Source organism: Streptomyces sp. LBL (assembly GCF_029893585.1).
Taxonomy (GTDB): domain Bacteria; phylum Actinomycetota; class Actinomycetes; order Streptomycetales; family Streptomycetaceae; genus Streptomyces.
The window spans coordinates 1-57,671 of the sequence record NZ_JARXYX010000041.1; the positions used below are offsets into that span (position 1 = coordinate 1).

Consider the following 57,671-nt stretch of genomic DNA (forward strand, 5'->3'; position numbering starts at 1 on the left):
CCGCCTACATGCGGCCCAACTTCTTCCCCAACACCCCCGACATCCTGCACGCCTACCTCCAGCACGGCGGCCGGCCCGCCTTCGAGGTCCGCGCGGTCCTCGCGGCCACCCTCTCCCCGGCCTGGGGCATCTACAGCGGCTACGAACTGTGCGAGAACACCCCCGTCAGGGACGGCAGCGAGGAGTACCTCGACTCCGAGAAATACCAGCTCATCTCCCGCGACTGGGAAACAGCCGAACGCGAGGGACGCAGCATCGCCCCCCTCATCACCCGCCTCAACACCATCCGGCGCCGCCACCCCGCGCTGCACCGGCTCAGGAACCTCCACTTCCACCACACCGACAACGGCAGCCTGATCGCGTACAGCAAGCGTTCGGGCCAGGACACCGTTGTGGTGGTCGTCAATCTCGATCCGCACCACGCCCAGGAGGCCACGGTCTCGTTGGACATGGAGCGGCTCGGCCTGGAAGGGCACGAGTCCGTGTCCGTGCACGACGAACTGGCGGGTGAGACCTATCGCTGGAGCAGGAACAACTATGTGCGGCTGGAGCCCGGCCGGGCGCCCGCGCATGTGTTCCACGTCCGGCGAACGGCCGCCCCGCCGCAGATCGGAAGGTCCCCCGCGTCATGACCGTGAACGAGCCCGTACCGGACACCTTCGAGGACACCCCCGCGAAAGACCGGGACCCGGAGTGGTTCAAACGCGCCGTCTTCTACGAGGTCCTGGTCCGCTCCTTCCAGGACAGCGACGGCGACGGCGTGGGCGACCTCAGGGGTCTGACCGCCAAACTCGACTACCTGCAGTGGCTGGGCGTCGACTGTCTGTGGCTGCCGCCGTTCTTCAAGTCCCCGCTCAGGGACGGTGGCTACGACGTCTCGGACTACACCGCCGTCCTGCCGGAGTTCGGTGACCTCGCCGACTTCGTGGAGTTCGTCGACTCCGCCCACCAGCGCGGCATGCGCGTGATCATCGACTTCGTCATGAACCACACCAGCGACCAGCATCCGTGGTTCCAGGAGTCCCGCGCCGACCCCGACGGCCCCTACGGCGACTACTACATGTGGGCGGACGACGACAAGCAGTACCAGGACGCACGGATCATCTTCGTCGACACCGAAGCCTCCAACTGGACCTTCGACCCCGTCCGGCAGCAGTACTTCTTCCACCGCTTCTTCTCCCACCAGCCGGACCTCAACTACCAGAACCCGGCGGTCCAGGAGGAGATCCTGGCCGCCCTGCGCTTCTGGCTTGACCTCGGCATCGACGGATTCCGGCTCGACGCGGTGCCGTACCTGTACGCGCAGGAAGGCACCAACTGCGAGAACCTGCCCGCCAGCCACGGGTTCCTCAAACGGGTCCGACGCGAAATCGACGCGATGTATCCGGACACGGTGCTGCTGGCGGAGGCCAACCAGTGGCCGGAGGACGTCGTCGACTACTTCGGCGACTACCGGTCCGGCGGTGACGAATGCCATATGGCCTTTCATTTCCCGGTCATGCCGAGGATCTTCATGGCGGTACGCCGGGAATCGCGCTACCCCGTCTCGGAGATCCTCGCCAAAACTCCGGCGATCCCGTCGAACTGCCAGTGGGGCATCTTCCTGCGCAACCACGACGAGCTGACCCTGGAAATGGTCACCGACGAGGAACGCGACTACATGTGGGCGGAATACGCCAAAGACCCCCGCATGCGCGCCAACATCGGCATCCGCCGGCGCCTCGCCCCCCTGCTCGACAACGACCGCAACCAGATCGAACTGTTCACCGCCCTGCTGCTGTCCCTGCCCGGCTCGCCGATCCTCTACTACGGCGACGAGATCGGCATGGGCGACAACATCTGGCTCGGCGACCGCGACGCCGTCCGCACCCCGATGCAGTGGACCCCGGACCGCAACGCGGGGTTCTCGTCGAGCGATCCGGGGCGGCTGTTCCTGCCCACGATCATGGACCCGGTCTACGGCCACCAGGTGACGAACGTCGAGGCGTCGATGGCGTCGCCGTCCTCGCTGCTGCACTGGACCCGCCGCATGATCGAGATCCGCAAACAGAACCACGCCTTCGGCCTCGGCTCCTTCACCGAGCTCCAGTCGTCCAACCCGGCAGTGCTGGCCTTCCTGCGGGAGGCACCCTCGGCAGAGGAGAACGGGGAGGACCTCGTGCTGTGCGTGAACAACTTCTCCCGGTTCGCGCAGCCGACGGAGCTCGATCTGCGGGAGTTCACCGGCCGGCATCCGGTGGAGCTGTTCGGCGGGGTCCGCTTCCCGGCCATCGGTGAACTGCCGTATCTGCTGACCCTCGGCGGCCACGGCTTCTACTGGTTCCGGCTCTCCCGAGTGGCATCCCGCATCGGTCGACGACTTTGAGCGTGTGCCGACGAAAGGACGCGTCACCATGCCGAAGACCGCATTCCTCCGCCCCAGACGCACGGCCGTCGCCGACCCGATGCTCTCGCTCGGCTCCCTGCTGCGCGACTGGCTGCCCCGGCAGCGCTGGTTCGCGGGCAAGGACCGGCCCGTCACGGAGCTCGGGCTGCTGTCGATGACCGAACTCTTCCCGGGTTGTCTGCACCTGCTGGTGCGGACCGGTCACACGGCGGGGCCCGCCTTCGGCGGCGGCCCGTCCGGCGGCGACTGCTACCAGCTGCTGCTCGGCGTGCGCGAACACCTCTCGCCCCGGCTCGGCCGGGCGCTCCTCGGACAGGCCGAGGAGGGACCGTTCGCGGGGCTGACGGTCTACGACGCCCTGCGGGACCCCCGGTCGACGCAGCTGCTCCTGGAACGGCTGCGGAGCCCGGGCTCGGCCGGTCCGCTGCGCTTCGAGTGCGACCCGTCCGTGCCGGTGCCGGCCGGGCTGCCGCCGCGGGTGCTGGACGCGGAGCAGTCCAACTCCTCGCTGGTGTACGGCGACGAGTTCATCCTGAAGCTCTTCCGGCGCGTCCAGCCCGGCATCAACCCCGACCTGGAGGTGCCGGGCGCCCTGGCCGGGCAGGGCTGCCGCCGGGTGCCCGCCCCGGTGGCCTGGTTCCGGACCACGCATCCGCAGGAGGCGACGCTGGGCGTGCTCCAGCCGTATCTGCGGGACGCCTCCGACGGCTGGACGCTGGCGATGCGCGCGCTCGCCACCGGGGACGACTTCACCGCACAGGCACGCGAGCTGGGGCGGGCCACGGCCGAGGTGCACCTCGCGCTGGCCTCCGCCTTCCCCACCGGTGTCCACGACGAGAGCGGCCGTACGGCGGCGGCGATGACCGAGCGGCTGGACTCCGCCGCGCACTACGTACCGGCCCTCAAGCCGTTCGTACTCCGGCTGCGGGGCGCCTTCGGCGCGCTGGTCGCCTGCGATCCGGGGCCGCCCGCCCAGCGCATCCACGGAGATCTGCACCTGGGGCAGGTGCTGCGGGCGGGACGCGAGTGGTTCGTGATCGATTTCGAGGGTGAGCCGTCCCGTCCGCTGGCCGAACGGCGCACCGTCCAGTCCCCCGTACGCGACATCGCCGGCATGCTGCGCTCCTTCGACTACGCGGCCCGCCAGCGCCGCCCCTGGCGTCCGGAGTGGGCGCGCCGGTGCCGGGAGGCGTTCTGCGCCGGGTACGCGGCCCGGGCCGGCTGGGACCCCCGCAAGAAGCACGGACTGCTGCGTGCCTACGAGACCGACCGAGCTGTGTACGAAGTCCTCTACGAAGCCAGACACCGCCCGGACTGGCTCCCCGTGCCCATGGCGGCGATCGAGCGTCTCGCCGTGAGAGGAGACTGACCCGTGGCCCTGCGCGACGACGACACCTCGCTGCCCGAGCCCTCCGGACCCGCCCGGTGCCCAGCGGCCCCGCCGCTGGACCCCGCTGACCGCGGTCGTCTGCTGGCGGGCGCCCATCACGATCCGCACGCGCTGCTCGGCGCCCACCCGGTCCCGGGCGGGATCGTCTTCCGGGCGCTGCGCCCGTGCGCCCGCGCGGTGAGCATCGTGATCGACGGCGAGCCCAGAGGACTCGCCTCGGAGGGCGACGGACTCTTCAGCGGCGCTCTGCCGCTGGCCGCGATCCCCTCGTACACGCTGCTGGTGGGGTACCCGGACGCGGAGCAGGAGGTGCACGACCCGTACCGCTTCCTGCCCGCGCTCGGCGACACCGACCTCCACCTCGTCCGTGAGGGCCGGCACGAGCAGCTGTGGAAGGCACTGGGCGCCGAGCCGATGACCCACCAGGGCGTGACCGGCACCCGCTTCACGGTGTGGGCGCCGAACGCCCGAGGGGTACGGGTCGCCGGCGACTTCACGTGCTGGGACGGGCAGGCGTTCCCGATGCGGTCCCTCGGCGCGTCCGGGGTGTGGGAGCTGTTCCTGCCGGGCATCGCCGAGGGCACCCGGTACAAGTTCGAGATCACCTCCCGCTACGGCGGCCGGTTCCTCAAGGCCGACCCGATGGCACGCCGCACGGAGGTGCCGCCCGACACGGCGTCCATCGTGACCTCCTCGGGGTACGAGTGGGGCGACCAGGAGTGGATGACCCACCGTGGGGACCTCCCCGTGCACCAGGCGCCGTTCTCGGTGTACGAAATCCATCTGCCGACCTGGCGACCGGGACTGACCTACCGCCGCCTCGCCGAGGAACTGCCGCCGTACGTCAAGGACCTGGGCTTCACTCATGTCGAGCTCATGCCGGTCGCCGAGCACCCCTTCGGAGGCTCCTGGGGCTATCAGGTCACCTCGTACTACGCGCCGACCGCGCGACTGGGCGGCCCGGACGACTTCAGGTACCTGGTCGACGCCCTGCACCGGGCCGGTCTCGGCGTGATCATGGACTGGGTGCCGGCGCACTTCCCCAAGGACGACTGGGCGCTGGCCCGGTTCGACGGGGAGCCGCTGTACGAGCCGGGGGACGACCGGCGGGCGGAGCATCCCGACTGGGGGACCTACGAGTTCGACTTCGGGCGGGTCGAGGTGCGCAACTTCCTGGTCGCCAACGCCGTGTACTGGTGCGAGGAGTTCCACATCGACGGACTGCGGGTGGACGCCGTCGCCTCGATGCTCTACCTCGACTACTCACGCGACTCGGGGCAGTGGACACCCAACGTGTTCGGAGGCCGCGAGGACCTGGACGCGGTGGCGTTCCTCCAGGAGATGAACGCCACCGTGTACCGGCGGGTGCCGGGAGTCGTGACCATCGCCGAGGAGTCCACCGCCTGGGACGGGGTCACCCGGCCCACCGAGAGCGGCGGCCTGGGCTTCGGTCTGAAATGGAACATGGGCTGGATGCACGACTCGCTCGACTACATGAGCCACGAGCCGGTGCACCGCAAGTACCACCACCACGAGATGACGTTCTCGATGGTGTACGCCTACAGCGAGAACTACGTCCTGCCGATCTCCCACGACGAGGTCGTGCACGGCAAACAGGCCCTTGTGTCGAAGATGCCGGGCGACTGGTGGCAGCAACGCGCCGACCACCGCGCCTACCTCGGCTTCATGTGGGCCCACCCCGGCAAGCAACTCCTCTTCATGGGCCAGGAGTTCGCGCAGGGCGCGGAGTGGTCCGAGGCTCATGGCCCGGACTGGTGGCTGCTCGATCCGGAGTACGGGGCTCAGGCCGACCACCGGGGCGTACGTGACCTGGTCCGCGACCTCAACACGGTCTACCGGCGGACCCCGGCACTGTGGCAGCGGGACACCGACCCCGGCGGCTTCCGGTGGGTCGTCGGCGACGCGGCCGAGGACAACGTCTTCGCCTTCCTGCGGTACGACGCGGAGGGCGTCCCGTTGCTGGCCGTGTGCCACTTCTCCCCCGTCGTGCGGCACGACTACCGGCTCGGCGTCCCGGACGACGTACACACCTGGTACGAGGTCCTCAACACGGACGCGGCACAGTACGGCGGCGGCGGTGTCACCCATCCCGATCCGATCGAGCCCGAGGACGGAGCCCTGCGGCTGACGCTGCCGCCGCTCGCGACGGTCTGGCTGACACCACGCCCCTTCTGAGATCCGCGCGACGACACGGGGTGTTCGAACGGCTCCGGAGCGGGCAGTCGGGGTCGTACGACCGAGGATCGTCGAGGACGCCCTCGTCGACAGCAGCGATCTGGAGCGGGCCCGCGAGACCTGCGCCGAACTGCTGCGCGGCGGCAGCGGTGACCGGGTGCAGCGCGAGGTGATGGAGCGGGCCGGGAGCCTGCCGGACGTCGTCACGGAGTGCGTGCGCCACACGCAGGCCTGACCGGGACCCGTACGCGCTACGCGCTACGACGCTGTTCGAGACCGGTGTGGTGCGCGGGGGCTCGGGATCAGGGTTCGGGTACCTCCTGCGGTCCGGGCCCCCCGAGCGCGGCGCGATCAATTGTGGACAGTCAGTTGTACGTTCCGGACACCCCGCGCGGTCGTCTCGGCTAGATTCGAGCACCGCAGATAACCGTGCTCGTCGGCGGAGTCACACCCCGTACACGTCAGGATCAGCATGCGCGACGTCGTTCCCCCGCCCCCGATCGCCCCGCCCTCCACGGGCGGGCTTGCCGACAGCGTTTTCGAGACGGCCGCCCTCCACCCCGACCGGCCGATGCTCGCCCGCCGTCCCGACGCCGCGTCCGTCGGCTGGGAGGAAGTGACCGCCGCGAAGCTGCGGGACGAGGTCGTGGGCCTGGCCAAGGGACTGGTCGCGTGCGGGATCTCGCCGGGCCACCGCGTGGCGATCATGGCGCGGACCCGGTACGAGTGGACGGTCGTCTGCTACGCCCTCTGGGCGGTGGGCGCCGAGGTGGTGCCGATCTATCCGACCTCCTCGCGCGACCAGGTGGAGTGGATCCTGCGGGACGCCGGCTGTGTCGCCGTCCTGGTCGAGGACGAGCAGGCGGTGATGACGGTCGGCTCGGTGTGCGCGTCCCTGCCACAACTGCGGCACGTCTGGCAACTGGACACGGGAGCGCTGGAGGAACTGGCAGGGCGGGGCGAGTTCATCCCGCTGGCCACGGTCGACTCGTTGCGACGCATCGTGCTGCCGGACTCCACCGCGGTCGTCGCCTACACCTCCGGCACGTCGGGACGTCCGCTGGGCTGCGCACTGAGCCACCGCGGTCTGGCCAGCCCGTGCGACACCCTGCTGGCGGGCTGGGGGCACACGGTGGCGCCGCCCGGAGAACAGGGGTCCGTGCTGGTCTTTCTGCCGTTCTCCCATGTGTACGGCCTCATGATCCAGGTCCTGTGCGTGCGCGGCGGCCTGCTGATGGGGCACCAGCCCGATGTGAGCGAGGAGGCGCTGGCATCGGCGCTGCGCTCCTTCCGTCCCACCTACTTCTACGCCGTGCCGTCGGTCCTCGAGAAGATCTACAAGAACTTCCTGCGCACCGCCCAGCAGTCGGGCCGTGGCGCACTGTTCGAGCGGGCGGCCGAGACGGCCCGGGACTTCGCCGCGGCCTGCGAACGGCAGCGGCTCGGCGAGGGACCCGGCCCCGGCTTCGACCTGCGACTGCAGCACGCTCTCTACGAGCGGACGGTGTACCGGCGGCTGCGCGGCGCGCTCGGCGGCCGGGCCCGCCGGGCCACGTCAGGCGGCTCGACCCTGAACCAGGAGCTCTCGCTGTTCTACGAGGGCATCGGCCTCTACGTCCACGACGGGTACGGCCTGACCGAGACCAGCGGCGGGATCACGATGCAGCCGCTGGGCCGGGAGAAGTCCGGGACCGTCGGACAGGCCCTGCCCGGCATGGACATCCGAGTGGCGGACGACGGGGAGATCCTGGTGCGCGGGCCGTCGGTGTTCCAGGGCTACGTGGGCGACGAAACGGCGTCGCGGGCCGCGCTGCCCGGCGGCTGGCTGGCCACCGGGGACCTGGGGCGGCTGGATCCCGAGGGCTATCTGACGATCACCGGCCGCAAGAAGGACATCATCGTCACCAGCAGCGGCAAGAGTGTCGCTCCGGCGGCGCTGGAACACCGGCTGCGGGTGCATCCCCTCATCCACCAGGCGGTCGTCGTGGGCGACAACCGGCCCTGCGTGGGGGCGTTGATCACGCTGGACCCGGAGTTCCTCGCGCACTGGCGTGCCGTCCAGTCCCCGCAGAGCGAGACGCCGAGCCGGGAGGCCCGGGAGGAGAACGCGCTGCGGGAGGAGATCACGCGGGCGGTGGCGGCGGCGAACAGCGCGGTGTCGCGCTCGGAGTCCATCCGCGTGTTCCGGGTGCTGCCGGAGCCGTTCGACCTGGCCAGCGGATTACTCACGCCGTCGATGAAGCTGCGCCGGGACGTCATCGTACGGACGTACGCCTTCGAGATCGACGCGATGTACCAGGCCCGCTCGCGCGCCGGGCACGTCCAGGTTCCGGACGAGCCGGCGGCCTGGGACGACGTGGACAACGTGTTCCGCTGAGTGTGGAGCACAGGAAGGCCGCCTCCCTGTGCCGATGAAACCGATAGGGCCGATAGGGCCGATAGGGCATATGAAAGGGCGCAGGCGGGGGGGCCCGCCTGCGCCCTTTCGATCCCCCGGTACGAGCGTCAGCCTCCGATGTACCAGGTGGAGCCGCCGTTCGACGCGGCCAGCGCGAACATGACTCCGAAGAGGACCAGGTCGACGATGCCGAGAATGATTCCGGCCTTCGCCATTCCCGCCCCGCCCTTGGCCGGTGCCTGACGTATTCCGACGGCACCCAGCACGATCGCTATCGGGCCGAGAATCACATTGAAGAAGATCAGTCCGATGATTCCGCAGATGAGGCTCGCGATGGCCAGACCATTGGTGCGTGACCTGGAGGACGCGGCAGAGGAACTGCCGTAACTCGTCATCAGATTCTCCCGGAGTCGGATTCTTGGATCACCCTGCGAGTTCCCCCCAATACGCCATACATACCGGCGAGTTGTCGGGACCGAAATGCTCAATTCCGTTTACCGGGGATTCGTCAGCGCCTGCGTCCGCGGGCCGCCCACGAGGTACCGACGCCCGCGAGGTGAAGGGCCAGCACGGTCAGACCGAGGAGCATCACGTTCGTCGACGTGAAGACGTCGTTGGTCGAGATCTCGGCGGCGTTGATCAGGAACGCGATGAAGAACAGTACTGCCGCTGCTATGGCGAGCACGGGTCACCCTCCGTTTGTCGTCTCCTACCAGGTCCCTCTGCCCCGGATCCGCGGGGACAGACCCGACGACGGCGCGCGCTCCACCAGTCCGATCGGGTCCGGGCGCGTAGGCTCCGTCCCCCTGGGAACTAGCAAACCGTGGGGGCGCAAGGGGAAGGACTACAGCCCTGCTGACGCCGGGCCGGGAAGGCGAGATGGCAATCGAGCCGCATAGGGACAACGCGCTGGCTTCCAAGGAGATCCCGAGCCGCAGCACCCGCTTCTCGGGTGAGCTGCGCAATGTGACGGGTGCGCGACTGGAAGCGGAGAAATTCCTCTCCGGCCTGGCGCGTACCGCGCCACCGGCCACGCCGGAGTACTGGGACGACATTCTCCTGGTTGTCACGGAGCTGGCCGCCAACGCGGTCCAGTACGCTCCGGGCCCCTTCGAGTTGCGCATGCGCCGGACGTTCGACGGCGTCCACATCGTCATGGAGGACACCAACACCACGCCACCCGCGCCCCGCCCCTTCCACCCCAGTCATGGTGGCGGCGGGATCGGCTGGCACCTGATCCACACGCTGTGCGACCAGGTCAGCGTCGTCACCCAGGACCGGGGCAAGGAGATCCACGTCTTCCTGCCCTGGTGAACCCCACCCTGGTGGTGCCCGACGGGCAGGGCGCCGGGACCGTAGGCCACGTCGGGCACCATTTCACCGTGGTCGTGGACGGTCGGCCGGACCCCGTCGGGCGTGGGCGGGACAGCTGAGCCGGCCACCCTCACCGTGCCGGAAAGCGTGGGTGGCCGGGAGACGACATGCAACAGGTCGATGCGGACCGCGGCGGGGTCTCGGCGGGATCCCCCGTGCGGCTTCCGCCCTGCGATGACGGTGCCGATTGCCGGTGCCGATTGCCAGTGCCGATGCGCCCGCGTACGGTCGGCCGCTCCGCGTCAGGTGATGGTCGTCGTCTCGCGCGGCGGGAGCCGATGGTAGTAGTCGCCGACGCTCGCCAGATAGTCCGGATCCATGGTCTCGCTGTCCGTCCGGAACCGGGGCTCCGCCTTCACCTCGCCCCGGGTGCAGGACAGGGATATCTTCCGGTCCGCGACGTCGACGCCCGTCACGACACCTACGGGCACCAGAACGCTGCGGCCGAAGATCCAGACGCCGGTGTCGACGACCAGGTGCCGCATCCCGGACGGATCGGCCTGCCGGTCCACGTGGCCGATGGTGCCGTCCTCCGCCACCACGGTGCAGCCCGTGAGGTCCTGGCCCTCCATGTGACCGCTGTCCGATGTGTAGGACCAGATGCTGTCGATGACCACGCTGCCTCTTCTTTCCCGAGCCGATGAACGTCATGAGCATGCATACGGGCGGTGTTCCCGACCGTTCCACAGCAGCAATTACCCTCCAGCCGCGCTCGCATTCTGAGCAGCGCACCACAAAGACGGAACACAGTGGGGGTCCGAGGAGGAAACTGATCTGAGTACCCCTGCCGCAGGGGGGTATGCACGCTTCCCGTCTGCTTTTCGTGCACGGAGCACAAGGTGACGCGACACTTTGTCTGCCACTCCCGGGTGGGTTAGCCTGCGTCGTCTTTCTCATCACGCGGATCCGTGAACTGCGGAAACGCACAAATGCACAGACGACATGCGGGGGCCGTCCGACGGCCCGGCTGGGGTTCCGAGTCCTCGTCCGTGAGGGCTCTTGGGGAGCGGAACGAGGGGTGCGCATGACCAGCAACATCACCGAGGTCACCGATGCGGTCCCGGGGGACGACGAGCTGAGACAGCTCCTGGCCGGCTTGACGGCCGTGCGGGACGGTGACTTCGGCACCCGTCTCCCGGACGACGGGCAGGGCCTCATGGGCGACATCGCCACCGTGTTCAACGGCATGGTGGACCAGTTGTCCGTGTTCACCTCCGAGGTCACGAGGGTGGCCCGCGAGGTCGGCACCGAGGGCACCCTGGGCGGACAGGCGGAGGTGCCGGGGGTCTCGGGCACCTGGGCCGATCTCACGGACTCGGTCAACGCCATGGCGGGCAACCTGACCACACAGGTGCGCGACATCGCACAGGTCGCCACCGCGGTGGCGAAGGGTGACCTGTCGCAGAAGATCGACGTTCCCGCGCGGGGCGAGATCCTTCAGCTGAAGGAGACCGTCAACACGATGGTCGACCAGCTCTCCGCCTTTGCCGACGAGGTCACCCGCGTCGCCCGCGAGGTCGGCAGCGAGGGGCGCCTCGGCGGACAGGCGCAGGTGCCCGGGGTGGCCGGTGTCTGGCGGGACCTGACGGACTCCGTGAACCACATGGCGGGCAACCTCACGAGCCAGGTCCGCTCCATCGCCCAGGTGACGACGGCGGTGGCGAAGGGCGACCTCTCCCAGAAGATCACCGTCGACGCCCGCGGCGAGATCCTCGAACTCAAGAACACCATCAACACGATGGTCGACCAGCTCTCCGCCTTCGCCGACGAGGTCACCCGCGTCGCCCGCGAGGTCGGCACCGAAGGCCGACTCGGCGGACAGGCCGACGTCAAAGGGGTCAAGGGCACCTGGCGGGACCTCACCGACTCGGTGAACTTCATGGCGGGCAACCTCACCGACCAGGTCCGCAACGTCGCCCAGGTGGCAACGGCGGTGGCGAAGGGCGACCTCTCCCAGAAGATCACCGTCGACGCCCGCGGCGAGATCCTCGAACTCAAGAACACCATCAACACGATGGTCGACCAGTTGTCGTCGTTCGCCGAGGAGGTCACCCGCGTCGCCCGCGAGGTCGGCACCGCCGGAAACCTCGGCGGACAGGCCCAGGTCCGGGGCGTCTCGGGCACCTGGAAGGACCTCACGGACAACGTCAACGTGATGGCGTCGAACCTGACCGGGCAGGTCCGTTCCATCGCCCAGGTCGCCACCGCCGTGGCCCGGGGCGACCTGTCGCAGAAGATCACGGTCGAGGCCAAGGGCGAGGTGGCGGCCCTGGCGGACGTGATCAACACCATGGTCGACACCCTGTCCGCGTTCGCCGACGAGGTCACCCGCGTCGCCCGCGAGGTCGGCACCGAGGGACGACTGGGCGGACAGGCCCATGTGCCGAACGTGGCCGGCACCTGGAAGGACCTGACCGACAACGTCAACTCGATGGCGAACAACCTCACCGGCCAGGTGCGCAACATCGCGCTGGTGACCACCGCGGTGGCCAAGGGCGACCTGTCGAAGAAGATCGACGTGGACGCCCGCGGCGAGATCCTCGAACTCAAGACGACGATCAACACGATGGTCGACCAGCTCTCCGCCTTCGCCGACGAGGTCACCCGCGTCGCCCGCGAGGTCGGCACCGAGGGACGACTGGGCGGACAGGCCGAGGTCGAGGGTGTCTCGGGCACCTGGAAGCGTCTGACCGAGAACGTGAACGAACTCGCGGGCAACCTGACCCGACAGGTGCGCGCGATCGCCGAGGTGGCGAGCGCCGTCGCCGAGGGCGACCTGACGCGCTCGATCAGGGTGGAGGCGTCCGGCGAGGTCGCCGAGCTCAAGGACAACATCAACTCCATGGTCGGGTCCCTGCGCGAGACCACCCGGGCCAACAAGGAGCAGGACTGGCTCAAGACGAACCTCGCCCGGATCACCGGCCTGATGCAGGGCCACCGCGACCTGCCCGTCGTGGCCGAGCTGATCATGGACGAGATGGTGCCGCTGGTGTCGGCCCAGTACGGCGCGTTCTACCTCGCGGAGGACGGGGACAACGGCCCCGAACTGCGGCTCGTCGGCTCCTACGGCCGCCCCGACGACGACACCCGGCCCACCCGGATCGCCTTCGGCCGCAGCCTGGTCGGGCAGGCGGCGCGCAGCCGCCGCGCCATCACGGTGGACGAACTGCCGGCCGGCTACGTGGCCATCTCCTCGGGGCTCGGTCAGGTGGTGCCGAGCGCGCTCGTCCTGCTGCCCATCGTGGTCGAGGGCCAGGTCCTCGGCGTGATCGAGCTGGCCTCCGTCACAGCCTTCCATCAGATCCACCGGGACTTCCTGGAACAGCTGATGGAGACCATCGGCGTCAACCTGAACACGATCGTGGCCAACGCCCGGACCGACGAGCTGCTGGGCGAGTCGCAACGCCTGACGGCCGAGCTCCAGGCCAGGTCGGCCGAGCTGCAGACGCAGCAGGAGGAACTGCAGCGCTCCAACGAGGAGCTGGAGGAGAAAGCCTCGCTTCTGGTGGCGCAGAACCAGGACATCGAGGCGAAGAACCTGCAGATCGAGCAGGCCCGGCAGGAACTGGAAGCCCGCGCTCAGCAGTTGTCGCTGGCCTCGAAGTACAAGTCGGAGTTCCTGGCGAACATGAGCCACGAGCTGCGCACTCCGCTCAACAGTCTGCTGATCCTCGCCCAGCTGCTCGCCCAGAACCCCTCGCGCAACCTCACTCCGAAGCAGGTCGAGTACGCGGGCATCATCCACTCCGCGGGCTCGGACCTGCTCCAGCTGATCAACGACATCCTCGACCTGTCGAAGGTCGAGGCCGGAAAGATGGACGTCGCACCGGAGGTCGTCTCCCTGCGCCAGCTCATCGAGTACGTGGAGGCCACCTTCCGGCCGATGACGACGCAGAAGAGCCTGGACTTCGCGGTGACCACGGCGCCCGGCGCGCCGGCGGACCTGCTGACCGACGAGTCCCGCCTGCGCCAGGTGCTGCGCAACCTGCTGTCCAACGCGGTCAAGTTCACCGAACAGGGCACTGTGGATCTGCGCATCGAACCCGCTTCCGACGACGAGGTGCCGAGCGGGGTGCTGCGCAGCAGCACCATCGTGGCCTTCCGTGTGAAGGACACGGGCATCGGCATCCCGGAGCAGCAACTGGAGACGATCTTCGGGGCGTTCCAGCAGGCAGACGGCACGACGAGCCGCAAGTACGGGGGTACCGGTCTCGGTCTGTCCATCACCCGGGAGATCGCCCATCTGCTCGGTGGCGCGGTCACGGTGGACAGCACCCCCGGCCAGGGCAGTACGTTCACGCTGTTCCTGCCGGTGGCCCGTCCCGACTTCGGGGAGCTGCTGGGCAGCGCCCGGTCCTTCGAGAAGGAGCCGGACACCCTGCTTTCCCTCGACGCCTCGGCCGCCCGGCTCCCGCTCGGCGGTGCGCCGGCCGGGACCGCGCAGCGCCGGCGGCGGCTGCTGGTGGTGGAGGAGCGCGCTCGCGGGCTGCTGACCCTGGTCGCCGAGAGCGTGGTCGCGGACGTGGCCCACGGCCGGGGCGGAAACGGCCCGGGGGCGGCCGTCGACGTCATCACCGCCGTCGGCGCCCAGGAGGCCGCGGGCGCCCTGGCCGACGAGCCGTGCCACTGCGTCGTACTCGAACTGGGCATGCCCGACGGTGAGGCCTCCCGGTTCCTGGAGGCCCTGCGGGGCGACTCCGCGCTGGCGAGCGTCCCGGTGCTGGTGCACAGCGGGCATCGCGCCGACCTCGCCCTGGAGGAGGCGCTGCGATCCCGCGCGGAGGGCGGGACACTGGAGTTCCTGTCCAGCCTGGACGAACTGCGTGAACGCATCGCGCTGCACCTCTCGGCCGAGGAACCCGGGGACGTGTTGTCCCTGGTCCGCCCCGAGGAACCGCAGCAGCCGACGGCCCAGCCGGTCGACGACCTGTTCGCCGGCCGTACGGTGCTCGTCGTGGACGACGACGCGCGCAACCTCTTCGCGCTCAGCGGGATCCTCGAACTGCACGGATTCCGGGTGCTGCACGCCGACAACGGCCGCAAGGGCATCGAGACCCTGGTCGACAACCCGGACGTGGTCCTCGTCCTGATGGACGTGATGATGCCGGAGATGGACGGGTACACGGCCACGGCCGAGATCCGCGGGATGCCGCAGTACGCCGAGTTGCCCATCATCGCCGTCACCGCGAAGGCGATGCCCGGCGACCGTGAGAAGTCCCTCGCCTCGGGGGCCAGTGACTACGTCACCAAGCCTGTGGACACCCAGGACCTGATGGATTGCGTCCGCCGGTGGTTGCTCGCATGAGGCCACCGAGCTCCGCGCATCCGCACGAGTACGAAGACGCGGAGGTATCCATGGAAGCCGCCTCCCCCGTGGGCAGGCTGGCCGCGACCGTCGAGCGGCTGCGGCGCGAGGTCCTGGCCGCCCAGGCGGAGTCCGAGGGGCGTGCCCTGATCGAACTCGCCAAGGGCATCCTGGTCGAGCGGCTGCAGTGCGGGCCCGCGCAGGCCGCCCGCCAGCTCACCGAGCTGGCCGAACAGGCCAAGGTCACGCCCCTGGAGTTCGCGGTCGAGGTGATCAACCAGGCCGCCCGGGACAAGATGTCCGAGGTCACCGAGGCCTTCCTCGCCGCCGCCTCGGGAGCCCCGGAACCGGAGGGCGAGTCCCCGGCGGTACGTCTGCGGGCCGCCGAGAGCGGTGCGCTGGCCGCGGACGACGCCCAGTCGGTCGCCGACTCGCTGTTACAGCAGGCTCTGCAGCCGCTCGGGGCGGTGGCCGTGGCCATCTGGGCGGCGGGCCCCGACGGGTCCCTCACCCTGGCGGGCAGCGCCGGCTTCTCCCCGGCCGAGGCGGCGCGCTGGCGCTATGTGCCGCCGGACGTGGCGACGGTGGCGCGGCGCGGCCTCACCGAGCGCGGGGGGCACTGGATCACGTCCCTCGCGCACACCGGGCTGCCCAGCATCGGCCGGCACCACCATCCGGACGGCGGCCGGGTCGCGCTGCCCGCCGGGACCGGCGGACGCGTCCACGGCGTCCTGGAGATCGCCTGGCCCACGCCGCTGGCCCCCCAGCCGCAGCGGATCGTCCGCCAGGTGGAGGCCCTGGCCGAGCTGTGCGCGCACACCCTGGAGACGCACGCCCAGGCGCCCGGTTGCGGGCAGGACCCTCGGGTGCTGCCGGACGCGGCGGAGCTCATGGACCTGGCCGACGGGCTGCACGACCCCGCACTGGTCCTCGTGCCGCACCTCGACGACTCCGGCAACCTGGTGGACTTCCGCATCCAGCATGTGAACAGCCGGTTCCTCGATCCCGCGGGCCGGCCGCGCGCCGTCGTCAACGGTGCCCTGCTGCTGGAGGCCTACCCGATGGCCGCCGGGGAGAGCGAGCTCTTCCAGCGTGTCGAGCGGGTGTACGCGACGGGTGAGCCGTTCCGCGCGCGACGGATGAACCTCACCGCCCTGGTCGACCAGGTCCCGCTCTCGGCCGTCGCCGACATCAGCATCAGCCGGCACGGCAGCGGCCTCCTTCTGCTGTGGCGTATCGAGGACGAGGCCGCCCGGCTGGCCAGCCTGCTGCAGCACGCACAGCGGCTCGGCCGGATCGGCGGGTTCGAGGAGAACCTGCTCACCGCCGAGATCACCTGGAACGGTCAGCTCTTCGACCTGTACGGCCGCTCCTCGTCGGGCACCCCGGTGCCACTGGAGGAACTGCCCGCCCACGCCCACCCGGACGACACCGAGGCCATCCGCCGGTTCCTGCGCACGCTGCTGCACCGGCGGCGGCCCGCGTCCACGGCGTTCCGGCTGCAGCGGCCCGACGGGGTGACCCGGCACATCCGGGTCGTCGCCGAACCGGTGCTCGACACGGACGGCCGGTTGTTCGCCGTCCGCGGCGCCTACCAGGACATCTCGGCGCAGCACTGGACCGAGGTCGCGCTCGCGGCCACCCGGGACCAGCTCGCGCACACCGAACAGCAGGCCACCGAACGCAACCGGCTGACCCTGCAGTTGCAGCACGCCATCATGCCGCCCACGCAGGCGCCCCTGAAGGTCCCCGACCTCCAGGTGGGCGTCCGCTACCGGCCCGCGGAGACCGAGCAGCTCGTCGGCGGCGACTGGTACGACGCGGTGGTGCTCCCGTCGGGCATGGTGCTGGTGTGCGTCGGAGATGTGGCGGGCCACGGGATAGAGGCGGCCACCAGCATGGTCGTGCTGCGCAACGCGCTGCGCGGACTGGCCGTCACCGGTGCCGGGCCGGGCCAGCTGCTGGCGTGGCTGAACATCGTGGCGCACCACCTCACCGGTGCCGTCACCGCCACGGCGATCTGCGGCCTGTACGACCCCGAGCGGCACACCCTGCGCTGGGCCCGGGCGGGTCACCTCCCGCCCGTGCTGGTGCGTGGAGCGGAGGCCGCGCCGCTGCCCCTGGTGAAGGGGCTGCTGCTCGGTGCCGTTCCCGAGGCGGTCTATGAGGAGACCGAGATCCAACTGGCGTCCGGGGACACCTTGTTGATGTACACCGACGGCCTGATCGAGCGTCGGGACCGTTCCGTGGAGGAGTCGCTGGGCCACCTGCTGACCACCGCCCGTACGGCGCCCAAAGCACTCGACCAGCAGCTGGACCGTCTGCTCACCTACAGCAGGTCGGACACGGACGACGACACGTGCCTCATCGGCATCCGGGTCGGCTGACGGTCCGGGCCCGACGGGACGGCGAAGGGATCAGGAGGCCCGCAGATACGAGTCCCAGTGGGCCTCGGGCCACAGCTGTGCGGCGTGCCGCAGCACTGTGCGGGGCTGCCCGGTCAGCCCCGCCACCCACAGCCGCCCGCCGTTGTGGTCGGCGGCTCGCTGCATGCCGTGGATCAGATAGAGGACCGCGCTGTCCGCGAAGACCACATGGCCCAGGTCCAGGGTGAGTTCGCGGACAGTGGCGGGCAGGTCGTCGACGGCGGACTCGAGCCGCCGGCGGGATTCGCCGTCGATGTCGGTGTCGACCGTCAGCAGGGCCGCCGTAGCGTCTCGGCACAGTGTGACGTGTGCACCCCTCGTCATCGGGGCCCCTCTCGTCGGGGCGGGCCGGCCCGGTTGCCGGGCCGTGTGGGCTCCCCCCACCGTGTCACAGGTGTGGCGATGGGGCGACGGGGCCTTCGCAGCTCTCTCGCATACCGCGTGCATTCGGGGGTAAACGCGTCCCGCGGTGGCATACGACGACCGGAGGCGGGAGGACGCTCGAGATGAGATGCGGCAGGCGCGGGACGTGGCACGGACCTGCGAAGAAGGCCGCCCGGCGCCCGCCGGACCGATGAGAGTTTGATCACGGGACACCGCCGGAGCCGATGCGCATCGAAGTCGACCACAGGGGTAACCAGCCCTGCCGTAAGCATTTTGTGGAGGTACTTGTGTCCATTGCCCAGAACCCCTTGGCCGTCGAGGTCACCCTGCCCCGGGAGGACGTCGCCCTGATCGCGGTCGAGGGCTACTTGGACGTAGACACCGCAACGGAGTTCCAGCACCATCTGGCCAACCAGCTCCACCACGGCCGACGGCACTTCCTGATCGACATGTCGGCCGTCCCGTTCATGGACTCGTCCGGGATGAACATCATCGTGCGGGTGTACCAGCAGGCCCGCGGCATCCCGGGCAGCGTGCACATCATCTCGCCCACCCCGGCGGTGCGGCGGATCCTGGACCTGACGGGCGTGAGCATCACGGTGCCGGTGTCGGACAGCCTCGACGAGGCGCTCTCCCTGGTCGACACGCACCAGGACGGCCAGGTCGAACAGGCCGCGCAGGACGGGCAACAGGCCTGATCCGGCAGGCAGTTCACGGACCGTCAACGGGCGTTCCGCCCCACCTGACCGCTTGTCCGGGACGAGGTGTCGTACGAGGTCGGGCCATGGCTACAGTGGTCGACCGGCAGGGTCACCACGCCGTCTCGCTGCCTCCAGCGGGCCGCTGCGACAAGACCTGGATGAGGACGCTGAGGAGTTTTGCAGGTGCCGGAGCACGACACAGCAGGGCAGCACGCATCGCCGGCACAGGAGGTCGGGGAGTTCCTGCGCCGCCGCGGAGAACTGATCGCCCAGAGATGGGCCGACGAACCCCTCTTCCGTACGGTGTTCATCGTCTCGCGGGACGAGGCGGTGGAAGCCGGCAAGATCGTCGTCGACGCGCTCGCCCAGGTCGCCGACACGGGCCAGGTGCACGATCCGGACGCCGCCGGGTTCACCGTGGTGCGCGAGCAGCTGTCGCGGATGGGCGCGGCCCGTTCCCGGGCCGGCTTCACCACGGCGCAGGTGTCGAACGACGTGAACGCGCTGCGTCCGCCGGTCGAGAACCTGCTGCTCGCCGACCTCCCGGAGGAGGAGGCCGACCGGGTCCGGGAGTGCACCACGGCGCTGACCGTGCTGATGGGTACCCTGCGGCTGGTCGTACTGGAGACGGCGCTGAGCGACGGGCAGGCGCTGATCGAGCGGCAGCGGCTGCAGTTGATGGAAGTGGCCACGCCGATCATCAAGCTGTGGGACGGCATCGTGGCGGTGCCGCTGATCGGGACGCTCGACAGCGCCCGCAGCCAGGCGGTCATGGAGTCGCTGCTGGAGGCCGTCGTCGACCAGCATGCCCGGTTCGCGATCCTGGACATCACCGGCGTGCCGACGGTGGACTCCCTGGTGGCCCAGCATCTGATGAAGACGGTCGAGGCCACCCGGCTGGTGGGTGCGGAGTGCGTCGTCTCCGGGATCCGTCCGGCGATCGCGCAGACCATCGTGCACCTGGGCCTGGACCTGGGCACGGTGATCACCCGGTCGAGCCTTGCCGACGCCCTCGCCTACGCCCTGCACCAGTTGGGGGCCGGCATCGTCAACGCGACGCCCGGCGGTGCGGTGTCGCGGTGAACAACGACTTTTCGCGTCCCGTCACGGGGCATGTGCCGGTCCTCCGGCTCGGTGACGTCCTCCTGGTCACGGTCCAGGGGGATCTGTACGACAGCACGGCACAGCAGCTGCAGGAGGACATCGGCGAGACCATTGTCAGCACCGGAGTGACCGGTGTGGTGATCGACATCTCCGGCGTGGAGATCGTCGACTCCTTCCTCGGGCGGGTCCTGGCCGAGATCGCGGCGACCGCACGGCTGCTGGCCGCGCGGACCGTGGTGGCCGGCATGCGGCCGGCGGTCGCGATCACGCTGGTGGAACTCGGCCTGACGCTGCCGGGACTGCGTACCGCGCTCACCACCGAGGCGGCGATGGACCTTCTCGCGGGGCTGGATCCGAACACCCGCTCCGGCGGCCTGCGCCAGGAGAACCGGTGATGCAGACAGCCGCGGGCGTCGAGGCCTGCCTGCCGATCCGTTCGGACATGGATCTGGTGTGGGTGCGACAGCACGTGCGGCAGGCGGCCGGCCTGCTGGGATTCGGTCTGGTGGAACAGACCAAGCTGGTCACCGCGGCCAGCGAACTGGCCCGCAACACCCTCGTGCACGGCGGGGGCGGACAGATGGAGACGGCGCCCGTGACCAGCGGGCGGGCCCGCGGACTGCGGCTGGTCTTCTCCGACGCGGGACCGGGCATCCCGGACCTGGAGCGGGCGCTGAGCGACGGCTACACCTCCGGCGACGGTCTGGGGATGGGGCTGGGCGGCGCGCGGCGCCTGGTGCACGAGTTCGCCGTCGACAGCACCCCGGGCGTCGGCACCAAGGTCACGGTGGTCTCCTGGGCGGCTGTGCCGCGCCCGCGTGAGGAGTCCTGATGCCGCGCGTGTGGGACGTCCCGGTGCACGATTCGACCCGGGTGCGTGACGCCCGGGTCGCCGCGGAGGACGCGGCCACCCTGGCGGGTCTGGACGAGCCGCGGACCGCGGCGGCCGCGCTGGTGGCGACGGAGCTGGCGACCAACCTGCTCAAGCACGGCGGCGGAGGCCGGCTGCTCATCGACCTCGTGGACCCGCCCCGGGCCGCGGGCGGCCGCTGTCTGGTGCAGATCGCCGCGATCGACCACGGGCCGGGCATCATCGACGTCCCGGCCGCTCTGCGCGACGGCTACTCGACCGCGCGTTCCCTGGGCGCCGGGCTCGGCACGTGCCGTCGTACAGCGGACGACTTCGACCTGCACAGCATGCCGGGCCGGGGCACGGTGGCGCTGGCCAGGGTCGGTGCCGGCCCGGAGGAGGCGGTACCGGTCGCGGCCGTACGGGTCGGCGGGGTGAACGTCCCCTTCATGGGGGCGGAGCACTCGGGCGACGCCTGGACGTGGGCCCGGTCGGGCGACCGGCTGACCCTGATGATGGCCGACGGACTGGGACACGGCCCCGAGGCGGCCCGCGCCTCGACGGCGGCGGCTCAGGCCCTGCACCGCTGGGCCCACCTCCCCCCGTCCCAGGCGCTGGTCCACCTGGACTCGGCGCTGCGCGGCACCAGGGGGGCGGCCGTCGCGGTGGCCCAGGTCGAGACCGGCGCGGGCGTGTTGCGGTTCGCCGGAGTCGGCAACATAGGGGCACGGCTGTGGGCGGGCGGCACCTGGCGTTCCCTGGTGTCGCGGCCCGGGATCGTGGGCGTCCACCGGCACGCCACGCTGCGTGAGGACCGTATGCCCTGGGCGGCCGACCGGCTGCTGGTCCTGCACAGCGACGGCCTGCCGAGTCGCTGGACACCGCCGTCCGACCCGCGTCTGCTGGCGGCCGACCCGGCCGTCGTGGCCGCCGTGACGGTCCGCGACGCGAGCAGTGCCGCCCGTCCGGTGCGGGACGACACCGCCGTGGCGGTGCTGGCTCCGACCCTGCCGGAGGCCCCATGACACGCAGCCTGCGGATCACCACCGTCACCGAGCGGCCCGGGCCCGGATCGCCACCGCCCGGCTGGCCGCCGCCTACGGGGTGCCCGCTCTCGACCGCACTCGGCTGACCTCCGCGCTCAGCGCGCATCTGCGGCTGTGTCTCACCAAGGGCGGCACCTGGCGGCTCGCCCTGCACACCACGTCCGCGCGCGCCGACGAGGGACTTCTGCACGTGGAGGTGACGCCCTCGCAGGACGCGGGTGCCGTCGTCGTGCAGACGCCGTGGCGGACGACGGTCCGCTGCCCCGAGACGGCCGACGCGGCCGGCGCCGCCGCGGTCGCCGACGACCCGGCGATCCTGGCGGAAGCTCTGCTGGGCGCCGACGAGGACACCGCGCTGGTGCTGGAGAGACTCACCGAGCAGGAGGATCTGGTCGCCTTCCACCGGGAGGAGCTGCACCAGACGAACCAGGGCGTGCTGGCGCTGCACGCGGAGCTGGACGCCGCCGGGCGGGCGCAGCGCGAGGCCTTCGCCGCCGAGCGCAAGGCGCGCACCGAAGCCGAGTCCGCCCGCCGCCGGCTGACCTTCCTGGCGGACGCCAGCGCGGTGCTGACGGCATCGCTGAACCACCACGAGATCGTGCGCCGGCTGCCCGACCTGCTGGTGCCCGAGTACGCCCACAGCGTCGGCGTCTGGCTGTTCGACGGCGACGAGGACCGGCACCGGCCCGCCACCCACCCGGCCGTCGCCGTGCTCGCCGCGCGCACCGGACGCCCGCAGTACGCCGCCGACCACCCCGGCGGCCTGCCCGGCGTCGACGATCAGCCGCCCTCGGCGCTGGATCCCGCCCGGCCCCTGCTGTGCATCCCGCTGCCGACGCGGCGCGCCCCGCTGGGCGTGCTGACGCTGTCCCCGCCGGGTGCCCGCTGGGACCCGGACGACGCCGTGATGCTGATCGAGCTCACCAGACGGGCGAGCATCGCCATCGACAACGCCCGGCGTTTCGAGCACAACCGGGACATCGCCGAGACACTGCAGCGCGCCCTGCTCACGGAGCTGCCGGCCACACCGGGGCTCAGCCTGGCCGCCCGGTATCTTCCGGCCACGCACGGGCTGAACATCGGCGGCGACTGGTACGACGCCTTCCGGCAGCCCGACGGCAGCCTGATCACCGTCATCGGCGACGTGACCGGGCACGGTCTGCACGCGGCCGTGATGATGAGCCAGCTGCGCACCGCGCTGCGTGCCTACGCAGTCGACGGCGGCAGTCCGGGACAGCTGCTCACCCGGCTCCACACGTTCCTGCACCATCTGCAGCCCGATCTGTACGCCACCGCCGTCATCGCGCGTTTCCGGCCCGGCGACCCCACCCTGACGTGGGCAGCGGCGGGCCATCCCCCGCCGGTGCTGCGTACCCCCGACGGACGGGTGCACACGCTCGACGCCAAACCCGGGGCCATGCTCGGCATCCCGCTGCGGCAGGAGATCGCCGACCACACCGCACCGCTCGAACCCGGCTCCACCCTGGCGCTGTACACGGACGGCCTGGTGGAGCGGCGTGCGCAGGGCATAGACCCGGGCATCGAACGGCTGGCAGGCGCGCTCGGGGCGTTCGGCTCCACGGAGTTGGACACGGATCTGGAGGGTTCGGCGGACCGGCTCCTCACCCCGCTGCTGAGTGACTCCGAGCGCGACGACGACGTGTGTCTGCTCCTTTCCCACCTGCACGCTTGAGCGCTGTCCACGCAATTCCCTCTCTTTCTTTCCTTCCCGCCCCGGTGCGCTTCGGCGGCCGGGCGGGCATGGTGGTGATCGACGCGTTCGTCTGCCTGCCGTGGCCCGGCGGCGGAGTGGCCGATATCGCGGTGGGGCCGATGAGGTGCGAAGCGGCGATCGACGGGCAGGCGCATGGCGTTCGAGGCAGACCGCCTGGAGCCGCAGAAAGGGATGAACACCGTGACACGACCCAGGATCCTGGTGGTTGGCGCAGGCTTCGCCGGCGTGGAGTGCGTCCGCCGTCTGGAACGGAAACTCTCCCCGGACGAAGCCGACGTCACGCTGGTGACGCCGTTCGCCTACCAGCTCTATCTTCCGCTGCTCCCCCAGGTGGCCTCCGGCGTGCTGACGCCGCAGTCGATCGCCGTCTCGCTGCGCCGCAGCAAGAAGTACCGCACCCGGATCATTCCGGGTGGCGCGATCGGCGTGGACCTCAAGGCGAAGGTCTGCGTCATCCGCACCATCACCGACCAGATCGTCGACGAGCCGTACGACTACATCGTGCTGGCCCCCGGCAGCATCACCCGCACCTTCGACATCCCCGGTCTCACCGACAACGCCTTCGGCATGAAGACCCTGGCGGAGGCCGCCTATGTCCGCGACCACGTCATCTCCCAGCTGGACCTGGCCGACGCCAGCCAGGACCCGGCGGAGCGGGCCTCGCGGCTGCAGTTCGTGGTGGTCGGCGGCGGCTACGCGGGCACGGAGACCGCGGCCTGTCTGCAGCGCCTGACCCACGCCGCGGTCAAGCGCTACCCGCGCCTGGATCCGAGCCTCATCAAGTGGCATCTGATCGACATCGCCCCCAAGCTGATGCCGGAGCTGGGCGACAAACTCGGCCGCAGCGCCCAGGAGATCCTGACCAGGCGGGGCATCGAGATCTCGCTGGGCGTCTCCATCGACAAGGCCGGCCCCGAGGAGGTCACCTTCACCGACGGGCGGGTGGTCCCCACCCGCACCCTGATCTGGACCGCCGGGGTCGTCGCCAGTCCGCTCATCGCCACGCTCGGTGCGGAGACGGTGCGGGGGCGGCTCGCGGTGACCACCGACATGAACCTGCCCGGCCAGGACGGGGTGTTCGCGCTGGGTGACGCCGCCGCGGTGCCCGACGAGGCCAAGGGCGTGGCGGGCGCGGTGTGCCCGCCGACCGCCCAGCACGCGATGCGGCAGGGCAGGCACGTCGCCGACAACGTCACCGCGACGCTGCGGGGCCAGGCGATGAAGCCGTACGTCCACAAGGACCTCGGTCTCGTCGTCGACCTCGGCGGCAAGGACGCCGTGTCCAAGCCGCTCGGCATCGAGCTGCGCGGGGTGCCCGCGCAGGCCGTGGCCCGCGGCTACCACTGGCAGGCGCTGCGCACCGGTGTCGCCAAGACGCGCGTGATGACGAACTGGGTGCTCAACGCGCTCGCCGGCGACGATTTCGTCCGCACCGGCTTCCAGGCCCGCAAACCGGCCAAGCTGAAGGACTTCGAGTACACGGACTCGTATCTGACGCCCGAGCAGGTGCGGGCCCATGTGGAGGGCACCGAACGGCAGGAGCAGTGACGTTCCTGCCCGCGTGACGCGGCTCACTTCCGACCGCCGATCAGTTTCCGTACGGTCGGCGGTCGAAGGAGGGACAGCGCAGCGTCACGACGAAAGGACACCGCCATGACCGCGACAGTGAAGGGCCCGGCGAGCTACTTCCCCTCCATCGAGAAGAAGTACGGACGGCCGATCGCCGCATGGCAGGAGCTCATCCGTTCCTCGCCGCTGACCCGGCACATGGAGCTGGTGTCCTGGCTGAAGACCAAGCACGGTCTGGGGCACGGCCACGCGGGCGCGCTGGTGGCGTACACGCTCGCGGAGGCCGGGAACAAGTGATCTACCGTGTCATGACATGCTGAGCGGAGATCAAGACGGGACACGGGAGTGAGCAAGGCGGCGTGAAAGCAGCGGGAGGGTCGGTCCGGTCGCGGTTGCGGGACGGCGTCGCGGCGTCCGACCCCGGACTGCTGAGGCTGGCCGCGGGGCTCAGGACGGTCGGTGCCATCGCGCTCACCCTGGCCGTGCTGGGCCTGTTCGGCGCCGGCATCACGCATCTGGTGGCCGGGGCCATGTCGGCGATGGTCGCCACCTTCGCCATCCGCGAGAAACAGCGCGCACAGCAGGCGGTGACCCTCGCGCTGGGTCTGCCGGTGGCGCTGGCATCCGTGACGCTGGGCGCAGGCTTGAGTTCCCGCGTGGTGGGCGGCGACCTCTTCTTCGTCGTGCTCATCTTCTGCGCGGTCTACGGCCGTCGGTTCGGCGACCGCGGCACCGCGCTCGGCCTGATCAGCTTCCAGCTCTACTTCCTGTCCCTGTTCGTCGGCGCCACCGTCTCCGCCCTGCCCCAACTGTTCGGCGTCCTCGGCGTCGCCTTCGCGAGCAGCGCCCTGGTGCGTTTCGTGCTGGTGCCCGAGACACCCACGGGCATCCTGGATCGGCTGCGCGAGGCCTTCCGGGCCCGGCTGGCCCAGCTGGTGTCCGCCCAGATCGACCTGCTCGACGCCGGGCCGGACGAGGTGGAAAAGGCGCTGGAGGACCTGCGTGACGGCACCGCCCGGCTGCATGAGACGGCGATGATGATCCAGAGCCGGCTCGAGGACGGCACCGCCGACAAGGCCACGGCCCGCCTGCTGCAACGCCGTATCGCGGACGCCGAGATCGCCACGGAGCGGCTGGGTCTGTTGCTGCTGACCGCGCGCAGCGCCGAGCGGGCCGACACCCTGACCATGCACCTGCCGGGCGCTTCCGTCCGGGTCGGCGCTCCTCTGCCCGCGCGGGACGAGGCGACCGCCACCCTGCGCCGCGATCTCGACGCGGTGCGGATGCTGGTACTGCGCCCCGTCTCCGAGCACACCGGGACCGCGCTGGCCCTGGTGCGCAACCGGCTGCTCGGCTACCGCGACGAGGAGAACCTGCCGCCCGCCCCGGCCGCCGTCCAGGACGTGTTCCGGGGCATCGGCGAGACCGCCCGCGCGGTGCTGGGGCTGCGGATCGCGCTCGGCGGGGCCCAGGACGAATCGGACGACTCCCCCGCGACGGCCCGCTCCCGCGAGGAACTGGACGCCGAGGACGCGGCGATCGACGCCAGCGAGGACGAGGACGAGGACGGGGCGGACGAGACGGCCACGGGACTGCGGCGGCCGACGACGCGGGCGGCCGTGCAGGTCGCCGTGGGGTCCTTGCTGGCCATCGTCGGCGGCGAGTTCCTCTCCAGTCAGCGCTGGTACTGGGCGGTGCTGACCTGCTGGATCGTCTTCATCAACACCGCGTCCACGGGCGAGATCCTGGTCAAGGGCTACCGTCGGCTGGTGGGCACCGTGCTGGGTGTCGTGGCCGGTATCGTCCTGGCGGGCCTGGTCGGCCATCACACCTGGACGTCGTTCGCGCTGGTGCTGGTGCTCATCTTCGCGATGTTCTACACCGCGCCCCTGTCGTACACGCTGATGTCCTTCTTCGTCACCGCCGCGCTGGGGCTGTTGTACACCCTGCTGCACACCTACAGCTTCTCGGTGCTGGTGCTGCGAGTGGAGGAGACAGCGCTCGGCGCGGCCTGCGGGGTCGTGGCGGCGGCCCTCGTACTGCCGGTGCACACGAACCGTCGGACGAACGACCTGCTGGTCACCGTGCTGGAGCGGCTCGCCGACGTCACGGAGTCGGCGGTCGACCAGCTCAGCGGCGGGCCGCCGGTCGATCTGCTCGACCAGGCGCGCGCTCTCGACCAGGCGCTGGCCGACCTGAGGGCCGCCACCCAGCCGCTCACCTATCCGATCACCCCGTTGCGGGCCCGGCGGGACACCGCCCGGTATGTCGTCGCGCTCCTGGAGACGTGCGCGTACCACGCGCGTTCACTGGCGGCGACGGCCGAGCTGCTGCCCACGCATCCGTCGATCGCGGCGGACCCGAGGCTGCGCCGGGCCGGAGGGCGGATCGCCCACAACATCGAGGCGATCGCGGCGCACGTCGCCGACGAGCAGGCCGCCGTCGAGATGGAGACCGGGTCGAGCATCGCGTCGCTGCTGGAGCCGGACGTCCCGGGCACGCCGAGGTACGGCAGGATCACCGACCGGGTGCTGCGGCATCTGCAGCGTCTGGACGAGACGGTGGCCGGTCTGGGCCGCCCGCTGAGCGTTCCCGTGGCCGACGTCGTCAAGCCCCGGCGGTGATCACGGGGACGTCCACCGGACGTCCGGGAGTCCGCGCGCCGGAGGTCCCGGAGTCCGTGCACCGGACGTCCGCGAGTCCCCCGACCAGATGTCCGGGCATCTCTCCACCAGACGTCCGAGGGCCCCTCCACCGGAAGACCGGGAGTCCGGGAGTCCCTGGAGTCCCTGGAGATGACGTCCGAGGGGTCCGTCCACCGGAAGTCCGAGGGGTCCGTCAGATGTCCGTGGGGATGTTGCTCACTTCGGCGATGCCGCGCAGCTCGTCGTTGAGCTGCTGGCGTTCGCGGATGTAGTCGGCGATCTCACCCCGGCGGACCGGGTCGGACGCGGTGTCCGCGTCGGTGACGACCCGGACCGGTCCGGTCTCGCCCTCGACGTCCAGCTCGATCACCTCGTTGTCCAGCCGGCCGGTGACGGCGGTGGCGATGACCAGGGCGGCCTCGTCACGGATCTCCTGGGAGATCCCGCCGGAACCGGATTCGTCGAGTGTGAAGTCGAGTGCGGGCAGGCGTTGCTCTTCGATCGCCCGGAGTGCCGGCTCGACCACGCTGAGCAACAACTGGTAGTCGTCGGTGTCCATACGGATGCGCAGCAGACCGAGGTAGACGTCCACGGGCCGGCCGTCCTGCGGAAGCTCGGGTTCGTTCATCCTGAGCGGGTTCCCCCGGCAGCGCAGGTTCAGACCCGTCGCCAGCGTGCCATTGCGAAAGAGAACAGTCCGAACAGTACGAACCCGGCGGCGACGCAGACCAGCAGCCACGGTCCGAGGGGGGTCTCGGCGAACGAGCGGAGGGTGTCGTCCAGCCCCTTCGCCTTGTCCGGTTCGTAGTCGACGGCGGCGCGGACGGCGAAGCCACCGGCGGCGGCGAACACCACGCCCCGGGCCACACCGCCGCCCACACCTGTCACGTCGACCAGCTGCCGGGTGCGGTGGGACATCTCCCCGAGCTTGAGCTTGTCGTGGTACTTGCGCAGCAGCGCGCGTGCGGCGATCCACACACCGGCCACGACGATCCCGGCGCCGGCCACGCCCACGAGCCACTGCCCGGCGGGCGCCTCCATGACCTTGGCGGTGACGTCCCTGGACTGCTTGTCGCTGGATCCGCTGCCGCCCGAGCCCGCCGCGAAGGACAGCACCGAGGCGGCGACGAACGAGTAGAAGACCATGCGCACCCCTGCCATCAGGCGTTTCTTCGCCTTGCGGCCGTCGGGTCCGACCGAGCCGAACAGGACCTCGGACAGCCGCCACAGGGCCATGCCGACCAGGCCGATGCCGAGGGCCCAGAGCAGGACCGCGCCGAAGGGTTTCTCGGCGAGTTCGGCGAGGGCGCCGCCGCGGTCCGCCTGCTGCTTGCTGTCGCCGAAGGCGATCTGCAGTGCCAGGACGCCGACCAGCAGGTAGATGACGCCTCGCGCGGTCAGTCCTGCCCGTGCGGCGCCCTCCACCCCCGGCCCTCTCGCCATCCGGCGGGCCTGTAGCCGACCGGTGCTCGCCGTGACACTCGTGTTCATGCCAACCTCCTGAAATCGGGATGCCCTGACCGAAGGCAGGCACCCCAGGCGCGGACGATGGTGTGCGACGGCATACCCCCGCGCGCGGGCTCACGACCGTCGCATCCTCAGACCGCGCAGGATGCGGCCGAGGGGTGGCTCAGTACGGCACCACGGTGACGCCCCCCGGACCCGGGCTCCGACGCGAAGGTCACGACGGGCTCCGGTCGGCGGGCCCGGGAGGGAAACCGCAGGTGTCCCGCGGGTCCGGAAGGCGCGGGCCCGGGCGCGGGGATCGCGGACCTCGGCCCGCAGTCGCTCCAGTTCACCGTGGCCCGCGCCCTCGCCGTCACCGACGACGCTCATCCGGGCAGCATCACTCGGGCACCCCCGCGGTCTCGCGCTCCGGGACGGCCGTGAGCAGCCGGTGAGCGGTCTCCAGGGCCGGCCTCACATCTCGCGCACCGGTCGACACGCAGAGCGTGTAGGCGAGGTCGCGGGCCCGCTGACGGGCTCCGCTCGCACCGGCGGCCTCCTCGGCCGCCAGCGCCTCGTACTCGTCGACGAGTCCACGCAGGAACGCGGGGTGGGTGATCGGCATCGGTCGTGCTCCCCTTCACTCAGGGCGTCCGCCCGGGCCACGGCGGTTCGTTCGCTGTCCCATCACCTCGTCGCGCACCCGGGCGCAACTGCGGGTGATGAGGCGGGAGACATGCATCTGGGAGATGCCGAGCTGATCGGCGATGTGGCTTTGGGTCATGTCCTCGAAGAAACGCATGTAGAGGATGGCGCGCTCCCGCTCGGGCAGCCGACGCAGACCTTCCTTGGCGGACTCACGATCGACGACGGTGTCGAACGAGGTGTCCGAGGCGCCCAGGGTGTCCGCGAGGTTGTAACCGTCGTCGCCGGCCGAGAGTTCGGCGTCCAGCGACAGGGTGCTGAAGCTTTCGAGGGCCTCCATCCCGGCGGTGACCTCGTCCTCGGTGAGCCCGGTGTGAGCGGCGATGTCAGATGTCGAGGGCTCTGCGGAGCCGGGGCTCTGCACCAGCTCGCGGCGTGCCACGCGCACCTTGTTGCGCAGTTCCTGGACTCGACGGGGGACGCGCAGCGCCCACATCCGGTCCCGGAAATGCCGCTTGACCTCGCCGGTGATGGTGGGTACGGCGTAGCTTTCGAAGGCGCCCCGTTCGGGTTCGAACCGGTCGATCGCCTTCACCAGGCCCAGCGCGGCCACCTGTCGCAGGTCCTCGACCGACTCGCCGCGGTCGCGGAAGCGGCCGGCGATCCGGTGGGCCATGGGCAGCCAGGCGGTGACGAGTTCGTCGCGGACGGCGTCCCGTTCGGGACCGTCCTCCAGTCCGGCCATTCGGGTGAAGAGGGCGGCGGTGTCGGGGGCGTCGTCGTGACGGCGTCGGTTCGGAGAGGTCTGGGTCCGGGGCTGCTGGCCGGGTGCACCAGGACGGCTTGTCGACATATCGATGAGCATGCGGAATCGCTCCTGAAGCAGGTTGGTTCAGGGAGTTACCGCGGGAAGGTCGCTGCCCGGATGACCTGGAAGTGGCCCCGGAGCAGCCACACCACTCCCGCTGGCGCGCCTCCGGTCCGAAGCACGAAACTCCATCTGCCCTGCCGCCCTGGGTGCAAACCCGGGCTCCGAAAAACTCTTCAGGACAGGGGCACCAGGGCGGTGACGCACTTTCCGCCGGTCGGCAGGTCGGTCACCCGGACATCGTGGGCCAGTCGGCAGACGATCGGCCAGCCATGGCCGCCGATCCGGTGACAGCCTCGCCGGTCCACCCGAGGGGCGACCACCGGCACGTCGGCACTGCGGTCGCACACCGACACGCGCACATCGCGCCCCACCACGTCGACGTGGAAGTTCGTGATGCCGCCGCCATGCAGGATGGCGTTGGTGGTGAGTTCCGAGGCGACGAGGAGGGCGTCGGAGAGGGCGTCCGGGTCACACCGTGCACACGTGGCACGGCAGCGTTCGGTGACAGCCCGCTCCACGGCCCTGCGCGCCTCGGCCGGTTTGCGCGGCCCGGCACGACCGCGCCGTTCGGCGGCGAACGGTTCGAGGGCGAATTCGGTCCCGTGCTGCTCGCACATCCCTGTAACTCCCTGGTCGCTAAAACTAGACGAAAAGCCCGTTACGGCTACGTCCTCGGCGGCCCGTCGGGGCACTGGCGTCCCCGGACTCGGCGGCTCTTCCCACCTCCACCACAGCGGTCGTGCACCTCACGCTGCGCGGGCCTGTACAGGTCTCACTCCTTCGGCTCACCTCTCCCCGGCCTGCCAAACTTCTCCTCCCGGGCGGAAAGCGGGCCATCCCGGCGCGCTGAGCGGGTACGCGAAGGCCATGACCGATGTAGTGGACTCAGACGAACTACTGCGGCGCATCCAGCGCGCCAGGGCCTGCGCGGAAGAGGAGGAGCGGGCCTGGAGGACCCGGCGCGAGGCGCTCCGGCAGACCGATCCGGACGGGGCCCGGGAGGCGGACGTCCGCAGTCTGGCCTACGAGAGCGTGCTCAGGGTGCTGGACGAGATCGTGACCCCCGGCAAACACGCAGAGCGGGAGCCGTGACGACCGAAGGACCGGGCTGGACGCGGGCATGAACCTCCCCGATGCCACCGACTCCGAGATGGAGACGATCAGGGTTGTCACCCGGGACGCCGAGTGACAACGGAGTGAAACAGGTCACGTGACCCGCATTCGGCTTCGCACTCCGCCCTGAATGGTTTACGTTCGTACGTACGTGGCCCACGGAGTCGACCTCATCGTCCTCCGTACGCCACCAACGACTGCCCTGGCTGGCCTCCCCCGTCCAGCCAGGGCATTCTTATGCCTCGGCCGCAGACCCTGGACCCTGTCGCGTACCCGACCTTCCAGCGAGCCGACGTCCCTCCCGACGAGGGATCGGGACCGGTTTCTCCGTCCGTCGAGGTGCCTTGGGCGCGGCCTGCCGCTGAAATGGACGGAGGGAATACCGGAATCCGTCCCCGGCGAGGAGTCCCGTGCCATGACCAAAGCGATCAAACTGCTGACCGCCCTTCCGCCGTCGCAGCGTCAGCGTCTGATGACGCTGGCCCGGGAGGTCGCCTTCCGTGAGGACGTCCTGATCTTCGAGGCGGGCGGCACGGCCGACCGCTTCTGGGTCATCCGCTCGAGCGCGGTCTCGCTGACCCAGCAGGTGACGTCCCAGCAGCGGGTGACCGTGGCCGGTCTCGGCGCGGGCGACCTGCTCGGCTGGTCCTGGCTGTTCCCGCCGTACCGGTGGGACTTCGGTGCGGAGGCCTTCAGCCCGGTGCGCGCCTACGAGTTCGACGCGGCGGCGGTGCTCGAACTGTGCGAGGAGGACCAGCAGCTGGGGATGATCCTGGTGCGGTCCGTCGCCGAGATCCTCGCGCACCGGCTGGAGACGACCCGGAGCAAACTGATGGAGCAGTACACGATGCGCCGGCGGGGCTCCCTTTAGCACACCGCCCTCAGATGCGGTAGCGGCGCAGCGCCGGTACCGCGAAGGCCAGACCCAGCATGACGGCGATCACCAGAAGTCCGCCGCCCGCGACCGCCGTGCGCGCGCCGAAGGCCGAACCTGCCGTGCCGTGCAGGACGTCGGCCAGGCGCGGGCCGCCCGCGACGACGACGGTGAAGACGCCCTGCATCCGGCCGCGCATCTCGTCGGTCGCGGCCGACAGCAGGATCGCCCCGCGGAAGACCATGGAGACCATGTCGGCGACCCCGGCCACGGCGAGGAACACCACCGCGAGCCACAGACTGTCGGTCAGTCCGAAGCCGGTGATGGCGGCGCCCCAGGCGACCACCGCGCCGATCACCATCCAGCCGTGCCGGCGGGCCCGGGAGAAGGTGCCGGACAACAGTCCGCCGGCCACCGCACCGATCGGGATCGCCGCGAACAGCAGGCCGAGCGCGAGCCCTTCGCCGTAGGGGGCGTACGTCTGGGAGGCGAGCTGGGGGAACAGAGCGCGGGGCATGCCGAAGACCATCGCGATGATGTCGGCGAGGAAGGACAGCAACAGCACCTTGTGCGCGGAGATGTAGCGGAAGCCGGCCACGATCTCCCGCACGCCCGCCCGGCGGGCCAGGGCGGACGCCAGCGGGGGCAGCGAGGGCAGTTGGTGGACCGCCCACACCGTGACGCACAGCGCCAGGGCGTCGATGAGGTACAGCTCCGGCAGGCCGATGACGGGTATCAGGACACCGGCGAGCAGCGGTCCGACGACCTGGCCGGTCTGCATGACGGTGGAGCCGAGGGCGTTGGCGGCGGGCAACTGGTCCTCGGGCACCAGGCGGGCGATGGAGGCGTTGCGGGCCGGGGCGTTCAGTCCCCAGAACGCCTGTTGTACGGCGAGCAGCACCATGAGGACGGCCACCGAGCCGAGCCCGGTGACGGCCTGGAGCCAGAACAGCACCGAGGTGACGGCGATACCGCTGTTGGTGATCAGCAGCAGCCTGCGCCGGTCCATGGTGTCGGCGACCGCCCCGCCCCACAGCGCGAACACGATCAGCGGCAGCAGTCCGGCGAGGCTGGCGGCGCCCACCCAGGCCGAGGACCCGGTGATGTCGTAGATCTGCTTGGGCACTGCGACGGCGGTGAGCTGGCTGCCGACGGCCGTGACGATCGTCGACGACCACAGGCGTCGGTAGGCGGGGATGCGCAGGGGCCGGGTGTCCATGGCCCAGCGGCGCCAGCCGCGCCGGGGTTCCTTCGTCTCGTCCGCGGCGGGCGTCCGCGGTTCGGTGCTGCTGCTCTCGCTGGTGTCCACGGGCTTCCTGGTTGCTCGTTACATCTATCCGGTCCGGGGTTCACTATCGCAGCGGTGCCCAGGAGTTCGGGATTCGATATCTCAGGTGCTGGACTCGGGCTCCGGGCTCCGGGCCGGCCGTCACACCCGCAACCGGTTCGGGCATCTTTGCCCTCCTTGTGTCAACACCATTGACGGCGTGCGAGCGTACGGCGTTGTATCTGTGCCCAAGGCCCCGTACATCCCGGTGTCCTCGGCCCGGAGGCCTTCCCGGCCAGCCCCTTCCTCGGCCTGCTGACCGCTTACGGCTCCCCCTGGGGCACCCGCGAACAGTGACCCACGCCATATCTTCACGAGATCCCACACACTCGGTTGTTTCACCCACGCAATGACCGGTGACCCGCAAGCGAGTAACGCATCCCCCAGGGCACGTCCGACTACGATCGCAGGTGACATTGCATGCAGAACTGGCGAGAACATGCCACGTGCCGCCACGAGGACCCCGACCTCTTCTTCCCGATCGGCACCACCGGCCCGGCGCTGGTGCAGCAGGAGCAGGCGCAGGCCGTCTGCCGACGCTGCCCGGTCCAGGAGCAGTGCCTGGAGTGGGCGTTGGACACCGGTCAGTCCATCGGTGTGTGGGGTGGCACGAGCGAGAACGAACGCCGCGCCCTGAAGCGGCGCGCGGCCGCCCGGAGGCGCTCCGGGTGACAGGACGACGCGGCGAGGGCCCGGTGCCGTTCGGGACGGCGGTAGCGTCCCGAACGGCACCGGGCCCTCGCGTCAGCGGCCTCAGCCGCCGGTGAGGCGCAGCGGACCCCAGGAGTTCACCTGTCGGTCCACCATGGCGCGCCTCGTCGATCATCCGAGGGTCGATCCGGCACACCGGCCGGACGTCCGCGACCAGCGGACGTACAGGCCCTGATCCCGCTCGACCAGTTCGGCGAGTTCGGCGAGTTCGGCGAGTTCGGCGAGTTCGGCGAGTTCGGCGAGTTCGGCGAGTTCGGCGAGTTCGGCGAGTTCGGCGAGCGTGCGTACCACCGGCAGGTCGTCCGATCCGCCCGTGTCGTGACCTCATTCGTCGTTCTTGCGCGCAGACGGAGTACCCGTCCGGCGGGAACGGAACCGAGCGGACCGCTACCGCTGCGGTGCGCCGGGCAGCCGCAGGGTGAAGACGCTGCCGGCGCCCGGCTCGGCGGCCGCGTCGACGGTGCCGCCGTGTCCCCCGACCAGGTGGCGGACGATCGGCAGGCCCAGGCCGCTGCCTCCGGTGCGGCGGCTGCGGGACTTCTCCGCGCGCCAGAACCGGTCGAATACGTGCGGCAGGTCGTCGGCGGCGATGCCGGTGCCGGTGTCGGTGACCTCCAGCAGGACGTCCTCGCCGTCGCGGCGGGCGGCCAGGGTGACGGTGCCGCCGGCGGGGGTGTGACGCAGGGCGTTGGAGACCAGGTTGCCCAGCGCCTGCCGCATCCGGACCGGGTCGGCCTCCAGCCACGGCGTGCCGTCCACGGAGGTGCGCAGGACGACACCGGCCGCGTCGGCCGCGACGCGGTGGGCTGCCGCGACCTGGTCGAGGAGGTCCTCGCAGCGCACGGGCTCAGGGTGCAGGCGGAGCGTGCCGGCGTCGGCGTCGGCGAGGTCACGCAGGTCGTCGATGACCCGCTGGAGCACGAGGGCCTCGTCGTGCAGGGCCCCGAGCAGGGCCGGGGCCGGGGGGACGAGACCGTCGCGGGTGACCTCCAGCCAGCCGCGGATGTTGGTGAGCGGGCTGCGCAGTTCGTGGGCGATGTCGCTGACCATCGCCCGGCGCTGGGCCTCCAGGCGTTCGCGGCGCTCGGTCAGTTCGTTGAAGGCGGCGGCCAGGATGCCGGTCTCGTCCCGCGTGGTGACGGGCACGCGCACATGCAGCTCGGGCGGCTGCTGGGCGGCCTCGGTCAGCGCGCGCAGCGGCCGTACGAGCCTGGTGGCGATCACCGCGGTCACGGCGACGGTGACGGCGAGGACGAGCCCGGCGGTGCCGACGATCTTGGTCTTGTTGGCGGGCGACATGTCGAAGCGCACGGCGGGCGTGTCTCCGTCGCCGCCCAGGAACAGCTGTGCGGCGGGTGCGACGTACGGGTCGAGCTGGGCGCGGCGGGCCTCGTCGAGGCAGCCCTCGGCCGCGCGCGCGTCCCTGGACCCCACCTTGGCGAACACGGGCGCGAAGGACGGGTCCCGCAGGGCCGAGCTGGTCACGTCCACCCCGAGGAGCAGCGGCATCGTGGGATCCAGGCCCGCCCGGGTCAGACAACCCCGGACGCGGTTCTCGAGTGCGGTCAGCGCCTTCTGCTCCGTGGGCATCGCCGTGTTGAACCGTCCGTCGGCACAGGCGTCGGGCACATAGCCGGGCTCGGCGATGCCGTCCGCCCCGGTGAGGAGCGGCCGGCCGCTCGGGCTGCGGGTGAGGCGCAGGTCGATGCCGTAGCGGGCGAAGCAGTTCTGTCGTTTCCCGGCCAGGGCGTCGAGCTTGGCGCGTTCGCTCTCCATGAGCCGGTAGGGGCCGACCGCCCGCGGATCCGTGCCGCGGATCTGGGCACCGCGCTCGGTGTAGGTGTCGGTGCGCAGGGGGTCGACGGTGGCGGCGGCGGTGAGCGGCAGGACGGTGCCGCGCCGCGCGGAGTCGGCGAAGGGGGTGCGGTCGGCGGTGGTCAGCGCGATGCGCCGGCCCTTCTCTGCGGACAGCTCCCGCACGGTCTCCCCCACTCCGCGCCAGTCGGGATGGGTGGCGGCGTAGCCGCTGAGCCGGGCGAGGATGTCCATGTCGTCGGCGAGGACCTGCCCCTGCTCCTCCCGCAGCGCGCGGGTGGTGGTCTCCACGGCCAGCCAGGCGGTCGCCGCGACGGAGCACACGGCGATGAGGCCGGAGGCGATGAGCAGGCGGACCAGCAGCCGCTTGCGCAGGGGTATCCAGCCGCTCATCCGCGGCCGCCGCTCAGCTTGTAGCCGACGCCGAAGACGGTCAGCAGCCGGGTCGGCCGGCGCGGGTCGGCCTCTATCTTCCGCCGCAGGTTCATGACGTGGACGTCGACGGCCCGTTCGGTGGAGGCCCGGTCGGTGCCCCGGGTGACCTCCAGCAACTGCCGCCGGGAGAAAACCCGTTCGGGCTCGCCGGCCATCGCGAGCAGGATCTCGAACTCGGCCGGTGTGCACTCCACGGGCGTCCCCTCGCAGCGGACCTCGTGCCGCACCGGGTCCACCGTGACTCCCCCGGCGCGTACGGCGGGATCCTCCGGCCGGTCGGCGAGCACGCGTCCGCTGCGCCGCAGGACCGTGCGGATACGGGCCATCAGTTCGCGCGGGCTGTAGGGCTTGGTCATGTAGTCGTCGGCGCCGAGTTCCAGGCCCAGCAGGACGTCGTCCTCGGCGGTGCGGGCGGTGAGCATCAGGACCGGGATGTCGTCGTCGTGCCGCAGCACCCGGCACACGCCGAAGCCGTCGATCACCGGCAGCATGAGGTCCAGGACGACGAGGTCCGGCCGGAGCCGGCGGGCCGCGTCGAGGGCGGCCCGGCCGTCGTGGACCACGGTGGCGGTGTGACCCTCCGCCAGCAGGGACCGGCGGATGAGTTCGGCCTGCATCTCATCGTCCTCGGCGACCAGCACATGTGCGCACACCCGGCGGATCCTAAGCGGTTGGGGAGACCTCGGCGGACTCAGCGGGCACGAGAGGCGGCGGCGCCCACGACGACGACGGGGTGGCGGGTGCGGGAGGGCACCTTCGCCAGGGTCCTCGGCCCGGGCCCGGACAGCTTCCGCGGGACCGCCTCGTCCGGGACCTCGGGCGAGAGCGCGGACGGGAACGAACCCGGGGCCGCGAGGACACTCGTCGCCGGGGCGGCTCCGGGCCGGTGGTCCTGGACCGCTGCCGCGCCGCCGCCACACCCGGTGAGCAGCAGGGACGCGGCCGGTAGCAGGACGGACGGTCTGCGTCTGATCATGGTTCGACCTTGACCGAGACTTGTGAGGAACTCGTCAGGACCGTCCGCCTGTTCGGGTCACGGTGTGGCCGGCTTGCCCGGTGTGTAGAGCCAGGTGTGGAACAGGGCGTCCAGGTTCTGGCCCGACTGCCGTTCCGCGAGGCGCACGAACTGGGGGGTCGTGCCGTGGCCGGCCCGGTGCCCGGTTGCCCACGCCCGCAGGATGCGGAAGAAGGTCCGGTCGCCGACGGCGGTGCGCAGCGCGTGCAGGGTCATGGCGCCGCGGGCGTAGACGGGGGTGCCGAAGATGTTCGCGCCGCTGCCGGGGTCGCCGGGCGGGAACGCCCACAGGTCGTCGTCCGCGGGGCGCTGCCAGAGCGCGTCGAAGCTCTGCTGTGCGCTCTGCCCGCCGTGCTGCTCGCTGTACAGCCACTCGGCGTAGGTCGCGAAGCCCTCGTTGAGCCAGATCTCCTTCCAGGAGGTGAGGGAGACGGAGTCACCGAACCACTGGTGGGCGCTCTCGTGGACGAGAGTGCTCAGGTCGGGCGCCGAGTCGTAGACGGGCCGTGTCTGGGTCTCCAGCGCATAGCCGACGTTCGGAGCCCGGTCGACGATCGATCCGGCGGCGCGGAAGGGATAGGGGCCGAAGAGCTTGCTCTCCCATTCCAGGACGGACGGCAGTTGCTTGAGGACGGGCGCGGCGGCGGAGTCCTCGCGAGGGTCGACGGCGTTGTAGACCTGGATGCCGTCGCGGGTGGTGTACCGCTCGGTCTTGAAGGTACCGACGGTCGCCGTGGCCAGGTAGGCGGCCATGGGTTCGCTCTGCCGCCAGCGGAACGTGGTCTGCCGGTGCGCGGTCCGCTGTCCGAGGAACACGCCGTTGGCGACCGCGGTCTTCCCTTCGGGGACCGTGATCGTGAAGTCGTACGAGGACTTGTCCGTGGGGTGGTTGTCGGCCGGGAACCAGGTCATGGCACCCTGCGGCTCCCCGGCGACGAACGCGCCGTCGTCGGTGGGGATCCAGCCGTCCGGCGAGCCGTCGGGGTCGGTGACCGGTGCGGGCGTGCCGGAGTAGTCCACCGTGACCTGGAACCGCTGGCCCTTGCGCAGGGCGTGGCGCGGGGTGACGACGAGTTCCTGGCCGTCACGCCGGTGGCCGGCCTCGGCGTGGTCGACCGTGAGGCCGGTGACCTCCAGTCCGTCGAGGTCGAGGTCGAAGCGGGTGAGCCGCTGGGTCGCGCGGGCGGTGAGGACCGCCTTTCCGTCGAGGTGACGGCTGCCGGGGTCGTAACGGAGCGTCAGGTCGTAGTGCGCTACGTCGTATCCGCCGTTGCCGGCGAGCGGGAAGTACGGGTCGCCGACGCCGGCTGCGCCGAGGGGCCCCGCCGCAGCGGGGCCGGCGGCCGCGAGCAGCGCCGCCAGGGCGACGGGGACGGTGACGGTCACGGCCTCGCGGCGGAGTACCGCGGTGCGTCTGACGGACGGTCTCACGTGGGCTCCTACGGGTTGGGGGGGGTGCCAACGGCCTCAGCCTAGGGGCCGCTTCGCCCCGTACTCGACCTTGATCGGGTCAAGTCCGTCGCGTCGCACCCGTGACCGGCACCCCCCGGCGATACGCTCCCGCGTGCCGCCCGCGACCCGAGAAAGGCCCCGCCCATGAGCGTTCGCGTCCGTCGCGTGTACGACCCTCCCGAGCCGGACGACGGCGTACGCGTCCTGGTCGACCGGCTGTGGCCGCGCGGCCTGAAGAAGGAGGCGGCCCAGGTGGACGAGTGGCCCAAGGGCCTGACCCCGTCCACCGAACTGCGCCGCCGGCACCACACGGGCGAAGGGTCGTACGAGGAGTTCGTCGAGCGGTACGAGGCAGAGCTGGCCGCCCCTGGTGCGGCCGAACTCCTCGACCATGTACGGGAGTTGGCCGCCAAGGGCACCGTCACGTTGCTGACCGCGGTCAAGGCACCCGAGGAGAGTCACGCCTCCGTGCTGGTCCGGCTCCTCCAGGCCTGAGGAGTCGGACCTGGAGGAGCCGGGCCTGTCAGAGCCGGGCCGCCGTAGTCAGACCCGCCGTTCTCGGGCCGGCCGTACGCAGACCCGCCGTACGCAGACCCGCCGTACTCAGGCCGTCTGCTGGGCAGCCGCCCGGCCCGCTGCCCGGCCCGAGAAGAGGCAACCGCCGAGGAAGGTGCCCTCCAGCGCGTTGTAGCCGTGGACGCCGCCGCCGCCGAAGCCGGCCACCTCGCCCGCCGCGTACAGACCGTCGATCGGCTTGCCGTCGGCGCCCAGGGCCCGGGAGTCGAGGTCGGTCTGGATGCCGCCGAGGGTCTTGCGGGTCAGAGTGTGCAGCTTGACGCCGATGAGGGGGCCGGCCGCCGGGTCGAGGATGCGGTGCGGGGTGGCGACCCGGGCGAGACGGTCGCCGATGTAGCGGCGGGCGTTGCGGATGCCCTGCACCTGGGCGTCCTTGCTGTAGGCGTTGGCGATCTGCAGGTCCCGGGCCTCGATCTGCTGTCGGACCTGGGCCGCGTCGAGGAGCGCCGTGTCGGTGAGTCCGTTCATCTTCTCCACCAACTGCTCCAGGTTCGGGGCGGTCACGAAGTCGGCGCCCTTGCGCAGGAACGCGTCCACCGGTCCCGGCGCGCCCTTGCCGAGCAACCGCTCCTTCAGGAACCCGGCGCGGTCCTTGGCCGTGATGTCGGGATTCTGCTCGGAGCCCGAGAGCGCGAACTCCTTCTCGATGATCTTCTGGGTGAGGATGAACCAGGAGTGGTCGTGGTCGGCGATGTCCTCGGTGGTGCGCAGGTACTTCAGGGTGCCGAGGGTGTCGTAGCCGGGCAGGTACGGCTCGGGCAGCCGGCGTCCGAGGGCGTCGAACCACATCGAGGACGGGCCGGGCAGGATACGGATGCCGTGGCCGGGCCAGATCGGGTCCCAGTTCCGCAGGCCCTCGGTGTAGTGCCACATGCGGTCGCGGTTGACCAGGCGCACCCCGGCGCGGGCGCTGATGTCGAGCATCCGGCCGTCGACGTAGGCGGGCACGCCGGTGACCATCTCGGCGGGCGGGGTGCCGAGGCGCTCGGGCCAGTAGCGGCGGACGATCTCGTGGTCGGCGCCGATGCCGCCGGAGGTGACGACCACGGCCTGGGCGGTGAGTTCGAAGTCACCGACGCGGTCACGGCTGGAGGCGACACCCCGGGGCGAGTGGTCCTCGGCCAGCACGGTGCCCCGCACTCCACGGGTCGCGCCCTGCTCGACGACGACCTCGTCGACCTGGTGGCGGTGGTAGAAGGTGAGCAGTCCGTCGCGCGCCGCCTGCTTGGCGTGGTGGACGAACGGTTCCACGACACCCGTGCCGGTTCCCCAGGCGATGTGGAAGCGGGGAACGGAGTTGCCGTGTCCATGGGCGGTCAGGTCGCCGCGCTCGGGCCAGCCGACGGTGGGCAGGAACGTGATGCCGTGCCCGTGGAGCCAGGACCGCTTCTCCCCCGCCGCGAACTCGACGTAGGCACGCGCCCAGCGCACCGCCCAGGAGTCCTCGTCGTCGATCCGGTCGAACTGCGCGCTGCCCTGCCAGTCGTTCCAGGCGAGGTCGAAGGAGTCCTTGACGCCCAGACGCCGCTGTTCCGGGGTGTCGACGAGGAACAGTCCACCGAAGGACCAGAACGCCTGTCCCCCGAGGTTGGCGGCGTTCTCCTGGTCGACCAGCGCGACCCGGCGGCCCCTGCTGGTGAGCTCGTGTGCCGCGACCAGGCCCGCGAGTCCGGCTCCGACGACGATGACGTCCGCATCCATGGCGACCGTTGCCTTTCTCATTGGGGGTCTCGTTCGGGGGTGCCGCTGCCGTCGGTCAGCAGGGCGGTGAGCAACTGTCCCAGCCAGCCGCGGGCGCGCTCGATGTCCCTGTCCAGCAGCAGTTGGGTGGTGACGCCGTCGTACGCGGCGACGACCGCGCGGGCGGCGCCGTCGGCGTCGCCGAGCACGACGGGCAGTGCGGTGGGCCCGGTGGCCCGGGCGAGCCGGTCCGCGACCGCCCGCCGCAGCCGTTCCCGGTGTTCCAGCAGGGTCTGGGCGACGGCCGGGTCGCGGGCGGCATGGACCAGGAAGTCGGTCTTCACCAGCAGCCAGTCCACGTCGAGCAGGAGCACCTCCGAGACGCGGTCCACGGACGCCGGTACGTCGAGTTCGGGCCCGTCGAGGGCGAGCGCCTCGGCCACCTGCTCGGCGATCAGGTCGGCCCGCTGCCGGTAGAGGGCGAAGAACAACTCGTCCAGGCTGGAGAAGTTCGAGTAGAAGGCGCCCCGGCTGTAGCCGGCCGCCTCGCAGACCTCCTCGATGGAGACCCTCCCGAAGCCCTTGGCGGCGAAGACCGCGAACGCCGCGTCCAGGAGGTTGGCCCGCGTGCGGACCCGGCGCCTGGTGACGCGCCTGGTCGTCTGTTCCAGCACCATGACCGGCCCTCCGTTCGATACGGGAATGTATCCGATACATCGATGTATCGAAAGCCTCGGTAGAAGTCACCCTCGAATGGGAACAAAGTTTCGAATAAGGAGTAGGCTGAATCCATGACCAGGCACCTCCAGGGCTCCCTCTTCGACCAGACCGACCAACTGCGGCTCAGACCTCTGGACGGGATCCGCCGGACCGCACTCGGCCTCGGCGCCTGGATCGACGTGCTCCCGGGTTGGCTGTGCGGATCCGACACACTGTTCGAACACCTGGCCGCCGAGGTGCCCTGGCGCGCGGAGCGCCGGAAGATGTACGACCAGGTCGTCGACGTACCGAGGCTGCTGGCCTTCTACGGCGCGGGCGACCCGCTGCCGCACCCGCTGCTGACCGAGGCCCGCGAGACGTTGTCCGCGCACTACGCCGAGGAGCTCGGTGAGCCTTTCACCACGGCCGGGCTGTGCTTCTACCGCGACGGCCGGGACAGCGTCGCCTGGCACGGGGACCGGATCGGGCGGGGCGCGCACGAGGACACGATGGTCGCGATCCTCTCCGTGGGCACACCCCGGGACCTGCTGCTGCGGCCGACGGACGGCGGCGGCACGGTCCGCCGACCCCTGGGGCACGGCGACCTGATCGTGATGGGCGGCTCCTGCCAGCGGACCTGGGAGCACTCCGTACCGAAGACCACGCACGCCGCGGGACCGCGCGTCAGCATCCAGTTCCGCCCGCACGGCGTGCGCTGACACAGACCAGGACGGCGTGCAGACTCGCACACGCCAGGACGGCGTGCACACTCGCACACGCCAGGACGGCGTGCACTGACGACACACGCCAGGACGGCGTGCGCCGGGGCGGAGAGGCGGCTGCTCCGGATACGCGCGCGGGCTGCCTCCGGCGGACGGTGCCGGAGGCAGCCTCCGCACCGCCTGGAGGCGGCCTCCGGTCCGCCCGAACGCCGCCGGGCGCGGCCGCTCGTAGCGGGCGCCTTCGCCCGCGAACCGCTGCTGCGACTGCCGCTGCGCGTCGGGCGACGGGCAGCCGCGGACCGGCGCGGACTGCCGCGGATGCGGCCCCGTCGGCCGACAGGGCCAACTCGAGCGAGACCAGGCATCGTTCGCTCGTGGCAGGGTCGCCCGCTTCCTGTCGGCCGGCGACCGGACCCGCCGACTCCACCCGTCTCACCGTCTGCTTTGCTGTCCCCGTCGAGCAGGACCTCACACCCGGGACGATCATGCGGGCAGATGTGCAACAAGTAGCCGACGGCGCCTATCTGGTGCACGGCAACAACACCAACTGGGTGATCCTCACCGAGGGGGACGCCGCGACGCTGGTGGACACCGGCTACCCCGGCGACCGGCAGCAGCTTCTCGCCTCCCTGGCGGAGGTGGGCAGTTCGCCGGAGGCGGTGGAGGCCGTGCTGATCACCCACGCCCACAGCGACCACCTGGGCTCCGCCGAGTACCTGCGGAGCGCCTACGGCATGCCCGTGTACCTGCACGAGGCCGAAGTGCCGCACGCCCGCCGGGAGTTCCTGCACCAGGTGAGCGTCGGGACGGTCCTGAAGAACGGCTGGCGGCCGGGTGTCCTGCCCTGGGCCGTGCACGCGATCCGTTCGGGCGGCACCGCCCATGTGCCGGTGGCCTGCCCGCAGCCGTTCCCGGTGGCGGGCCCGCTCGACCTGCCCGGCCGGCCCATGCCCGTGCCCACGCCCGGCCACACCGACGGTCACGCCGCCTACCACCTCCCGGACCGGGGCATCGTGATCTCGGGCGACGCCCTGGTCACCGGTCACCCGACCGCCCGGGCCAAGGGCCCGCAGCTGCTGCCCGACATGTTCCACCACGAGCAGACCCGCGCCGTGGCCTCGCTGGAGGTGTTCGAAGGGCTGGAGGGCGACCTGCTGCTGCCCGGACACGGTCCCGTGCACCGCGGTCCGGTCCGTGAAGCGGCACTTCAGGCCAGGGAGCGCGCGCGCTCTAAGGTGGAGTGACGATCACCGGCGAAGCAAGGACAGTCGACCCATGGCCCTGCAGATCAGCGCGACCAACCCGGAGCATCCCGTGCTCCTGCTCGAACTGCCGTGGCACCTCCCCCTGGAGGAGTGGCCCGACGAGTACCTGGTGCCGCTGCCGCGCGGTATCTCCCGCCACGTCGTGCGCTACGCCCGGGCCGGCGACGAGGTGATCGCCGTCAAGGAACTCGCCGAACGCCCCGCGCTGCGCGAGTACGAGCTGCTGCGCGACCTGGACCGGCTCGGCATCCCCGCGGTCGACCCGCTGGCCGTGGTCACCGGACGCGCCGACGCCGACGACGCTCCCCTGGAGCCGGTGCTGGTCACCCGGCACCTGGGCGGCTCGATGCCGTACCGGTCGATGTTCGAGACCACCATGCGGCCGACGACCATGCACCGGCTGATGGACGCGCTGGCCGTCCTCCTGGTGCGGCTGCACCTCGCCGGGTTCGCCTGGGGCGACTGCTCGCTGTCCAACACGCTGTTCCGGCGGGACGCGGGCGCCTACGCCGCCTATCTGGTCGACGCGGAGACCGGCGACCTGCATCCGCAGCTCAGCACCGGGCAGCGGGACTACGACCTGGACCTCGCCCGGGTGAACATCAGCGGCGAACTGCTCGACCTGGAGGCGTCCGGGGCGCTGCACCCGTCCGTGGACCCGATCGAGTTCGGCATGGAGATCTGCGCCCGCTACGGGGGCCTGTGGGAGGAGCTGACCCGCAGGTCCGTCTACCCGGCGGGCAAGTACCACTTCATCGAGCGCCGGATCCGCCGCCTCAACGAACTCGGTTTCGATGTGGCCGAGATGCAGATAGAGCACTCCTCCAACGGCGACACGGTCACCTTCGTGCCCAAGGTCGTGGACGCGGGCCACCACCAGCGTCAGTTGCTGCGGCTGACCGGCCTGGACACCGAGGAGAACCAGGCCCGCCGACTGCTCAACGACCTGGAGAGCTGGATGGCCACCCAGGACGACTACGCGCCGGACGACCCCCTGGCGGCCCGCCCGGAGGTGCTCGCCCACCGCTGGGTGCGGGACGTGTTCCGCCCCACCGTGCGGGCCGTGCCGCTGGAGCTGCGCGGCTCGATGGACTCGGCCGAGATCTACCACCAGCTGCTGGAACACCGCTGGTACCTGTCCGAGCGGGCCCAGCACGACATCGGGCTCGGCACCGCGGTCGAGGACTACATCAAGAACATCCTTCCCAAGGCGCGGGAGACGCTCCAGCCCAGCTCCGCCATCACTGACTCCACCATCACTGACTCCCCTGTCGACTGACTCCGCCGTCGACTGACTCCGCCGTCGACTGACTCGGACGTCGTGCGGCACCACGGCCACCGGGCAGCCCGCGTGGTGCAGCACGCCATGGGCCACCGATCCGATGGGGGCGCCGACCGCCGTACAGTGCCACCATGCCTTTGGAATGGGAACAGGTCATCGTGGACGCGGCCGATCCGGCGGCGTTGGGTCGCTGGTGGGCCGAGGCGCTCGGCTGGGTGGTCGTGGAAGACCTCCCCGACGAGTTCGAGATCCGCCCGGAGAAGGACCGCCTGCCCGGGCTGCTCTTCGTGCCGGTGCCGGAGGGCAAGACCGTCAAGAACCGTCTCCACCTCGATTTCCGGCCACAGGACCAGGAGGCCGAGGTGTCCCGGCTGCTCGCCCTCGGGGCACGGCAAGCGGACGTGGGCCAGGGCGCCCAGCCGTGGGTGACGCTCGCGGATCCCGAGGGCAACGAGTTCTGCGTGCTCGGCCCGCGCCGCGGCTGATCAGGGACGAGGCTCATCCGGCTGCGGATGACGCACGCCGCGGCGGGGCCGACCGCGTTGACCGTTTGCGCCCGGTCATGTAGTCGGAGCGCACCGTCTCCGGTATCCCGGAGCGAACCGGGAGGATCGAACATACGATGGCCTGGAGCCGGTGCGGTGGCTGAAGGGCGATGTTGCCCGCCGTGCCGTCGGTCCGACCTCGGGGTGGGAGACGTATGGCACAGGCCGCGGACGCAGCGCGGACCGTCATCTTGACCGTGGTAGAACCGACGGGATTCCTCACACCTTCGGATGCAGCGCAGAGGTGTAGAGGACACGCTGGAGCCGCCGGTTGTACCGCTGCGGGTGCCGGAGGTTGCCGCTGACCTTGCCGGGTTTGCGGGGAACGGGTGCGACCCCGCCGAAGCCAGCAAGGCGATCCGGGGTGTCGAAGACATCCATGTCGCCATCCGCGGCCGCCAGGAACTCGGCGCCTAAAGCGAATGTCGGAAGTGCCTAGGTGGGCTGATGTGAGTGGGCGGGGGCGGAGATATCGATATGTCGGACCGGTCGAGTTGCAGGCTGCGGTTCGGCCTGGTGACGGCGGGCGTCGGATCGGCTCGGCGGCTGACTTCGGTGGCTGGATCGTGGAGCAATCGGTGGCGGAGCTGGCCGAACCGTTCACTTTCGTGGTCGGTATGGACGGTGTGCTTCGGCTGGCGCCGCGGCGAAGTGAGCACGTGGCCTGTGCCGGCGGAGACATGGTTCTGGGTGCCGGCGAGATCAGCTTCATGCGCGAGGCAGACCGGTGGACTGTGAGCGAGGTCAGCAACCAGTCCACCGGGTACTGCCCGGACGTCAGCTCCTGGGCGGAGGTCGCCTGTGCTCTGGACGCTGTAGAGCTCCTGCGGCCATCAGACTTCACCCATGAGGTGGTCTTCCGGCGGTGTCCCGACTGCCAGGAGCACAACGTCGTGCGCGAGGACGATTTCGTCTGCGTCTTCTGTGGCAGCGATCTGCCCGCGGTGTGGAACGTGGATCCCACCGCGTGACGGCCGAGGGTCACAGCCACTCGCTGATGGCGGCGACGAGGACGACAGCGAGCCTGTCGTAGCGCGTGGCGACAGCATGTTGTCTCTTGAGGCGGTTGATCCCGCACTCGACCGCAGGGCGCTCGTGGTAGTCGGTGGGGTCAAAACGCGGCGGCCGGCCGCCGCGGGAGCCGAGCTTTCGGCGGTTGCGTGCCAGGTCAGCCTTGTCCAGGATGGTGCACCGGATCCTGCGGCGGCGCAGGTAGGCGCGGTTTTTGCGGGAGGCGTACGCCCTGTCCGCCCACACCCGGTCGGGACGAACGCGTGGCCGTCCCGACCCGATGCGAGGCACGCGAACCTTCTCCAGCACCGGCTCGAACTGCGGCGAGTCTCCACGCTGCCCTGCTGTCACCACGGCGAGACTCCCTTCTGGACCAGCCATGAGGCGCAGGTGTGGACTCTTCACGATCTCGCAGGCTTCCTGCGACGCCATCAAACGCTCCGTGGGAGTCAGTCAACTTATAGCCCCTCGTGTGACGGTGAGCCCCCTGCCCCAGGCAGCTCAGGGCAAAGGGCGGATCAGCGTCGGCGGGACACGTACCGGCCACTACTCGATCAGCATGAAACAGCAAGCGCCCCGCCAGGCCGAAGCCTGACGGGCGCTTGTGCGAGACGATCAGTCTTCACGAGCGGACAGGCCGTTCTCAGACCTCCCGGGGATCTTGCTGGTCGAGCGCAGCCAGCACGCGAGTCGGATCGTCGATCAGATCGAACAGGCCGCTGGTCCGTCGCGCCCACTGCTCTGGATCCTCTTCCTCCGCGAACGCCGCGGCCGACGCGAACTGGTCCTGGAGGTTGACCGGCAGTCTGCCAGCCAGGGACGCACCGAGCTCTCGGCCCAGGACGGCTCCGCGACGATGGCGGCCGCAGGAAGCGGGCCGGCTTGCCGGTCGCCGGGACGGCGGTGCCGCTCACTCCCTCGAGAGCCGCGACGGCATCGCGCACCCAGCCGCCATCCCAGGTGTCGGGGAGCGGAACAGCGATCCGCTGAACGCCGGCGATCGCGTCCCTCCCCAGCGCGAGCGAGAGCCCTCCCGGATCCTCGTGGTAGTTCAGGTAGCGGGCGACGTCGACGCCTGGCGGGCAGACCGCCCTCGACGCACTGCTCGAGCGCCTCGCCGAGGTCCCCACCCCCGCCGGCCCCAGCCCCCGGGACCTGAACCGACCGACCGCCTCCCGCCTGCTTCCGATCATCGAGGTCCGGCAAGGCACCCAAAGCTGAACCCACAGGTCACAGATTCCACAGAACCGCGTTCGTCATCGACGTCTTCTCCCGCATGGTCGTCGGCTGGCAGGTCGCCACCAGCCTCTACACCGACCTCGCCCTGGATGCCCTGGACATGGCCGTCTGGAGACGCCGCCACGTCGGCGCCGACCTGACCGGCCTGATCCACCACTCCGGCAGGGGCGTCCAATACCGAGCCATCCGTTACACCGAACGACTCGACGAGGCCGAGGCCGAGACCGTGGCCTCCGTCGGTTCCAAGGGCGACTCCTACGACAACGCCCTGGCCGAAGCGTTCAACAGCCTCTTCAAGGCCGAGCTGATCCGCAACAAGGCCCCTGGACCGGCATCAACGATGTCGAGATCGCCGTCGCCGAGTACATCGACTGGTTCAACCGGCGACGCCTCCACGGCGAGCTCTGGCACGTCACCCCCACCGAACACGAAGCCGCCCACCGCCTGACGGCCGAACCCCCAGCACCACTGCAGAAAACCAGCTAACCGACTCTCCACGAAACCCGGGCTTGACACTGTCCCATCCTTGTCCGGGACAAGACAAAGCGCTGGCCCTGGCCAGGCCGGACAGCGTAGCGGCTGTCCGGGACAGTGGACTGTACTGTCGCGGGCTGAGCCACTCCCGGATACTTCTGGTGGGGAGAGAAAAGCTCCCTCCCCACCAGAAGTGGGGGGGAAGATGATGCGTATGTGGTTCAAGAGATTCTCACTGGTCACGGCCGTCCTTGTCGCTGTTCCCAGTACGGCCGCCGCGAGCTCGGCTGGAACCGAGGCTGAATCCATAGCCGGGACCACGTACTACGTCGACGCCCGGGCCGGTGACGACAGAAACAGCGGAACGAGTTCCACGGCACCCTGGGCAACCCTGAGCAGGATCAACGCAGTGACGCTTGCCCCCGGCGATGCGATCGCGTTCCGGCGCGGCGAGAGCTGGACCGGCGCCCTGAGCCTGACCAGTAGCGGGACAGCGGAGGCTCCAGTCACGCTGACCGAATATGGCGATACCGAGGCGGCCCCGCCGACCATCGACGGGGCGGGCGTCTGCGTCACCGTGCACGGTTCCTACTGGCGCATCAGCGGCTTACGCGCCACCGACTGCTACTGGGCGGGCTTTGAGGTCCGGGGCACTCACAACACGCTGGACTCGGTCACCGCCGACCACAATGTCGCCGGGGTTGTCATCGGCCCGGGCGCGGACCACAACACCCTTCGGGACAGCGAACTCACCGACAACAACAAGATGAGCGTGAACACCCCGGGCGGCGACGACGACTCGGGCGCTTTCGGAGTCCTACTCAACGGCGACGACAACACCGTCACCGGCAACAGCATCACCGGCTCGCACGCCATCAGCTACGACTACGGTTTCGACGGCGCGGCCGTCGAGGTCTACGGTGGCGACCGGAACCGCGTGGAGTACAACACCACCCGTAACAACACGACGTTCACCGAACTCGGCCATGATGCCGGCGAGACGGCCGACAACAACGTCTTCGCCTACAACGTCGTCACCTCCGAGCACGACGTCGCCGGATTCCTCGTCACGCGCGGTGCCGACGTCGGAACCGGACCGGTCAGGCACACCGTGGTGGTGAACAACTCCGTGAACCTCCCGGGAGACGAGACCCAGGGATGGGTCTGCTACGCGGGCTGCTCTCCGGACATCCTCATGCTGCGCAACAACGTCGTCCAGGTGGGCGGTAAGACTGGCTACGAGGACGGCACGGGCGCCGACGAGGACCACGGCGTATACAACGGCGTCCAGACCCAATTTGAACCCGGCCCGAACTCCGTCGTGGCCGACCCGCTGTTCGTCTCCGCCACCGACCTCCGCCTGCTCCGGGGCAGTCCCGCCATCGAGCGGGGCGTCGGGGTCGGCTACACCACGGATCTCGCGGGCGCCCCGGTCCCCGCCACGCAACCGGACGCCGGGGCGTATCAGCACCGCCCGTGACGATCAGCAGAGGAGGTCGGCACCCGCCATGCCGAGGTGCTGAATTGCTCCGCCGATGAGGACCAGCGGCAGCCGGGAGGTCCCATGCCCGGGCGGTGACCAGGCCGTCTATCGTCGTGCCCACACCGAGGGGCCGCGTCTGTCGCGCAGCGCTCGGCCGCGCCTTTCGGCTGCGGGCCGGTCGCCGCACGCCCGGCCGGCCTTCTTACGCTGCCTTCAACTCCACCCGCTCCAGGTCGATCCCCGACAGCCCCTGCTCCGGGGCGGGGTGGTCGGGGGCCTTGTCGGGATCGAGTCCCGGATAGCGGGGCATGGCGGAAACCGCGGTTGCCGGTTGCGCCAGGCCGAAGCAGGATGCTGTTCATGGGGAACTTGGGGGAGTTGTCGCCGTACGCAGCCCAAGACGCTGCCGGTTTTGTCGAGTCGATGAAGCAGCTCAAGGAACGTTCGGGCTTGACGTATCGCGAATTGGAGGAGGAGGCTGCCCGAAACGGCGAGGTACTGGCGCGCAGTACATTGGCCGACGTCATGAGGCGAACGAGCCTGCCGCGGCCCGACGTACTGGCCACGTTCATCCGCGCGTGCGGTGGCGAGAGGGAAGTCGGTACCTGGCTGGACGCCAGGGACCGGATCGCCGCACAAGCCGCGGCCCTCACAGCATCGGGGGCCGGAGGTGAGGTTGCGGCTCAACCGGAGACCCAAGAACCCACGGCCCCGCGGCAACGCCGGCCCAAGCGCCGCACCCTCGCGTTCGCGACCGCACTCACGCTGCCGCTGATCGCCATAGCGGCCTGGGGGTTACTCCCCCACGGCTCCAATTATCCGGGCGCACCGACTGCTCCGGCCGCCGCTTCCAGCGCTCCCGCCGACGGCTGGGTCACTATCCACCCCGCCCGTACGCCCGACCTCTGCCTGACCGACGGACGCGACCGCGACGGCGCCTACGCCAACGCCATCGCCGTCCAACTCCCCTGCGCCCAAGCCACCGTGCCACGCACATACCTCGAACCCGCCGGCGAAAACCTGTACCACATCCAGTGGCACCACCCCCAAGAAGGGAAGGGATGCCTGACGATCATGAGCACCGGTCCGGTCAAGGGCATGCTCGAGCCCCGCAACGACTGCACCCAAGCCACCCTGTTCCGCCTGGAACCCACCGCCGGTGACAGCACCAAAGGTTCCCGGATCCGCCCGGCCAACAGCAGCCAGTGCATCGGCATAGCCGATAACGACACCACCGAAGGAGCCGAAGCAATCGAGGAACAATGCACCGGCGCAGCCGACCAGCGATTCATCATCCGGACGAGCTGAGCACCCCCACCGCGGTCGGCCTTGGATTCCGAAATATTAAGACCGTGTCCTACATGGTCGGGTGTGTCAACTTAACGGCTGATCTTGGTTGTTGAGGTTCAGTTGTTGGCCGGGGTGAGCCGGCCTTCGAAGGCGATCCGGAAGGCGTTCAGGGGTGCCTTCCAGCGCATGGTCCACCTCTTGCGGCCCTTGCCGGTCGGGTCGAGGCTCATCAGCGCCATGTAGATGCACTTGAGGGCGGCGGCCTCGTTGGGGAAGTGTCCGCGGGCGCGGACGGCCTTGCGTATCGAGGCATGCGAACGATCTCCTTCCGGGGCGTTCGCAACCATCGATGGAATTCAAGCGCGGTCCAGCGGCCGGTTCTGCCATTCGGCCATGCCCTCCATCACCTGGTCGGTGATCGTGGAGATAGTCTGCTTGGACACCTCGGCCCCATACACCTCCGCCAGATGTGCGGAGATCTCGCCGTGCGTGAGTCCTTTCGCGGACAGTGACAGCACCATCTCGTCCACCCCGGTCAGCCGGCGCTGCCGCTTCTTGACGATCTGCGGCTCGAAGGTCCCGGCCACGTCCCGGGGCACCCTGACCTCGACCGGGCCGACGTCGGTCAGCACCGTCTTGGCGCGGGTGCCGTTGCGGCTGTTGCCGTTGTTCTTCCCGGCCGGATCGTGCTTCTCATAGCCGACGTGATCGGTGATCTCGCCCTCCAGGGCGGACTCCAGCACCCGCTTGGTCAGCTGCTGCAACAGCCCACCCTCACCGGTCAGTTGCAGGCCCTCACCGCGGGCCCCATCGACCAGCATCGCGATCAACTGCTCGTCCGACTGGCAGCACCGACCGACTCAACTGCAGGTTCTTGCTCGATCGTCATCTCACTCACTTGGCGTCTCCATGATCAACAGATCCGCCGTTGATTAGACACTCCCGGACCGCGGGGCCGGCCGCCTTGGCAGGGCCGGGGGCCGCCGGTCCGCAACGGATCGGCGGCCCCCGGGCGCGAGAACTACCGCGCGGCTGTGCCAGTGCCGCCGCGGTTCGCAGTGACCGTCAGGTCGTCGAACTGGGACGTGGTGTACGAGTCGAGGGCCAGCCCCACCTGTCCATGGTCGTACGTACTGTCCGTGACCTGGGCGAGCGTGGTCCTGTCGATGCGCGCGGTGATCGTGTCGCCCGAGAAGCCGAGCGAGAGCCGGTGCCAGGTGTCCGCACCGGCGCCGGGCAGGGTGCCATGCGCCAGGACCCGGGCCGTCTTGTCGGGTTGGATGACCTCCAGGGACCAGGCGCCGGTGTCCGACAGCTTGAGGTAGTAGCCCTCCCACACATTGACCTTGCCGGTGCCGACGAGATTGAGCTGGTTCACGACCCGGCCGAGCAGGGACGCCGTACCCGTCTGATCGATGCGGGTCTTGGCGGACACCGTGTAGTCGCTCCACTGACTGTCACCAACCAGAGTGAGCGGACTCGGCACCCTGGACCACTTGTTGGGCTGGACCGTGATGACCTGCTGGAGACACTTGCCGGTGCCTCGGGTGCCGCCGGCCGCCTGGGCCCCGGAGGCGCAGGATGCCGCCTCGAAGGCACCTTCCATGTCGGAGAGATAACGAGGTGTGGTGCCCGTCCGGTAGGCGTCGAAGCTGTCGCGGTAGGGCAGGGCCATCGTCCGCGTGGCCGGTGCCCTGGAGACTGCCCGGCTCTTACCGCCGGGCATGGTGGTCAGCGTGGTGACAGTGCCCGGTTCGAGGGTGACACGGTGAGCGCCCGTCGCGTCCGAACCCACGTCGGCGCCGCGGACGAACCAGTCGGCGGAGTCGGTTGACCCCAGCGTGGTCGACCAGCGGCGCAGCGCGCCGCGCGGAAGCTTCCCAGCGGGCGTGACGCTGACGCTCTGCGGCGCCGTGGCGCCGGTGGTCTCGAAGACCGTCGTGTAGGCCGGCTTGCCTCCCGGGGAGCGCAGGGTCACGTAGGTGCCGCCGCCGTCGAGATAGCCGCTCGCGGAGTCGACATAGCGCCATCCGGGATGGGTGAACTGGGCGGTCTGAGCGATCGTCCACAGCGTCGGGCCCAGTTCGTAGTGACCGTTCCAGGGTTCGTTGGCCCGCAGCAGACCGCTCCCCTGCATCTGCACGGTCGGGTACCAGGCGTACGCCGCGGGCCAGTTGATGAAGGCAGTGATGCGAGAGTCGACGTACTCGTGATTCATCTCCGCGGCGAGCCGGGGGGCACCCGTGAGGTAGTTGTTCCAGCCCGACTCGCTGGCGAAGAGCGGCTTGTCCAGGTCGAGGGCGTCCTGCGAGCTGGAGCAGTGGACGGCGGAGCACGGATAGTGGATGCCGACGACGTCCGTGGCCGCGTCGAAGGCGGGGTCGTTCTTCATGTCCGTGGCCACCTGCCACCCGGCATTATCGGCGGCCACTACCTTGACCTTGCCGTAGCCGCTCTGGACGAGGCCCTTCTTGAGCTTTCCGTACCAGGCGGCGTCCCAGCCCTTCTCGTTCCAGCCGCCGAGGTAGTCGACGCTCAGCCCGTGCTGCTTGGCGCAGCCCAGCCACCGCGTCAGATAGCCAACGTTGTCGTCCGACCAGAAGCCGCCGTCGAACCAGCCGGGCACGCCCCATTCGAGGCCGTAGAAGCGGATCTGCGGATTGCGCTTGTGGGCCTGTTCCATGAGCCACCACTCGTAGCCGCGGTCGCAGTCGACCTTGGTGGCGGTGCGCATGTGGCTGGGTTCGGCTCCGTTGCTGGAGTTGGTGTCCGCGCCGATCTCCACCTTCAGGATCTGCAGCGAGGCGCCGTAACCCGGCTTGAAGAGGTAGTCGAGGATTTGGCTGCGCTGCGGCTCGGGGTAGTCGACGAGCAGCCTCGACGTGCCGCCGCCTCCGCTGATGGCGCCGACGCCGTCGAAGGTGCGCCCGGTGCCGGCGCTGTCCACGGTGATCCGCTGGGTGGTGGGTGTGGTGGACTGGGCATGCGCGGCGGACGGAGCGACGACAGCCATGCAGGACACCACCAGAGCGCACACGGCCCGCACGGCGCGGGTGCGCGACCAGCGCTCTTGAGGCCTCCGGCTTGAGGCTCTTGAGGTTTTGGGAATTCTTGGAGTTCTTGAGGCGTGGAACATGCGGCTCTCCTTGTTCACGGCAAACGCACCGAGGTCGGCGGACCCGGCGTGAGCGACGGACTCGACGTGGTCGTGAAGTACTCGGTCGCTCGCGTCACAGCTCGACGCGGCTGCGGCCGGCGGGCACCTTGCGCGCCCTCGTCCGGCCGCCCGGTACGGATACCTCGACGCGCGCCGGTCCGTCGGCGTTGACGTCGAACGAAGCGTCCGCGGCGCCGAGTACGAAATTGCGGACCGCGACCCGGGCCCCACTCGCCCGGAAGACGGTGTGCCCGTCGCGGACCAGCGTGGTCCTGTCCGGCCCGGCGGAAACTGCGTAGGTGTGCCCGCGCAGGTGGACGTTGGCAAGGGTGTTGGTGCCCGGCAGTGCGAGGCTGCCGAACATGATCGCCGAGGGGTCGCCACCCCAGGGGTTGTCGGAGATGAGCTCGTGCAGGCCCTGCACGGCCATCGCGTTCGACCAGGAGTAGGTGCGCCAGGCGGTGTCGACGGCGGAGCCCATGACGGACTGGCCGGGATCGGGGTCGAACGACTCGGGGAACCAGCCCTCCTTGTCCCAGGCATCGAGGTACATCGCGGTGCTGCGGGCGGCGAACTGCCCTGCCGCTTCGTCGAATCCGTACCGCTTGACGCCGTCGTACACGGTGAAGTTCATCGGCGGCCATACGGCGCCCAGCCACTGCTCCGGGGCGGAGTTCTCGCCGTACCGGTCGAAGTACCTGAAGTGCTCGGAGCCGGGGTGCACCGGTCCGCCGGTGCAGTAGGCGGGGTCGTTGCGGGCGACGCTCGGGATGACGTGATCCCCCCAGAACTCCTCGGGATCGAGCAGGTGTTCCTCGACCAGGATCCGCGCGCGGTCCCGGGTGGCGAGGCCGGCGAAAAGCGGGTAGAAGACGGTCGGTGTGACGACCTCGTTCCATGTTCCGTCGAGGTAGCGGCTCAGGTAGAGGCCCTTCTGCGGGTGCCACAGCCGGGTGTTGAGCAGCCGCTTGATCGTCGCGTGCTGGGCGGCGAAGCGTGCTGCGTCCTGGGGGCGGTCCAGCACCCGGGCCATCTTCGCCAGGGTCTCGGCCAGCAGCGCGTAGTAGGAGTTGAGCGCCACGTCGGTGAGGTCGGTGTTGTCCCGGCGATCGCCGCTGCCGCCCTGCTTGGCCACGCGGTGGTAGGCGGCGTAGACGGGGCTGTCGTCCAGGCCCAGGTGGTTGCCCCGGCCGCCGATCCGGTCCCCGAAGTAGGGGCTCTCCAGCAGGCCGTCCTTGTCCGTGTCCCACTCCGGCAGGAGGTCGTGGAAGGTCACGAGCGCGGGGTACGCCTTCTCCAGCACTGTGCGGTCGCCGAGCTTGGTGTACAGCCGCCACACGGCGTACGCGTGCATCGGACCGGAGTTCTGCTGGTCGTAGCGCGGCCCTCGTAACGCGACCTGATTGGGCGGGGCCGGGGCGTCGAAGACGTCCGTCTCGTGCTGGACGGCAAGCTCGCGGCTGACGAGCGCCGCGTCGACACAGTCAAAGGCCGAGTCCCATCCGGTGAACAGTCCGCCTCCCCCGCCCCATCCCCACAGGACGTAGTTGCACAAGTGGTCTTTGTCGTAACTGGTGTTGAGGGACAGCGCGTCACGGACGGCGTCCGCCGCCCGTCCGACCGATCCGGAGCCCGTGAGGTTGCTGTCGCGGACGCGCGCCTCGGCGGCGGCGAGCGCCCGTTCCACCTCGTGCGCCTCCGCCGGATCGTCCTTTTGCGGACGCGCACCGACCCGGGCGGTGAACGTGATCGTCTGTCCCCTGGCCAGCCGGTGGACAAGACCGGCGACAACGTTGCCAGCGGCTCCGGTGCCGCCGGTCACGGCAGCCGTCATGTCGGCGACCGAGGCATAGCAGCCGGCACTGTCGGCGGGTTCGCCGGGAGAGAGCCGGATGTGCCCGCTCAGTTCCGCATCGAGCAGTCCGGGCGCGCTGCCGATCACACTCCGGCCGTCCAGCGCGAAGGCCGCCGACTCGCCCCAAGGGGTGCCGAGTTCGAGTACGACGGTCGTGTCGTCGTCGAGCGCGGTGACGGCGCCGACGAGGCCGCCGCCGTCGGCGGTGCGCGCGTAACGCACCTGTATGGTGCGCTTCTGCTGCTGCGTCTGCGCGTACTTCTGTTCCAGCTGCGGCAGTTTGACCGTAGCATCGGCGACCGCGCTCTGCGACCACTGCTGCGGATGCGCGATCACCTCGCGCAGCGCTTCGAGATGGGCGGGCATCACCGTACGGTCGTCGGTGCTGACGCGGACCTGTTTGTACGCGCCGTCCGGCGCCATGGGGCCAATGCGCCACAGGTAGTTGGTCATCTTCTCGCGGATGAGTCTGCCCTGAGCGGTGAGCAGGCCGACGCGCAGCGCGAACCGGGACTCGCCCTCTCCGACAAACAGCGCGCCGGTCCAGTCCTGTTCCTTGACACCGGGCATGGCGAACGGCCGCTTGTGCGTGGGATACGGCAGGGTCGCCGTGACGTCCGCCGCCGGTGCCGGGGCAGAGCCGGGGACGGCCTGGGCGGGGCCGGCGCTCGTGGTGAGAGCGAGAACCGAGCCGCCCAAGCCGGTGGCGCCGACCGTTGTGAGGAAGTTACGTCTGGCCATCTTTTGACGCGTCACGTGGAGAGGCCCTTCTTCGCGGAGCGGGTACGGGTCGTCGTGAGGGCTTGTCCCCTGCCACCGTCCGACGGCAGCAGGCGGCTGCGGGTCGTGCGCGCGCCTTTCAACCGGTCGTGGTTCGATATCCCGAACTTCTATCGGAATGTCGACCACCTGGTCACGACGGGAGTATGAACGATCACAGGGCACTGTCAAGACCCAGCGATCACACAGAGCGCGGACAGCGAGCGTCCACGGGGCGGGAAGTGAGACGGCGCCGCTCATCGACAGCAGCGGGGACCGCACTCTGGACCAGGGCTTCGGCGTAGTCGCCGGGCGTCCGGCTCATGACGGTCCGCCAGGTTGGTCGGATGTTCCAGGACCCGCGCATCAACCCGGACCCGCCCGAGCACACCCGCGTGCGCAACCTGGTCTCGCGCTGACC

At 70.3% G+C, this 57,671-nt stretch carries 48 protein-coding genes and 6 pseudogenes (1 of these 54 running past the window's edge); 30 read left to right on the forward strand and 24 right to left on the reverse strand.

Annotated features, from left to right (window positions below; all coding sequences use genetic code 11):
- The 6 genes and pseudogenes from M2271_RS36450 to M2271_RS36475 form a co-directional block, all read left to right on the forward strand.
- Positions 1–632 (forward strand): DUF3459 domain-containing protein (locus tag M2271_RS36450; RefSeq protein ID WP_280891754.1); only part of this gene is annotated, 632 nt, incomplete at its 5' end.
- Positions 629–2,365 carry a maltose alpha-D-glucosyltransferase gene (gene treS, locus M2271_RS36455; protein ID WP_280891755.1) on the forward strand — a complete coding sequence of 579 codons (1,737 nt, stop codon included), beginning with the start codon at positions 629–631 and terminating at the stop codon, positions 2,363–2,365. The genes M2271_RS36450 and treS, both read left to right, overlap by 4 nt.
- A 28-nt stretch (positions 2,366–2,393) precedes the next feature.
- Positions 2,394–3,755 (forward strand): maltokinase, encoded by a 1,362-nt coding sequence (locus tag M2271_RS36460; protein ID WP_280891756.1) that lies wholly within the window; start codon positions 2,394–2,396, stop codon positions 3,753–3,755.
- A gap of 3 nt (positions 3,756–3,758) precedes the next feature.
- Positions 3,759–5,972: a 1,4-alpha-glucan branching enzyme gene (glgB, locus tag M2271_RS36465; protein WP_280891757.1), complete on the forward strand. Its 2,214-nt coding sequence runs from the start codon at positions 3,759–3,761 to the stop codon at positions 5,970–5,972.
- 67 nt (positions 5,973–6,039) lie between these two features.
- Positions 6,040–6,207 (forward strand): annotated as a pseudogene (locus M2271_RS36470) (carboxylate--amine ligase); the annotation flags it as partial.
- 237 nt (positions 6,208–6,444) lie between these two features.
- Positions 6,445–8,349: an AMP-dependent synthetase/ligase gene (locus M2271_RS36475; protein WP_280891758.1), complete on the forward strand. Its 1,905-nt coding sequence runs from the start codon at positions 6,445–6,447 to the stop codon at positions 8,347–8,349.
- 128 nt (positions 8,350–8,477) lie between these two features.
- Here the strand turns inward: M2271_RS36475 and M2271_RS36480 are convergent, their stop codons facing one another.
- Together M2271_RS36480 and M2271_RS36485 are read right to left on the reverse strand one after the other, a co-directional pair.
- Positions 8,478–8,765 (reverse strand): DUF4190 domain-containing protein, encoded by a 288-nt coding sequence (locus M2271_RS36480; protein ID WP_280891759.1) that lies wholly within the window; start codon positions 8,763–8,765, stop codon positions 8,478–8,480.
- Positions 8,766–8,878: 113 nt separating this feature from the next.
- Positions 8,879–9,055: a hypothetical protein gene (locus M2271_RS36485; protein WP_107056526.1), complete on the reverse strand. Its 177-nt coding sequence runs from the start codon at positions 9,053–9,055 to the stop codon at positions 8,879–8,881.
- Positions 9,056–9,249: 194 nt separating this feature from the next.
- Between M2271_RS36485 and M2271_RS36490 the strand changes: the two genes are divergently transcribed.
- Complete coding sequence (locus M2271_RS36490; protein WP_280891760.1) at positions 9,250–9,684, forward strand: ATP-binding protein; 435 nt, start codon at positions 9,250–9,252, stop codon at positions 9,682–9,684.
- A 302-nt stretch (positions 9,685–9,986) separates the two neighbouring features.
- Here M2271_RS36490 and M2271_RS36495 read toward each other — a convergent pair whose 3' ends face one another.
- Positions 9,987–10,361 (reverse strand): PRC-barrel domain-containing protein, encoded by a 375-nt coding sequence (locus M2271_RS36495; protein ID WP_280891761.1) that lies wholly within the window; start codon positions 10,359–10,361, stop codon positions 9,987–9,989.
- A gap of 407 nt (positions 10,362–10,768) precedes the next feature.
- Here M2271_RS36495 and M2271_RS36500 point away from each other — a divergent pair, with 407 nt between their 5' ends.
- Both M2271_RS36500 and M2271_RS36505 read left to right on the forward strand, forming a co-directional pair.
- Entirely contained in the window at positions 10,769–15,049 is a 4,281-nt protein-coding gene (locus M2271_RS36500) for a HAMP domain-containing protein (RefSeq protein WP_280891762.1), read from the forward strand.
- A gap of 50 nt (positions 15,050–15,099) precedes the next feature.
- Positions 15,100–17,436, forward strand: a complete 2,337-nt coding sequence (locus tag M2271_RS36505; RefSeq protein WP_280891763.1) for a SpoIIE family protein phosphatase — start codon at positions 15,100–15,102, stop codon at positions 17,434–17,436.
- Between the two features lie 30 nt (positions 17,437–17,466).
- Here the strand turns inward: M2271_RS36505 and M2271_RS36510 are convergent, their stop codons facing one another.
- Positions 17,467–17,799 carry an STAS domain-containing protein gene (locus M2271_RS36510; protein ID WP_280891764.1) on the reverse strand — a complete coding sequence of 111 codons (333 nt, stop codon included), beginning with the start codon at positions 17,797–17,799 and terminating at the stop codon, positions 17,467–17,469.
- 347 nt (positions 17,800–18,146) lie between these two features.
- On the opposite strand from M2271_RS36510, the gene M2271_RS36515 reads away from it, so the two are divergent.
- From M2271_RS36515 to M2271_RS36555, 9 genes and pseudogenes are all read left to right on the forward strand, one after another.
- Positions 18,147–18,557, forward strand: coding sequence for an STAS domain-containing protein (locus tag M2271_RS36515; RefSeq protein ID WP_280891765.1), 411 nt, complete (start codon positions 18,147–18,149; stop codon positions 18,555–18,557).
- A gap of 186 nt (positions 18,558–18,743) precedes the next feature.
- Complete coding sequence (locus tag M2271_RS36520; RefSeq protein ID WP_280891766.1) at positions 18,744–19,643, forward strand: STAS domain-containing protein; 900 nt, start codon at positions 18,744–18,746, stop codon at positions 19,641–19,643.
- Positions 19,640–20,059: an STAS domain-containing protein gene (locus M2271_RS36525; RefSeq protein ID WP_280891767.1), complete on the forward strand. Its 420-nt coding sequence runs from the start codon at positions 19,640–19,642 to the stop codon at positions 20,057–20,059. Before M2271_RS36520 ends, M2271_RS36525 begins: the two co-directional genes overlap by 4 nt.
- Positions 20,059–20,496 carry an anti-sigma regulatory factor gene (locus M2271_RS36530; RefSeq protein ID WP_280891813.1) on the forward strand — a complete coding sequence of 146 codons (438 nt, stop codon included), beginning with the start codon at positions 20,059–20,061 and terminating at the stop codon, positions 20,494–20,496. Before M2271_RS36525 ends, M2271_RS36530 begins: the two co-directional genes overlap by 1 nt.
- Positions 20,496–21,539: an ATP-binding protein/SpoIIE family protein phosphatase gene (locus M2271_RS36535; RefSeq protein WP_280891768.1), complete on the forward strand. Its 1,044-nt coding sequence runs from the start codon at positions 20,496–20,498 to the stop codon at positions 21,537–21,539. Before M2271_RS36530 ends, M2271_RS36535 begins: the two co-directional genes overlap by 1 nt.
- Positions 21,536–23,253: pseudogene (locus M2271_RS36540) on the forward strand (SpoIIE family protein phosphatase). Before M2271_RS36535 ends, M2271_RS36540 begins: the two are co-directional and overlap by 4 nt.
- A gap of 213 nt (positions 23,254–23,466) precedes the next feature.
- Entirely contained in the window at positions 23,467–24,843 is a 1,377-nt protein-coding gene (locus M2271_RS36545) for an NAD(P)/FAD-dependent oxidoreductase (RefSeq protein ID WP_280891814.1), read from the forward strand.
- 105 nt (positions 24,844–24,948) lie between these two features.
- Positions 24,949–25,161: a DUF4287 domain-containing protein gene (locus M2271_RS36550; RefSeq protein WP_280891769.1), complete on the forward strand. Its 213-nt coding sequence runs from the start codon at positions 24,949–24,951 to the stop codon at positions 25,159–25,161.
- A gap of 62 nt (positions 25,162–25,223) precedes the next feature.
- Positions 25,224–27,488 (forward strand): FUSC family protein, encoded by a 2,265-nt coding sequence (locus M2271_RS36555; protein WP_280891770.1) that lies wholly within the window; start codon positions 25,224–25,226, stop codon positions 27,486–27,488.
- Positions 27,489–27,702: 214 nt separating this feature from the next.
- On the opposite strand, the gene M2271_RS36560 is transcribed toward M2271_RS36555, so the two are convergent.
- The 5 genes from M2271_RS36560 to M2271_RS36580 form a co-directional block, all read right to left on the reverse strand.
- A complete protein-coding gene (locus M2271_RS36560) occupies positions 27,703–28,137 on the reverse strand; it encodes a hypothetical protein (RefSeq protein WP_280891771.1) in 435 nt (144 codons plus the stop codon).
- A gap of 29 nt (positions 28,138–28,166) precedes the next feature.
- The gene (locus M2271_RS36565) at positions 28,167–29,000 is read right to left on the reverse strand and encodes a DUF1206 domain-containing protein (protein WP_280891772.1); all 834 of its coding nucleotides are present in this window, start codon (positions 28,998–29,000) and stop codon (positions 28,167–28,169) included.
- A gap of 355 nt (positions 29,001–29,355) precedes the next feature.
- Positions 29,356–29,580 (reverse strand): DUF5133 domain-containing protein, encoded by a 225-nt coding sequence (locus tag M2271_RS36570; RefSeq protein ID WP_280891773.1) that lies wholly within the window; start codon positions 29,578–29,580, stop codon positions 29,356–29,358.
- A 15-nt stretch (positions 29,581–29,595) separates the two neighbouring features.
- Complete coding sequence (locus tag M2271_RS36575) at positions 29,596–30,465, reverse strand: SigB/SigF/SigG family RNA polymerase sigma factor (protein ID WP_280891774.1); 870 nt, start codon at positions 30,463–30,465, stop codon at positions 29,596–29,598.
- A gap of 179 nt (positions 30,466–30,644) precedes the next feature.
- Positions 30,645–31,088, reverse strand: coding sequence for an ATP-binding protein (locus M2271_RS36580; RefSeq protein ID WP_280891775.1), 444 nt, complete (start codon positions 31,086–31,088; stop codon positions 30,645–30,647).
- 250 nt (positions 31,089–31,338) lie between these two features.
- Here M2271_RS36580 and M2271_RS36585 point away from each other — a divergent pair, with 250 nt between their 5' ends.
- Together M2271_RS36585 and M2271_RS36590 are read left to right on the forward strand one after the other, a co-directional pair.
- On the forward strand, positions 31,339–31,563 hold the full coding sequence (locus M2271_RS36585; protein WP_280891776.1) for a hypothetical protein: 225 nt from the start codon (positions 31,339–31,341) through the stop codon (positions 31,561–31,563).
- A gap of 436 nt (positions 31,564–31,999) precedes the next feature.
- Entirely contained in the window at positions 32,000–32,455 is a 456-nt protein-coding gene (locus M2271_RS36590) for a cyclic nucleotide-binding domain-containing protein (RefSeq protein ID WP_280891777.1), read from the forward strand.
- Between the two features lie 10 nt (positions 32,456–32,465).
- Here the strand turns inward: M2271_RS36590 and M2271_RS36595 are convergent, their stop codons facing one another.
- Entirely contained in the window at positions 32,466–33,767 is a 1,302-nt protein-coding gene (locus M2271_RS36595) for an MFS transporter (RefSeq protein WP_280891778.1), read from the reverse strand.
- A 438-nt stretch (positions 33,768–34,205) separates the two neighbouring features.
- Here M2271_RS36595 and M2271_RS36600 point away from each other — a divergent pair, with 438 nt between their 5' ends.
- Positions 34,206–34,457 (forward strand): WhiB family transcriptional regulator, encoded by a 252-nt coding sequence (locus M2271_RS36600; protein WP_280891779.1) that lies wholly within the window; start codon positions 34,206–34,208, stop codon positions 34,455–34,457.
- 150 nt (positions 34,458–34,607) lie between these two features.
- Here the strand turns inward: M2271_RS36600 and M2271_RS36605 are convergent, their stop codons facing one another.
- The 5 genes from M2271_RS36605 to M2271_RS36625 form a co-directional block, all read right to left on the reverse strand.
- Positions 34,608–34,787, reverse strand: a complete 180-nt coding sequence (locus tag M2271_RS36605) for a hypothetical protein (RefSeq protein ID WP_280891780.1) — start codon at positions 34,785–34,787, stop codon at positions 34,608–34,610.
- 96 nt (positions 34,788–34,883) lie between these two features.
- Positions 34,884–36,704, reverse strand: a complete 1,821-nt coding sequence (locus tag M2271_RS36610) for a HAMP domain-containing sensor histidine kinase (RefSeq protein WP_280891781.1) — start codon at positions 36,702–36,704, stop codon at positions 34,884–34,886.
- Positions 36,701–37,399 (reverse strand): response regulator transcription factor, encoded by a 699-nt coding sequence (locus M2271_RS36615; RefSeq protein WP_280891782.1) that lies wholly within the window; start codon positions 37,397–37,399, stop codon positions 36,701–36,703. The genes M2271_RS36610 and M2271_RS36615 overlap by 4 nt, the downstream gene beginning before the upstream one ends.
- Before the next feature lie 38 nt (positions 37,400–37,437).
- Positions 37,438–37,722 carry a hypothetical protein gene (locus M2271_RS36620; protein WP_280891783.1) on the reverse strand — a complete coding sequence of 95 codons (285 nt, stop codon included), beginning with the start codon at positions 37,720–37,722 and terminating at the stop codon, positions 37,438–37,440.
- 57 nt (positions 37,723–37,779) lie between these two features.
- Positions 37,780–39,192, reverse strand: a complete 1,413-nt coding sequence (locus M2271_RS36625) for a M1 family metallopeptidase (RefSeq protein WP_280891784.1) — start codon at positions 39,190–39,192, stop codon at positions 37,780–37,782.
- 165 nt (positions 39,193–39,357) lie between these two features.
- Here M2271_RS36625 and M2271_RS36630 point away from each other — a divergent pair, with 165 nt between their 5' ends.
- Entirely contained in the window at positions 39,358–39,708 is a 351-nt protein-coding gene (locus M2271_RS36630; protein WP_280891785.1) for a DUF488 family protein, read from the forward strand.
- Positions 39,709–39,816: 108 nt separating this feature from the next.
- On the opposite strand, the gene M2271_RS36635 is transcribed toward M2271_RS36630, so the two are convergent.
- On the reverse strand, positions 39,817–41,490 hold the full coding sequence (locus tag M2271_RS36635) for an FAD-binding dehydrogenase (RefSeq protein WP_280891815.1): 1,674 nt from the start codon (positions 41,488–41,490) through the stop codon (positions 39,817–39,819).
- 17 nt (positions 41,491–41,507) lie between these two features.
- Positions 41,508–42,146 (reverse strand): TetR/AcrR family transcriptional regulator, encoded by a 639-nt coding sequence (locus M2271_RS36640; protein WP_280891786.1) that lies wholly within the window; start codon positions 42,144–42,146, stop codon positions 41,508–41,510.
- Between the two features lie 114 nt (positions 42,147–42,260).
- Here M2271_RS36640 and M2271_RS36645 point away from each other — a divergent pair, with 114 nt between their 5' ends.
- From M2271_RS36645 to M2271_RS36655, 3 genes are all read left to right on the forward strand, one after another.
- A complete protein-coding gene (locus M2271_RS36645) occupies positions 42,261–42,887 on the forward strand; it encodes an alpha-ketoglutarate-dependent dioxygenase AlkB (RefSeq protein WP_280891787.1) in 627 nt (208 codons plus the stop codon).
- Between the two features lie 488 nt (positions 42,888–43,375).
- Entirely contained in the window at positions 43,376–44,134 is a 759-nt protein-coding gene (locus M2271_RS36650) for an MBL fold metallo-hydrolase (protein ID WP_280891816.1), read from the forward strand.
- Between the two features lie 31 nt (positions 44,135–44,165).
- Positions 44,166–45,434, forward strand: a complete 1,269-nt coding sequence (locus tag M2271_RS36655) for a DUF4032 domain-containing protein (protein ID WP_280891788.1) — start codon at positions 44,166–44,168, stop codon at positions 45,432–45,434.
- Between the two features lie 39 nt (positions 45,435–45,473).
- Here the strand turns inward: M2271_RS36655 and M2271_RS36660 are convergent.
- Positions 45,474–45,563: pseudogene (locus tag M2271_RS36660) on the reverse strand (universal stress protein); the annotation flags it as partial.
- A gap of 5 nt (positions 45,564–45,568) precedes the next feature.
- Between M2271_RS36660 and M2271_RS36665 the strand changes: the two are divergent.
- Positions 45,569–45,922, forward strand: a complete 354-nt coding sequence (locus M2271_RS36665; protein WP_280891789.1) for a VOC family protein — start codon at positions 45,569–45,571, stop codon at positions 45,920–45,922.
- Between the two features lie 294 nt (positions 45,923–46,216).
- Here M2271_RS36665 and M2271_RS36670 read toward each other — a convergent pair.
- Positions 46,217–46,417 (reverse strand): annotated as a pseudogene (locus tag M2271_RS36670) (transposase); the annotation flags it as partial.
- A 14-nt stretch (positions 46,418–46,431) separates the two neighbouring features.
- Between M2271_RS36670 and M2271_RS36675 the strand changes: the two are divergent.
- Entirely contained in the window at positions 46,432–46,953 is a 522-nt protein-coding gene (locus M2271_RS36675) for a hypothetical protein (protein WP_280891790.1), read from the forward strand.
- A gap of 10 nt (positions 46,954–46,963) precedes the next feature.
- On the opposite strand, the gene M2271_RS36680 is transcribed toward M2271_RS36675, so the two are convergent.
- The gene (locus tag M2271_RS36680) at positions 46,964–47,425 is read right to left on the reverse strand and encodes a transposase (protein ID WP_280891791.1); all 462 of its coding nucleotides are present in this window, start codon (positions 47,423–47,425) and stop codon (positions 46,964–46,966) included.
- Between the two features lie 802 nt (positions 47,426–48,227).
- Here M2271_RS36680 and M2271_RS36685 point away from each other — a divergent pair.
- The 3 genes and pseudogenes from M2271_RS36685 to M2271_RS36695 all read left to right on the forward strand — a co-directional run.
- A pseudogene (locus M2271_RS36685) lies at positions 48,228–48,680 on the forward strand (DDE-type integrase/transposase/recombinase); the annotation flags it as partial.
- Between the two features lie 435 nt (positions 48,681–49,115).
- Positions 49,116–50,186: a choice-of-anchor Q domain-containing protein gene (locus M2271_RS36690; RefSeq protein WP_280891792.1), complete on the forward strand. Its 1,071-nt coding sequence runs from the start codon at positions 49,116–49,118 to the stop codon at positions 50,184–50,186.
- Positions 50,187–50,612: 426 nt separating this feature from the next.
- The gene (locus tag M2271_RS36695) at positions 50,613–51,497 is read left to right on the forward strand and encodes an XRE family transcriptional regulator (RefSeq protein ID WP_280891793.1); all 885 of its coding nucleotides are present in this window, start codon (positions 50,613–50,615) and stop codon (positions 51,495–51,497) included.
- 98 nt (positions 51,498–51,595) lie between these two features.
- Here the strand turns inward: M2271_RS36695 and M2271_RS36700 are convergent.
- The 4 genes and pseudogenes from M2271_RS36700 to M2271_RS36715 form a co-directional block, all read right to left on the reverse strand.
- A pseudogene (locus M2271_RS36700) lies at positions 51,596–52,300 on the reverse strand (transposase).
- Positions 52,301–52,500: 200 nt separating this feature from the next.
- Entirely contained in the window at positions 52,501–54,492 is a 1,992-nt protein-coding gene (locus M2271_RS36705) for a galactosylceramidase (RefSeq protein WP_280891794.1), read from the reverse strand.
- Between the two features lie 217 nt (positions 54,493–54,709).
- On the reverse strand, positions 54,710–57,232 hold the full coding sequence (locus M2271_RS36710; protein ID WP_280891795.1) for a trehalase family glycosidase: 2,523 nt from the start codon (positions 57,230–57,232) through the stop codon (positions 54,710–54,712).
- Between the two features lie 384 nt (positions 57,233–57,616).
- A protein-coding gene (locus tag M2271_RS36715; protein ID WP_280891796.1) for a hypothetical protein crosses the window boundary here: on the reverse strand, positions 57,617–57,671 show its 3' end. 161 nt of this gene lie beyond the right edge of the window; the window shows 55 of its 216 coding nt (coding positions 162–216); its start codon lies beyond the right edge, outside the window — the gene reads right to left on this strand; the stop codon is at positions 57,617–57,619.

What these genes read in the sequence shown, in the direction of transcription:
- M2271_RS36535 (WP_280891768.1), top strand. Translation starts at nt 20,496, where the DNA reads ATGCCGCGCGTGTGGGACGTCCCGGTGCACGATTCGACCCGGGTGCGT.
- M2271_RS36560 (WP_280891771.1), bottom strand. Translation starts at nt 28,137, where the DNA reads ATGAACGAACCCGAGCTTCCGCAGGACGGCCGGCCCGTGGACGTCTAC.
- M2271_RS36655 (WP_280891788.1), top strand. Translation starts at nt 44,166, where the DNA reads ATGGCCCTGCAGATCAGCGCGACCAACCCGGAGCATCCCGTGCTCCTG.
- M2271_RS36645 (WP_280891787.1), top strand. Translation starts at nt 42,261, where the DNA reads ATGACCAGGCACCTCCAGGGCTCCCTCTTCGACCAGACCGACCAACTG.
- M2271_RS36635 (WP_280891815.1), bottom strand. Translation starts at nt 41,490, where the DNA reads ATGGATGCGGACGTCATCGTCGTCGGAGCCGGACTCGCGGGCCTGGTC.
- M2271_RS36585 (WP_280891776.1), top strand. Translation starts at nt 31,339, where the DNA reads ATGACCGATGTAGTGGACTCAGACGAACTACTGCGGCGCATCCAGCGC.
- M2271_RS36600 (WP_280891779.1), top strand. Translation starts at nt 34,206, where the DNA reads ATGCAGAACTGGCGAGAACATGCCACGTGCCGCCACGAGGACCCCGAC.
- M2271_RS36620 (WP_280891783.1), bottom strand. Translation starts at nt 37,722, where the DNA reads ATGATCAGACGCAGACCGTCCGTCCTGCTACCGGCCGCGTCCCTGCTG.
- M2271_RS36710 (WP_280891795.1), bottom strand. Translation starts at nt 57,232, where the DNA reads ATGGCCAGACGTAACTTCCTCACAACGGTCGGCGCCACCGGCTTGGGC.
- M2271_RS36640 (WP_280891786.1), bottom strand. Translation starts at nt 42,146, where the DNA reads ATGGTGCTGGAACAGACGACCAGGCGCGTCACCAGGCGCCGGGTCCGC.
- M2271_RS36565 (WP_280891772.1), bottom strand. Translation starts at nt 29,000, where the DNA reads ATGAACACGAGTGTCACGGCGAGCACCGGTCGGCTACAGGCCCGCCGG.
- M2271_RS36460 (WP_280891756.1), top strand. Translation starts at nt 2,394, where the DNA reads ATGCCGAAGACCGCATTCCTCCGCCCCAGACGCACGGCCGTCGCCGAC.
- treS (WP_280891755.1), top strand. Translation starts at nt 629, where the DNA reads ATGACCGTGAACGAGCCCGTACCGGACACCTTCGAGGACACCCCCGCG.
- M2271_RS36570 (WP_280891773.1), bottom strand. Translation starts at nt 29,580, where the DNA reads ATGCCGATCACCCACCCCGCGTTCCTGCGTGGACTCGTCGACGAGTAC.
- M2271_RS36500 (WP_280891762.1), top strand. Translation starts at nt 10,769, where the DNA reads ATGACCAGCAACATCACCGAGGTCACCGATGCGGTCCCGGGGGACGAC.
- M2271_RS36550 (WP_280891769.1), top strand. Translation starts at nt 24,949, where the DNA reads ATGACCGCGACAGTGAAGGGCCCGGCGAGCTACTTCCCCTCCATCGAG.
- M2271_RS36490 (WP_280891760.1), top strand. Translation starts at nt 9,250, where the DNA reads ATGGCAATCGAGCCGCATAGGGACAACGCGCTGGCTTCCAAGGAGATC.
- M2271_RS36475 (WP_280891758.1), top strand. Translation starts at nt 6,445, where the DNA reads ATGCGCGACGTCGTTCCCCCGCCCCCGATCGCCCCGCCCTCCACGGGC.
- M2271_RS36575 (WP_280891774.1), bottom strand. Translation starts at nt 30,465, where the DNA reads ATGCTCATCGATATGTCGACAAGCCGTCCTGGTGCACCCGGCCAGCAG.
- M2271_RS36590 (WP_280891777.1), top strand. Translation starts at nt 32,000, where the DNA reads ATGACCAAAGCGATCAAACTGCTGACCGCCCTTCCGCCGTCGCAGCGT.
- M2271_RS36665 (WP_280891789.1), top strand. Translation starts at nt 45,569, where the DNA reads ATGCCTTTGGAATGGGAACAGGTCATCGTGGACGCGGCCGATCCGGCG.
- M2271_RS36680 (WP_280891791.1), bottom strand. Translation starts at nt 47,425, where the DNA reads ATGGCGTCGCAGGAAGCCTGCGAGATCGTGAAGAGTCCACACCTGCGC.
- M2271_RS36610 (WP_280891781.1), bottom strand. Translation starts at nt 36,704, where the DNA reads ATGAGCGGCTGGATACCCCTGCGCAAGCGGCTGCTGGTCCGCCTGCTC.
- M2271_RS36695 (WP_280891793.1), top strand. Translation starts at nt 50,613, where the DNA reads ATGAAGCAGCTCAAGGAACGTTCGGGCTTGACGTATCGCGAATTGGAG.
- M2271_RS36530 (WP_280891813.1), top strand. Translation starts at nt 20,059, where the DNA reads ATGCAGACAGCCGCGGGCGTCGAGGCCTGCCTGCCGATCCGTTCGGAC.
- M2271_RS36480 (WP_280891759.1), bottom strand. Translation starts at nt 8,765, where the DNA reads ATGACGAGTTACGGCAGTTCCTCTGCCGCGTCCTCCAGGTCACGCACC.
- M2271_RS36505 (WP_280891763.1), top strand. Translation starts at nt 15,100, where the DNA reads ATGGAAGCCGCCTCCCCCGTGGGCAGGCTGGCCGCGACCGTCGAGCGG.
- M2271_RS36510 (WP_280891764.1), bottom strand. Translation starts at nt 17,799, where the DNA reads ATGACGAGGGGTGCACACGTCACACTGTGCCGAGACGCTACGGCGGCC.
- M2271_RS36580 (WP_280891775.1), bottom strand. Translation starts at nt 31,088, where the DNA reads ATGTGCGAGCAGCACGGGACCGAATTCGCCCTCGAACCGTTCGCCGCC.
- M2271_RS36650 (WP_280891816.1), top strand. Translation starts at nt 43,376, where the DNA reads ATGCGGGCAGATGTGCAACAAGTAGCCGACGGCGCCTATCTGGTGCAC.
- M2271_RS36705 (WP_280891794.1), bottom strand. Translation starts at nt 54,492, where the DNA reads ATGGCTGTCGTCGCTCCGTCCGCCGCGCATGCCCAGTCCACCACACCC.
- M2271_RS36545 (WP_280891814.1), top strand. Translation starts at nt 23,467, where the DNA reads ATGAACACCGTGACACGACCCAGGATCCTGGTGGTTGGCGCAGGCTTC.
- M2271_RS36630 (WP_280891785.1), top strand. Translation starts at nt 39,358, where the DNA reads ATGAGCGTTCGCGTCCGTCGCGTGTACGACCCTCCCGAGCCGGACGAC.